The sequence below is a fragment of the Streptomyces sp. NPDC058464 genome, assembly GCF_042721035.1.
Lineage (GTDB): Bacteria > Actinomycetota > Actinomycetes > Streptomycetales > Streptomycetaceae > Streptomyces.
Map to the genome: position 1 here is coordinate 171,684 of NZ_JBHXMA010000011.1, position 56,486 is coordinate 228,169.

51 protein-coding genes and 4 pseudogenes (1 of these 55 only partly in view) are annotated in these 56,486 nt (G+C 70.0%); 18 read left to right on the plus strand and 37 right to left on the minus strand.

What is annotated here, in order from left to right; all coding sequences use genetic code 11:
• The first annotated feature begins 77 nt into the window (after positions 1–77).
• From ACFWPQ_RS17405 to ACFWPQ_RS17430, 6 genes are all read left to right on the plus strand, one after another.
• The gene (locus tag ACFWPQ_RS17405) at positions 78–1,544 is read left to right on the plus strand and encodes an aldehyde dehydrogenase family protein (RefSeq protein WP_384034751.1); all 1,467 of its coding nucleotides are present in this window, start codon (positions 78–80) and stop codon (positions 1,542–1,544) included.
• A gap of 59 nt (positions 1,545–1,603) precedes the next feature.
• Positions 1,604–2,500, plus strand: a complete 897-nt coding sequence (locus ACFWPQ_RS17410; protein WP_384034754.1) for an intradiol ring-cleavage dioxygenase — start codon at positions 1,604–1,606, stop codon at positions 2,498–2,500.
• The gene (locus ACFWPQ_RS17415) at positions 2,497–3,696 is read left to right on the plus strand and encodes a thiolase family protein (RefSeq protein WP_384034757.1); all 1,200 of its coding nucleotides are present in this window, start codon (positions 2,497–2,499) and stop codon (positions 3,694–3,696) included. The genes ACFWPQ_RS17410 and ACFWPQ_RS17415 overlap by 4 nt, the downstream gene beginning before the upstream one ends.
• Complete coding sequence (locus ACFWPQ_RS17420) at positions 3,693–4,388, plus strand: 3-oxoacid CoA-transferase subunit A (RefSeq protein WP_384034759.1); 696 nt, start codon at positions 3,693–3,695, stop codon at positions 4,386–4,388. The genes ACFWPQ_RS17415 and ACFWPQ_RS17420 overlap by 4 nt, the downstream gene beginning before the upstream one ends.
• Positions 4,385–5,062, plus strand: coding sequence for a 3-oxoacid CoA-transferase subunit B (locus ACFWPQ_RS17425; protein WP_384034762.1), 678 nt, complete (start codon positions 4,385–4,387; stop codon positions 5,060–5,062). The genes ACFWPQ_RS17420 and ACFWPQ_RS17425 overlap by 4 nt, the downstream gene beginning before the upstream one ends.
• A gap of 229 nt (positions 5,063–5,291) precedes the next feature.
• On the plus strand, positions 5,292–6,647 hold the full coding sequence (locus tag ACFWPQ_RS17430) for a lactonase family protein (RefSeq protein WP_384034765.1): 1,356 nt from the start codon (positions 5,292–5,294) through the stop codon (positions 6,645–6,647).
• A 129-nt stretch (positions 6,648–6,776) separates the two neighbouring features.
• On the opposite strand, the gene ACFWPQ_RS17435 is transcribed toward ACFWPQ_RS17430, so the two are convergent.
• A complete protein-coding gene (locus ACFWPQ_RS17435) occupies positions 6,777–7,670 on the minus strand; it encodes an AraC family transcriptional regulator (protein ID WP_384034768.1) in 894 nt (297 codons plus the stop codon).
• Positions 7,671–7,800: 130 nt separating this feature from the next.
• On the opposite strand from ACFWPQ_RS17435, the gene ACFWPQ_RS17440 reads away from it, so the two are divergent.
• Both ACFWPQ_RS17440 and ACFWPQ_RS17445 read left to right on the plus strand, forming a co-directional pair.
• Complete coding sequence (locus ACFWPQ_RS17440; RefSeq protein WP_384034772.1) at positions 7,801–8,583, plus strand: MBL fold metallo-hydrolase; 783 nt, start codon at positions 7,801–7,803, stop codon at positions 8,581–8,583.
• Between the two features lie 35 nt (positions 8,584–8,618).
• Positions 8,619–9,263 carry an NAD(P)-dependent oxidoreductase gene (locus ACFWPQ_RS17445; RefSeq protein ID WP_384034774.1) on the plus strand — a complete coding sequence of 215 codons (645 nt, stop codon included), beginning with the start codon at positions 8,619–8,621 and terminating at the stop codon, positions 9,261–9,263.
• A gap of 58 nt (positions 9,264–9,321) precedes the next feature.
• On the opposite strand, the gene ACFWPQ_RS17450 is transcribed toward ACFWPQ_RS17445, so the two are convergent.
• From ACFWPQ_RS17450 to ACFWPQ_RS17465, 4 genes and pseudogenes are all read right to left on the minus strand, one after another.
• Entirely contained in the window at positions 9,322–9,606 is a 285-nt protein-coding gene (locus tag ACFWPQ_RS17450; RefSeq protein ID WP_384034961.1) for a hypothetical protein, read from the minus strand.
• A gap of 220 nt (positions 9,607–9,826) precedes the next feature.
• Positions 9,827–10,036, minus strand: a pseudogene (locus tag ACFWPQ_RS17455) (cellulose binding domain-containing protein); the annotation flags it as partial.
• Positions 9,973–10,197, minus strand: coding sequence for a hypothetical protein (locus tag ACFWPQ_RS17460; protein ID WP_384034777.1), 225 nt, complete (start codon positions 10,195–10,197; stop codon positions 9,973–9,975). The gene ACFWPQ_RS17460 and the pseudogene ACFWPQ_RS17455, both read right to left, overlap by 64 nt.
• 149 nt (positions 10,198–10,346) lie before the next feature.
• Positions 10,347–13,067, minus strand: coding sequence for a pectinesterase family protein (locus ACFWPQ_RS17465; protein ID WP_384034780.1), 2,721 nt, complete (start codon positions 13,065–13,067; stop codon positions 10,347–10,349).
• Between the two features lie 254 nt (positions 13,068–13,321).
• Between ACFWPQ_RS17465 and ACFWPQ_RS17470 the strand changes: the two genes are divergently transcribed.
• The gene (locus tag ACFWPQ_RS17470; protein ID WP_384034784.1) at positions 13,322–15,469 is read left to right on the plus strand and encodes a sigma-70 family RNA polymerase sigma factor; all 2,148 of its coding nucleotides are present in this window, start codon (positions 13,322–13,324) and stop codon (positions 15,467–15,469) included.
• Between the two features lie 97 nt (positions 15,470–15,566).
• Here ACFWPQ_RS17470 and ACFWPQ_RS17475 read toward each other — a convergent pair whose 3' ends face one another.
• The gene (locus ACFWPQ_RS17475) at positions 15,567–16,415 is read right to left on the minus strand and encodes a helix-turn-helix transcriptional regulator (RefSeq protein ID WP_384034787.1); all 849 of its coding nucleotides are present in this window, start codon (positions 16,413–16,415) and stop codon (positions 15,567–15,569) included.
• Between the two features lie 208 nt (positions 16,416–16,623).
• Here ACFWPQ_RS17475 and ACFWPQ_RS17480 point away from each other — a divergent pair, with 208 nt between their 5' ends.
• The 3 genes and pseudogenes from ACFWPQ_RS17480 to ACFWPQ_RS17490 all read left to right on the plus strand — a co-directional run.
• Positions 16,624–16,947: a carboxymuconolactone decarboxylase family protein gene (locus ACFWPQ_RS17480; RefSeq protein WP_384034789.1), complete on the plus strand. Its 324-nt coding sequence runs from the start codon at positions 16,624–16,626 to the stop codon at positions 16,945–16,947.
• Between the two features lie 72 nt (positions 16,948–17,019).
• Positions 17,020–17,427: a cupin domain-containing protein gene (locus ACFWPQ_RS17485; RefSeq protein ID WP_384034792.1), complete on the plus strand. Its 408-nt coding sequence runs from the start codon at positions 17,020–17,022 to the stop codon at positions 17,425–17,427.
• 280 nt (positions 17,428–17,707) lie between these two features.
• Positions 17,708–18,259: pseudogene (locus tag ACFWPQ_RS17490) on the plus strand (alcohol dehydrogenase catalytic domain-containing protein); the annotation flags it as partial.
• A gap of 101 nt (positions 18,260–18,360) precedes the next feature.
• On the opposite strand, the gene catC reads toward ACFWPQ_RS17490, so the two are convergent.
• From catC to ACFWPQ_RS17575, 17 genes are all read right to left on the minus strand, one after another.
• On the minus strand, positions 18,361–18,639 hold the full coding sequence (gene catC / locus ACFWPQ_RS17495) for a muconolactone Delta-isomerase (RefSeq protein WP_384034795.1): 279 nt from the start codon (positions 18,637–18,639) through the stop codon (positions 18,361–18,363).
• A gap of 15 nt (positions 18,640–18,654) precedes the next feature.
• Positions 18,655–19,506: a catechol 1,2-dioxygenase gene (catA, locus tag ACFWPQ_RS17500; protein WP_384034798.1), complete on the minus strand. Its 852-nt coding sequence runs from the start codon at positions 19,504–19,506 to the stop codon at positions 18,655–18,657.
• A 35-nt stretch (positions 19,507–19,541) separates the two neighbouring features.
• A complete protein-coding gene (locus ACFWPQ_RS17505) occupies positions 19,542–20,645 on the minus strand; it encodes a mandelate racemase/muconate lactonizing enzyme family protein (RefSeq protein WP_384034801.1) in 1,104 nt (367 codons plus the stop codon).
• The gene (locus tag ACFWPQ_RS17510; protein ID WP_384034804.1) at positions 20,642–21,811 is read right to left on the minus strand and encodes an amidase; all 1,170 of its coding nucleotides are present in this window, start codon (positions 21,809–21,811) and stop codon (positions 20,642–20,644) included. The genes ACFWPQ_RS17505 and ACFWPQ_RS17510 overlap by 4 nt, the downstream gene beginning before the upstream one ends.
• Entirely contained in the window at positions 21,808–22,365 is a 558-nt protein-coding gene (locus ACFWPQ_RS17515; RefSeq protein WP_384034806.1) for a flavin reductase, read from the minus strand. Before ACFWPQ_RS17515 ends, ACFWPQ_RS17510 begins: the two co-directional genes overlap by 4 nt.
• Complete coding sequence (locus tag ACFWPQ_RS17520; protein ID WP_384034809.1) at positions 22,362–23,318, minus strand: PDR/VanB family oxidoreductase; 957 nt, start codon at positions 23,316–23,318, stop codon at positions 22,362–22,364. Before ACFWPQ_RS17520 ends, ACFWPQ_RS17515 begins: the two co-directional genes overlap by 4 nt.
• A 43-nt stretch (positions 23,319–23,361) precedes the next feature.
• A complete protein-coding gene (locus ACFWPQ_RS17525; RefSeq protein ID WP_384034812.1) occupies positions 23,362–24,123 on the minus strand; it encodes an SDR family NAD(P)-dependent oxidoreductase in 762 nt (253 codons plus the stop codon).
• Positions 24,120–24,635 (minus strand): aromatic-ring-hydroxylating dioxygenase subunit beta, encoded by a 516-nt coding sequence (locus ACFWPQ_RS17530; protein WP_384034815.1) that lies wholly within the window; start codon positions 24,633–24,635, stop codon positions 24,120–24,122. The genes ACFWPQ_RS17525 and ACFWPQ_RS17530 overlap by 4 nt, the downstream gene beginning before the upstream one ends.
• Entirely contained in the window at positions 24,625–25,878 is a 1,254-nt protein-coding gene (locus ACFWPQ_RS17535) for a Rieske 2Fe-2S domain-containing protein (protein ID WP_384034817.1), read from the minus strand. Before ACFWPQ_RS17535 ends, ACFWPQ_RS17530 begins: the two co-directional genes overlap by 11 nt.
• Positions 25,875–26,234 carry a hypothetical protein gene (locus tag ACFWPQ_RS17540; protein ID WP_384034820.1) on the minus strand — a complete coding sequence of 120 codons (360 nt, stop codon included), beginning with the start codon at positions 26,232–26,234 and terminating at the stop codon, positions 25,875–25,877. The genes ACFWPQ_RS17535 and ACFWPQ_RS17540 overlap by 4 nt, the downstream gene beginning before the upstream one ends.
• Positions 26,235–26,248: 14 nt before the next feature.
• Positions 26,249–27,409, minus strand: coding sequence for an acyl-CoA dehydrogenase family protein (locus ACFWPQ_RS17545; protein WP_384034823.1), 1,161 nt, complete (start codon positions 27,407–27,409; stop codon positions 26,249–26,251).
• 115 nt (positions 27,410–27,524) lie between these two features.
• Complete coding sequence (locus ACFWPQ_RS17550; protein WP_384034826.1) at positions 27,525–28,379, minus strand: alpha/beta fold hydrolase; 855 nt, start codon at positions 28,377–28,379, stop codon at positions 27,525–27,527.
• Between the two features lie 216 nt (positions 28,380–28,595).
• Positions 28,596–29,225 (minus strand): response regulator transcription factor, encoded by a 630-nt coding sequence (locus ACFWPQ_RS17555; RefSeq protein WP_384034830.1) that lies wholly within the window; start codon positions 29,223–29,225, stop codon positions 28,596–28,598.
• Positions 29,226–29,230: 5 nt separating this feature from the next.
• Entirely contained in the window at positions 29,231–29,494 is a 264-nt protein-coding gene (locus ACFWPQ_RS17560) for a hypothetical protein (RefSeq protein WP_384034833.1), read from the minus strand.
• Positions 29,491–29,946, minus strand: a complete 456-nt coding sequence (locus ACFWPQ_RS17565; RefSeq protein ID WP_384034836.1) for a nuclear transport factor 2 family protein — start codon at positions 29,944–29,946, stop codon at positions 29,491–29,493. Before ACFWPQ_RS17565 ends, ACFWPQ_RS17560 begins: the two co-directional genes overlap by 4 nt.
• A gap of 141 nt (positions 29,947–30,087) precedes the next feature.
• On the minus strand, positions 30,088–31,527 hold the full coding sequence (locus ACFWPQ_RS17570) for an ATP-binding protein (RefSeq protein ID WP_384034839.1): 1,440 nt from the start codon (positions 31,525–31,527) through the stop codon (positions 30,088–30,090).
• A gap of 72 nt (positions 31,528–31,599) precedes the next feature.
• Positions 31,600–32,424, minus strand: coding sequence for an ATP-binding cassette domain-containing protein (locus ACFWPQ_RS17575; RefSeq protein WP_384034842.1), 825 nt, complete (start codon positions 32,422–32,424; stop codon positions 31,600–31,602).
• 257 nt (positions 32,425–32,681) lie between these two features.
• On the opposite strand from ACFWPQ_RS17575, the pseudogene ACFWPQ_RS17580 reads away from it, so the two are divergent.
• A pseudogene (locus tag ACFWPQ_RS17580) lies at positions 32,682–34,837 on the plus strand (SpoIIE family protein phosphatase).
• A 150-nt stretch (positions 34,838–34,987) separates the two neighbouring features.
• Here ACFWPQ_RS17580 and ACFWPQ_RS17585 read toward each other — a convergent pair.
• Positions 34,988–36,040, minus strand: a complete 1,053-nt coding sequence (locus ACFWPQ_RS17585) for an Lrp/AsnC family transcriptional regulator (protein ID WP_384034845.1) — start codon at positions 36,038–36,040, stop codon at positions 34,988–34,990.
• 106 nt (positions 36,041–36,146) lie between these two features.
• On the opposite strand from ACFWPQ_RS17585, the gene ACFWPQ_RS17590 reads away from it, so the two are divergent.
• Positions 36,147–36,863, plus strand: coding sequence for an SDR family oxidoreductase (locus ACFWPQ_RS17590; protein ID WP_384034848.1), 717 nt, complete (start codon positions 36,147–36,149; stop codon positions 36,861–36,863).
• 295 nt (positions 36,864–37,158) lie between these two features.
• On the opposite strand, the gene ACFWPQ_RS17595 is transcribed toward ACFWPQ_RS17590, so the two are convergent.
• The 9 genes from ACFWPQ_RS17595 to ACFWPQ_RS17635 all read right to left on the minus strand — a co-directional run bounded on the left by ACFWPQ_RS17595 (position 37,159) and on the right by ACFWPQ_RS17635 (position 48,180).
• Positions 37,159–37,470: a fumarylacetoacetate hydrolase family protein gene (locus ACFWPQ_RS17595; protein ID WP_384034851.1), complete on the minus strand. Its 312-nt coding sequence runs from the start codon at positions 37,468–37,470 to the stop codon at positions 37,159–37,161.
• Between the two features lie 465 nt (positions 37,471–37,935).
• The gene (locus ACFWPQ_RS17600) at positions 37,936–38,148 is read right to left on the minus strand and encodes a hypothetical protein (protein WP_384034854.1); all 213 of its coding nucleotides are present in this window, start codon (positions 38,146–38,148) and stop codon (positions 37,936–37,938) included.
• 111 nt (positions 38,149–38,259) lie between these two features.
• Entirely contained in the window at positions 38,260–39,819 is a 1,560-nt protein-coding gene (locus tag ACFWPQ_RS17605) for a sensor histidine kinase (RefSeq protein ID WP_384034857.1), read from the minus strand.
• 5 nt (positions 39,820–39,824) lie between these two features.
• The gene (locus tag ACFWPQ_RS17610) at positions 39,825–40,544 is read right to left on the minus strand and encodes a response regulator transcription factor (RefSeq protein WP_384034859.1); all 720 of its coding nucleotides are present in this window, start codon (positions 40,542–40,544) and stop codon (positions 39,825–39,827) included.
• A complete protein-coding gene (locus ACFWPQ_RS17615) occupies positions 40,541–41,992 on the minus strand; it encodes a streptophobe family protein (RefSeq protein ID WP_384034862.1) in 1,452 nt (483 codons plus the stop codon). The genes ACFWPQ_RS17610 and ACFWPQ_RS17615 overlap by 4 nt, the downstream gene beginning before the upstream one ends.
• A gap of 195 nt (positions 41,993–42,187) precedes the next feature.
• A complete protein-coding gene (locus tag ACFWPQ_RS17620) occupies positions 42,188–42,844 on the minus strand; it encodes a response regulator (protein ID WP_384034865.1) in 657 nt (218 codons plus the stop codon).
• Positions 42,841–44,151 carry a sensor histidine kinase gene (locus tag ACFWPQ_RS17625; protein ID WP_384034868.1) on the minus strand — a complete coding sequence of 437 codons (1,311 nt, stop codon included), beginning with the start codon at positions 44,149–44,151 and terminating at the stop codon, positions 42,841–42,843. Before ACFWPQ_RS17625 ends, ACFWPQ_RS17620 begins: the two co-directional genes overlap by 4 nt.
• A gap of 157 nt (positions 44,152–44,308) precedes the next feature.
• Complete coding sequence (locus ACFWPQ_RS17630; protein ID WP_384034871.1) at positions 44,309–46,543, minus strand: MMPL family transporter; 2,235 nt, start codon at positions 46,541–46,543, stop codon at positions 44,309–44,311.
• Between the two features lie 182 nt (positions 46,544–46,725).
• Positions 46,726–48,180 (minus strand): DUF1254 domain-containing protein, encoded by a 1,455-nt coding sequence (locus ACFWPQ_RS17635; RefSeq protein WP_384034874.1) that lies wholly within the window; start codon positions 48,178–48,180, stop codon positions 46,726–46,728.
• A gap of 185 nt (positions 48,181–48,365) precedes the next feature.
• Here ACFWPQ_RS17635 and ACFWPQ_RS17640 point away from each other — a divergent pair.
• Positions 48,366–49,298, plus strand: a pseudogene (locus tag ACFWPQ_RS17640) (PP2C family protein-serine/threonine phosphatase); the annotation flags it as partial.
• A 170-nt stretch (positions 49,299–49,468) separates the two neighbouring features.
• Here the strand turns inward: ACFWPQ_RS17640 and ACFWPQ_RS17645 are convergent.
• The gene (locus ACFWPQ_RS17645) at positions 49,469–50,830 is read right to left on the minus strand and encodes a ferric reductase-like transmembrane domain-containing protein (protein ID WP_384034877.1); all 1,362 of its coding nucleotides are present in this window, start codon (positions 50,828–50,830) and stop codon (positions 49,469–49,471) included.
• Between the two features lie 714 nt (positions 50,831–51,544).
• Here ACFWPQ_RS17645 and ACFWPQ_RS17650 point away from each other — a divergent pair.
• Positions 51,545–52,165, plus strand: a complete 621-nt coding sequence (locus ACFWPQ_RS17650; RefSeq protein ID WP_384034958.1) for a TetR/AcrR family transcriptional regulator — start codon at positions 51,545–51,547, stop codon at positions 52,163–52,165.
• A gap of 231 nt (positions 52,166–52,396) precedes the next feature.
• Here ACFWPQ_RS17650 and ACFWPQ_RS17655 read toward each other — a convergent pair whose 3' ends face one another.
• Genes ACFWPQ_RS17655 through ACFWPQ_RS17665 form a run of 3 tightly spaced genes read right to left on the minus strand, consistent with a single transcriptional unit; the run spans position 52,397 to position 55,092 of the window.
• Positions 52,397–53,302 (minus strand): LysR family transcriptional regulator, encoded by a 906-nt coding sequence (locus ACFWPQ_RS17655; protein ID WP_384034880.1) that lies wholly within the window; start codon positions 53,300–53,302, stop codon positions 52,397–52,399.
• 35 nt (positions 53,303–53,337) lie between these two features.
• Positions 53,338–54,273 (minus strand): dihydrodipicolinate synthase family protein, encoded by a 936-nt coding sequence (locus ACFWPQ_RS17660; protein WP_384034883.1) that lies wholly within the window; start codon positions 54,271–54,273, stop codon positions 53,338–53,340.
• Between the two features lie 33 nt (positions 54,274–54,306).
• Positions 54,307–55,092 (minus strand): SDR family oxidoreductase, encoded by a 786-nt coding sequence (locus ACFWPQ_RS17665; protein WP_384034886.1) that lies wholly within the window; start codon positions 55,090–55,092, stop codon positions 54,307–54,309.
• A 250-nt stretch (positions 55,093–55,342) separates the two neighbouring features.
• Here ACFWPQ_RS17665 and ACFWPQ_RS17670 point away from each other — a divergent pair, with 250 nt between their 5' ends.
• On the plus strand, positions 55,343–56,446 hold the full coding sequence (locus tag ACFWPQ_RS17670) for a zinc-binding dehydrogenase (protein ID WP_384034888.1): 1,104 nt from the start codon (positions 55,343–55,345) through the stop codon (positions 56,444–56,446).
• Between the two features lie 13 nt (positions 56,447–56,459).
• A protein-coding gene (locus ACFWPQ_RS17675; RefSeq protein WP_384034890.1) for a DUF3500 domain-containing protein crosses the window boundary here: on the plus strand, positions 56,460–56,486 show its 5' end (the start). 1,128 nt of this gene lie beyond the right edge of the window; the window shows 27 of its 1,155 coding nt (coding positions 1–27); the start codon lies at positions 56,460–56,462; the stop codon falls past the right edge of the window.

A 56,486-nucleotide genomic window follows, 5' to 3' on the forward strand; every position in this document is an offset into this window, starting at 1 on the left:
CAGCAGGCCTCTCAGCGGCCGCCTCCTCCACACCGGACGCCTACGACGCCTACGACGAAGGGGCTTCGAGAATCACCATGCAGACCAGACTGTTCATCGGCGGCGACTTCGTTGACGCCGCCGACGGAGCCACCTTCGACACGATCGACCCGCACGACGGATCGGTCCTCGCATCGGTCGCCGAGGCCAAGCAGGAGGATGTGGACCGCGCCGTGGCCGCCGCCAGGAAGGCGTTCCACGGCTGGAGCCACCTGCCGGCGGCCGACAGGGGCCGGTTGCTGCTGAAGCTCGCGGACGCGATCGAGGCCGATGCCGAGAACCTCGCACTGCTGGAGACCCGCGACACCGGTCATCCGCTGCGTGACACCTTCGGCCTCGACGTGCAGCGGACGGCGGCGACCTTCCGCTACTTCGGCGGCATGGCCGACAAGTTCCAGGGCACGGTCGTCCCCGTCGAAGCGGGCTTCCTCGACTACGTGGTCCCCGAACCGCTGGGGGTCATCGGACAGATCGTCCCCTGGAACTTCCCGGTCATGTTCGTCGGCTGGAAGCTGGCACCGGCGCTCGCCGCCGGCAACTGCGTCGTGATGAAGCCGTCGGAGATCACCCCGCTGTCCGCACTGCGCGTCGCGGAACTCGCCGCCGAAGTGGGATTCCCGCCGGGAGTCATCAACATGGTGCCCGGCTACGGCCAGACCGCGGGACAGCGGATCGTCGACCACCCCGACATCGCCAAGATCTCCTTCACCGGCAGCACCAACGTCGGCAAGCAGATCGCCAAGGGCGCCGCAGAGACGCTGAAGCAGGTCCACCTCGAACTCGGCGGCAAGGGCGCCAACGTCGTCTTCGCCGACGCTGACCTGACGGCGGCCGTCAACGGCACCGCCTTCGGCATCTTCCACAACCAGGGCCAGGCCTGCATCGCCGCGAGCCGGCTCATCGTGCACGAGTCGGTCAAGGACGAGTTCCTCGACCGGCTGGTCACCCTCGCCGGCTCGATCAGGATCGGCGACCCGAAGGAACGGACCACCGAGATGGGTCCGCTCACCTCGAAGCTGCACCTCGACCGCGTGATCTCCTACCTGGAGGTGGCGGGGCAGGAGGGCGGCACCGTCCTGGCCGGCGGCGGGAAACCCGGCGACGCGACGCTCGCCGACGGCTACTACGTCCAGCCGACCATCGTGGAGACGCGCCCCGACGCGCGCGTGGCCCAGGAGGAAGTGTTCGGCCCCTTCATGGTCGTCCACACCTTCAAATCCGACGAAGAGGCCCTGCAGATCGCCAACGGTGTCGCCTACGGACTCGGCGGCGGCCTGTGGACCAAGGACCTCTCCCGGGCACACAGGGTCGCCCGCGAACTGCGCGCCGGAATGGTGTGGGTGAACTCCTACAAGCGGGTCAACCCGGGTTCGCCGTTCGGCGGGATGGGAGTCTCCGGGTACGGCCGGGAGATGGGCTTCGAAGCGATGCGGGAGTACACCGAGCCCAAGGCGACCTGGATCAACGTGGACGCCACCCTGCCGCCGTTCTACCCGCGCGGCTGACCGCTGAATTCGCTGGTGGGCTCTCCTCATCGGCCTCCGACACCAAGGAATGAACTGCGATGACCATCGACCATGAGGTCTCCGCCGAGCAGCGGTCCCGTGAGGAGGATCTCCTCCAGCGAGTGCTGCGCTCGTTCGACACGTGCGAGGACCCGCGTCTCGACGAGATCATGCGCTCGCTCGTGACGCACCTGCACGCCTTCGTGCGCGAGGTGAGACTGACCGAAGCCGAGTGGAACAAGGCCATCGAGTTCCTCACCGCCGTCGGCCGCATCACCGACGACAAACGGCAGGAGTTCATCCTCCTGTCCGACGTCCTGGGTGCTTCGATGCAGACCATCACGGTCAACAACGAGGCGGTCGGCGACGCCACCGAGGCCACCGTCTTCGGCCCGTTCTTCGTCGAGAACTCACCCCGCATCGACAACGGCGGCGACATCTCCTTCGGCGCCAAGGGCCAGCCCTGCTGGGTCGAGGGCACCGTCCGCGACACCGACGGCAAGCCCGTCCCCGGCGCCCGCATCGAGGTCTGGGAGGCCGACGACGACGGCTTCTACGACGTGCAGTACGACGACGACCGCACCGCCGCACGCGCCCACCTCTTCACCGACGAGGACGGCGGCTACCGCTTCTGGGCGATCACGCCGACGCCGTACCCGATCCCGCACGACGGCCCCGTCGGACAACTCCTCCAGGCCGTCGGCCGCTCCCCGCTGCGCGCCGCGCACCTGCACTTCATGGTGACCGCCCCGGGCGCCCGCCGCCTGGTCACCCATATCTTCGTCCGCGGCGACGAACTCCTCGACCGCGACAGCGTCTTCGGCGTCAAGGCCTCCCTGGTCAAGGACTTCGTGCAGCGGCTCGCGGGCACACCGACGCCGGACGGCTGCGTGGTGGAGAGCGACTGGGCGCGCGTCAGGTTCGACATCGTCCTAGCCCCCGAAGAGGCGTCATGAGCGCCTTCGTCTACGCGGCCGTGCGCACGCCGTTCGGACGGTTCCGCGGCGGGCTCGCGGAGGAGCGGCCCGACGATCTCGCGGCACTGGTCATCCAGCAGCTGATCCTCAAGGCCCCCGGACTCGACCCGTCCCGGATCGGCGAGGTCGTCTGGGGCAACGCCAACGGCGCCGGCGAGGAGAACCGCAACGTGGGCCGGATGGCGGCGCTGCTCGCCGGGGTCCCCGTCTCGGTACCCGGCACCACCGTCAACCGGCTCTGCGGCTCCTCGCTCGACGCCGCGATGATCGCGTCGCGCGTCATCGAGACCGGTGACGCCTCCGTCGTGCTCACCGGCGGCGTCGAGTCGATGACCCGCGCCCCCTGGGTACTGCCCAAGCCCGGCCGCGGCTACCCCGCGGGTAACCAGGCGCTGGTGTCCACCACGCTCGGCTGGCGGCTGGTCAACCCGAACATGCCGAAGGAGTGGACCGTCTCGCTGGGCGAGGCCAACGAGCAACTGCGAGAGAAGTACGGCGTCCCGCGTGAGCGTCAGGACGAATTCGCCCTGCGTTCTCACCAACTGGCCGCGCAAGCCTGGGACGAGGGGTTCTACGACGACCTCGTCATCCGCGCCGAGGGCATCGGCCTGACCCGGGACGAGGGCATCCGTACGGATACCAGTATCGAGAAACTGGCCGGCCTCAAGCCCTCCTTCCGGCCCGACGGGACGATCACCGCCGGCAACGCCTCGCCACTCAGCGACGGAGCCTCCGCCGTACTGCTCGGCAGCGAGCAGGCCGCCACCACCATCGGCCTCGACCCGATCGCGCGGATCGCAGGCAGGGGCGCCTTCGCACTGGAGCCTCAGGCGTTCGGCTACGCCCCCGTCGAGGCGGCCGGCATCGCCCTCAAACGGGCCGGCATCACCTGGGACGAGGTCGGGGCCGTCGAGCTCAACGAGGCGTACGCCGTGCAGTCCCTGGTCTGTGTCGACGCGTGGCTCGCGCAGGGTCTGCGCGCCCCGGAGATCGTCAACACCAAGGGCGGCGCGATCGCGATCGGCCACCCGCTCGGCGCCAGCGGCGGCCGCGTCCTCGGCACCCTCGCCAAGGTGCTGCGAGAACGCCGTGAACGCTGGGGAGTCGCCGCGATCTGTATCGGGGTGGGCCAGGGTCTGGCCGTCGTCCTGGAGAACACGGAGATGGCGCTGTGAGCCGTACCCGGATCCTGGAGACCGTCGACGAGGCCGTCGCCGGAATCGAGGACGGCTCGACGGTGCTCGTCGGCGGGTTCGGCCTGGCCGGCATGCCGTTCGACCTCATCGACGGACTGATCCGGCAGGGCGCGAAGGACCTCACCATCGTGTCCAACAACGCCGGCAACGCCGAGGTCGGACTGGCCGCGCTCCTCAAGGCCGGCCAGGTCCGCAAGGTGATCTGCTCCTTCCCCCGGCAGGTCGACTCCTACGTCTTCGACGAGCTGTACGCCGCCGGCAAGGTCGAGTTGGAGGTCGTTCCGCAGGGCACCCTGGCCGAGCGGCTGCGCGCGGCAGGAGCCGGGATCGGCGCCTTCTACTGCCCGACCGCAGTCGGTACGCCCCTCGCCGAGGGCAAGGAGACACGCGATATCGACGGCCGGACGCACCTCCTCGAATTCCCCGTCAAAGGCGACGTCGCGCTGATCAGCGCCCATTGTGCCGACACCGTCGGCAATCTCGTGTACCGCAAGACGGCCCGTAACTTCGGGCCGGTCATGGCCACCGCTGCCACCACGACCATCGCCCAGGTGAGTGAGCTCGTATCCGTCGGCTTGCTCGATGCGGAGGCGGTCGTCACGCCAGGCATCTACGTCGACCGGATCGTCCAGGTCGAGGCCCGGCACTACACGGTGCAGGGAGCACGATGACCACGACCCGCCCCCCGAAGAGCATTGAGCACCTCGATCGCGGACCGCTGAAGAGCGCCGAGATCGCGGAGCTGGTCGCCCGCGACATCCCAGCCGGTTCCTACGTCAACCTCGGCATCGGCAAACCGACCGAGGTCGCCGACCACCTCCCGCCGGAACTTGGCATCGTCCTGCAGACCGAGAACGGCATGCTCGGCATGGGACCGGCCGCCGTAGGGGACCAGATCGACGCCGACCTCACCAACGCGGGCAAGCTCCCGGTGACGGAGCTGCCAGGGGCGTCGTACTTCCACCACGCCGACTCCTTCGCCATGATGCGCGGAGGCCACCTCGACATCTGCGTGATGGGCGCCTTCCAGGTCTCCGTGACCGGGGACCTCGCCAACTGGCACACCGGTGAGCCCAACGCCATACCCGCCGTCGGCGGAGCGATGGACCTCGCCGTCGGGGCGAAGGACACATACGTGATGATGACCCTCTTCACGAAGCAGGGCGAGCCCAAGCTGGTGTCGCAGTGCACCTACCCGCTCACCGGAGTCGGGTGCGTCAGCCGCGTCTACACGGACTTCGCGGTCTTCGACATCGGCCGCACCGGAATCTCGGTGCGGGAGACGTACGGCACGACCGTCGACGAACTGCGCGCCGGGCTCAAGGTGCCTCTGGCCAGACAGTAGTTCGCACATCGAGCGGGACTTTCCCGCGAGTGCGAGACCTTCGAGGCGGTCGAGGGTCCGTCCGGCAGCGCGGGAAATTCATGGGCCATGGGTGCCATGTTGGACCACGCCGCCTGACATAAGAAACCGGCGCCAGGCCGGGTAACCAAAATCAAGGAGAGGACGAAATGCACGACAACGGCGCACGTCAGGGCGCGACAACTGGTGGGGGCTGCATGGAGGTCGCGGTATGAGCAAGCTGTCGCGACGTACCTTCGTTCAGGGTTCGGGGATCGCCCTGGGGGCTACCTTCCTCGGTTCCCCTTCCTTCGCTTCCTCTGCAAGCGCCGACGGCCAGAGGCTTTTCGCCTATGTCGGCTTCGCAACCAACGATTGGAACGGTGGGCCAACCGGGGGCGGCGTGAAGGCCTTCCGCGTAAACATGTCCGACGGATCGCTGGATCAGGTGGGCGAGACGGGGTCGGAATTCGCGGACATGAATTGCGACGGAATTTGCACTTCGTCCGACGGGCGCTTCGTTTACGGCACCAATCGTACGACGGCGCAGGACAGCATCCCCGGTTACGGCGGTGGAGTTTATGCTTTCGCTGTCAACTCCGCAGACGGAACGCTGAAGCACGTCAAGACCGTGCACTCGATGGGGTCCAACCCGTCCGCCGTTCTGGTCGAGAGCACGACCGGCAGGCTGGTCGCGAGCAACCGCGGGGCGATCAGCAGGGTCACGCTGATCGCGAAAAGGCGTGGCGAGTGGGTCATCGAGCGGCCTACGGACGATGCCACCGTCGCGCTGTTCCCTCTCGGAACGGACGGGTCGATCGGCCAGCCCTTGGATGTTGCCAAGTTCACCGAAGGGATGGTGCCCGGGAGTGAAGAGCTGCGGCCCGAGAACCTGGGGGCGACCTCCATGGTTCAAAACGGTCCGGCGTGCCACGGCATAGCGCTCGACAGCACTGAACGTTGGCTCATCGCGACGGACAACGGTTACGACCACATCTATGTCTACCCGCACGGTCCCCGTTCTCGCCGTCTGACGGGAAAGGCGTACCCGGTAGCGGCGGGATCGGGGCCCAGGCACGTCGCGACACATCCGAAGGCTCCGTTCTTCTTCGTCACCAACGAGTGGGCCCCGTCCATCTCCGCCTTTCAATTGAACGAAAGGACCGGCGACGTCCGGCACATTCAGACGATCGGCGTCTCGGCCGACGCTCTGAAGCCGGGCAAGTACGACGGCAGTGTCTTCGAGTACGACGGTCCTTCGCCGGCGGACGTCCGCGTGCACCCGAACGGCCGGTTCGTCTATGCCTCAACGCGCCGGACACACAGCTCCAGGGGCGGGGACGACACAATCACAGTCTATGCATTCGATCAGGGCACTGGTCGTCTGACATTTGTGGAAGAAGTCGAGACTCAGGGGAAAATGCAGCGCGAGTTCAATATCGAGCCGTCCGGCAAGTTCCTTTTCGCCTGCAACATGGACTCGAACAACGTGACCACGTTCGCCCTGGACAGCAAGACCGGCAAGATGAGTCACGCCGCAACGACCACGGTGCCCCGCGCAGCGGTCATTAGCTTCGCGTCGCTCTGACCCGCCGGACAGCGCCCCCGGCTCCGTGGAGCCGGGGGCGCCACCGTGCACCGGTGACGCACCGTCATAAGCGACGGCGTCGACCCAGGGCCATGGGAGGGCCTGAGGCGTGCCCCTGGTACGGCGGCCTCACTGCGCGGCGCGGTGAGTGCGGCGGAAGGCACCCGGCGTCGTCCCGGTGTGGCGGGTGAAGAACTTGCCGAAGTTGGTGGGCTCGGAGAAGCCCAGGCGGCGGCCGATGACCGCCACCGGCTCGTCGGTGTGGGCGAGCAGTCGCTGGGCCTCAAGGGCGACCCGGGCGTCGATGACCTGCTTGACGGGTTGCCCGGTGGCGGCCAGGCACGCACGAGTGAGGGTCTTGACCGTGTAGCCCAGGAGGCTGGCGTAGTCCTCGGCGCGGCGGGTGGTGGCGTAGGAGCGTTCCAGCTGGGCGCGGAAGCGGGCATAGACCTCGCCGCCGGCGTGCGGATCGCCGTCCGTCCCCGGCTGCGGCAGCCGGTCGATGTGCAACAGCACGGTGGCGAGGAGCAGTTGGAGGATCTCCTGCGACGCGGTGCCGTCCGGGCGGGTGAACTCGGCGCGCACTCTGCCCATCAGGGCGGACAGGGTGGCGTAGTCGTGGCCGGTGCCCAGTTGCCGGCAGGCGGGGCCGTACCACTCACGCACGAGACGGTGGGTGCCGGCCAGGTGGGGAGGGAAGGTGGGGGTGAACAGCAGGTGGGTGCCGTTCATGGTGCCGGGGCGGCCGAAGCGCTGGACCTGGCCCGGGCGGATCCACAGCAGTGTGCCGGGTCGGCAGGGGTAGGTGACGAAGTCGACGGTGTGTTCCCCGCTGCCCTCGGTGATCAGGGTGACCGTGTGGAAGTCCACCCGGTGGACGCGCTGGAGGCCGCCGTCGGCCATCCGCTCGTACAGGTCGGCCAGATCGAGAAGCTCGAATCCGGCGACCGGCGCGGTGGGCGGGTTGAAGCCGAACCCGGGGATCGGTCCGTCATGGGTGGTGGCGACTTCGGAGGCCGACACGGGAGACCTCACTCATGTCCGTCTTTGACCATCAGAGGTCTCCAGGGTATCTCGCCCAGCGGTGGTGCACCGGCGACAGTGGACGCAACGACGGTTGATCGGATACCGCCTGACCAGGAAGAAGCGCAGCATGAACGGCACTGTGACGGTCATCGACATGGGCACGGTCCGCGTCCACAGCTACATGGCACCGGACGACAGTCTGAATGTCACCACCCAGCTGATCGAGACCCCGGCCCGGATCGTGGCCGTCGACGCGCAGTACGCACTGGCGTATGCCGACGAGGTCGTCGCCTATGCCAAGGGGCTGGGCAAGCCGATCGACCGGCTGATCGTCACGCACGCCCACCCCGACCACTTCCACGGCGCGGCCCGCTTCGGGGCGCCCGTGCACGCGCTGCCCGCCGTGCGCGACCAGATCGTCGCCCAGGGCGATGCCCAGGACCCGACCGGCACGCTCATCCCGGTCACCGACGTCACGCCGACCGTCGAGATCAGCCCCGGTACCGAGGTCATCGACGGCGTGCCGTTCGTCTTCGAGGCCGTGACGGGCGGCGAGGCGGCCGACGAACTCGTGATCAGGCTGCCCGGGCATGGCGTCCTGGTCGCCCAGGACCTCGTCTACCACGCCACCCACCTGTTCCTCGGCAACAACGACATCGACGGCTGGCAGAAGGTCCTCGACACTCTGGCTGCCGACACCTCGTACGACACGATCCTGGCCGGGCACGGCCTGCCCGCCACCCCGGCCGTCTACGCCGAGCTGCGCGACTACCTCGCCGCCGCGCGCGAACTGCTCGGCGACGACGGTGAGGCGTACAAGAAGGCGATCCTGGAGCGCTACCCGACCCACGGCGGCCCGTTCCTGATCGACATCGGCAACCAGTACCTCTTCGGCGCGCAGGGCGCCTGAACCGCCGTACCGGACAAGGAAAGAGAGCAACGACGATGAGCAGGATCGTGGTGTTCGGCGCCGCCGGAAAGGCAGGCTCCCGCGTCGTCGCCGAGGCCGCCGCACGTGGTCACGAGGTCACCGCGGTGGCCCGGGACCTCTCTCGGATCGCTTCCGTGCCCGCCGGGGTGCGGCTGGTGTCCGGCGATGTCACCGATCCCGGAACGGTCGCCGACCTGGCCAAGGACGCCGACGCGCTGGTGCTGACCGTCGGCGGACCCGACGCCCGCCTGTACACCGACGCCGTGGCGTCTGTCGCCTCAGCCGTGCGTGCCCTGGCCCCGGCCGGGCCCCGCATCCTGCACATGGGCGGCGGGGCCAGCCTCCTCGACGCCGACGGGGTGCGCTTCTTCGACGCCCCTGGCTTCCCGGAGGAGTTCAAGCCCTACGCCATCGGCCAGATCGAGGCCCTCGACGCCTACCTCGGCCTCGGCGACGACGTCACCTGGACCTACCTCTCCCCGCCGCCGGTGCACTTCGCACCCGGCGACCGCACCGGCCGCTACCGCACCGGCCTGGACCACCCGGTCACCGGCGAGGACGACCAGGCCCGCATCTCCTACGAGGACTATGCCGTCGCCCTCGTGGACGAGATCGAGCACCCCCGGCACCTCAACCGCCGCTTCACCGTCGGCTACTGAAGCCGTTACCCGGCGACTTCTCGCAGCAGACCGCACCCCCGGTATCCCAGCGCCCGCGTCACCCATGGCCGTCACCGACTCGACCTCGGAGGCCTGGCGTGGACTGCCGCCCACCAGCAGACTGGGCTCGCGGCATGCGGGCTCGGCGCCGCCCCCTGCGAGATGCCAAGACCCATTCCTGGGTCTTGGGGTCGCGGCGGCTTTCGCGTAGCAGGCCCGAGGCGGGGATGCCGACGCCGACGAGGATGAGTGCGACCGGCATGCTCATCATTTCGCGGATCAGGTCGAGGACGTCCTGGTCGGCTTCTCGGTGGAGCTTGAGGCGGGTGATGTCGTCGATCACGAGCGCTTTCGTGGCGGACATGCTCCGACCGGGGATGGACGTGCTCAGCTCCAGAGGTGGTGCGGTGGCGCCCAGGGGTCAGTAGCCGTAGCGGTTCTTGATGTGGCGCCAGAAGTCTCGGATCATCGCCGGGGCTGGGGGTGGTGTCCGTCCCTGAGGAGCAAGTCCTGCCGTTCAGCTTGAAGTTGGTGGGGGTTGCGGTCGCTCCGGTGCGTGAGCCGATGAAGCCTGCGGTGACGGTACCTCCGGGGGAGAGCGTGCCGTTCCAGCTGGTGTTCTTGACGGTGACGGTCGTGCCGGACTGCTGCCAGTCGCCGTTCCAGCCCTGGGTGATCTTCTCGCCTCCGACGAGTTCGAAGGTGAGGGTCAACTGGTCTGCTGCGCACCCTTGTTGGTGATCCCTACCGTCCCCTGGAAGCCGTCCGTCCACTGGCCGGCGACGTTGTAAGCCACCGCGCAGGTCGGTTCGGCGCCGTTGGCCAGCAGGGGTACCAGCGCGCCGGTTCCGGCCACGAGTGCGGCGGCGAGGGCGAGGGGGACCGGGCGGAGGAAGCGGTGCCGCAGTCGGTGGGACGTACGGGGTGATCTCATGGGGTGGTTCGTTCCCTTGATCCGTGGGGTGTGTCGGGTTCCAGTGGTCGCCGGGGGTGCGTTGGTTGCCGTCGCGGCGACCCGGGTTTCCGGGGTTGTTGCGTTGAGGAGCGCGCTCCCCGACGGGCGGGGCGGGGAGCGCGTCGCCGCTACTTGACGGTGGCCCTGCTCTGCACGACGTACGCCGGGCCCGAGGCCGGCTCGATGGTGGTGGACGTCGTGCTCACCGTGGCGTTGCGCACGGTCAGGCCCGTCTTCGCGGTGATCGACACCGAGGTCAGGGTCAGGCCGGTGATCGGCCGCTCCGGTACGCCGACGATCTGGCCGGCCGCGGTGGCGCCGGTCGCCGTGATGTCGGCGATGGTGATGTCGTGGTAGTTCGGCGTGGTGCTGGTGATCGCCTGTGCGGCGTCGGCGTCCGCGGGGATCGACGGGTAGTACCCGGTGATCTGGATCGGGGTCGTCACGTCGGTCATCTTCAGGTTCTTGTATGTGACGTCGCGGATCTCGCCGGCCCGGCCCCGCGCGGACTTGATGCGGACTCCGGCGGTGGTGCCCTTGAGGGTGTTGTCGTGGATGTCGATGTCGTAGATGCCGCCGCCCGTGTAGCTGCCGATGGACAGGCCGTGGCCGTGCAGGATCGTGCAGCCGCTCAGCGAGATGTCGTGGGACGGCCCCTCCGTGGAGGAGTTGATGGCGATGTTGTCGTCGCCCGTGTCGATGGTGCTGTCGGTCACCGCGACGCCCGAGGACGACCACACGTCGATGCCGTCGGTGTTGGGCGCGTCCGCCGGTGCCTGGACGGTGATGCCGTCGATGGCGGACGTGGTCACCTTCTTGACCGTGATGTTCACGTTGGGGGCGTTCTTCAGCGTGATCCCGGTGATCTTCACGTTCGAGGCGTTGCTGAGGGAGATCAGGCCGGGGCGCGAGGAGAGTGTCTTGCCCGCGGCTTTCTCCTGGTTGATCAGGGTCCACCACGGGGTGCCCTGGCCGTCGATCGCGCCCGCGCCGGTGATCGTGAGGTTGTTCACCCCGGAACCGCCGAGGAGCGGTGACAGCTTCCCGCCGGCCAGCGGGTAGTCCGCCGCGTCCTGGGAGGCCAACAGGGTTGCTCCGGAGTCGAGTTGGAGCGTCATGTCGGCGGCCAGGGTCAGGGCGCCCGAGAGGTACTTGCCTGCGGTCAGCTCCACCGTGCCCTTGCCCGCGCAGGCGTTGACCGCCTTCTGGAGGGCCGCGGTGTCCTTCGTCGTGCCGTCGGCCTTCGCGCCGTAGGAGGTGGGCTTGCAGACCGTGCCGGACGCCGGGCTCGTCGTGGTGGTGGCGGTGGTGGTCGGGTTCCAGTTGTCCGAGCCGGCGAGGTACTTCTGCGGGGTGTAGTCGGCCGCCTGGGCGTCGGTCAGTTGGGGGCGGGCGGTGTTGACCGTCGCGCCGGCACCGGTGTTCTTGTACTCGTCGAAGCGGGCCTTCGTCCAGACAGCACCGGACATGTCGCTCCACGGCTGGGCCGTGTTGACGAACGACCCGATGGTGGACTCCCGGTAGAGCACCTGCGCGTCCTGGCGCCACGGGCGGCCGAGGCTGCTCGTGCCCGCGGTACCTGCCCCGGTGATGTTCGACTTGTAGAAGAGATAGCCGTAGCGGCGCGTTGCCGGTGTGCTGGCCGCGGTGAGGTAACCCCCGCTGCCCAGCTGGTGGATGTCGCTGTGGTCGAAGACCGCGATACCGCCGCCGAAGATGAAGTCGACGGTGCCTTCCACGTAGGACTTCAGGAAGTACGCCCGCGCGGAGTCGTTGACGAGAAGGGTGTCCTGGTGGCCCAGGAGCCGTACGTCGGTGAGGGTCGCGCGGTCGGCGGACAGGCTCAGGGCCACCGCCTGGCTGGGGCTGGCCGCGTAGGCGTAGTCGTTGGAGATCGTCAGGTTCGACGCCGAGAAGTCGTGCCCGTCGACGAACGCGGTCGCGCTGCCGAAGGTTCCGTACGTCGTCCCGTCCGCCTTCTTGGTGCTCGCCCCGTGGCTCTCGACGAGTACGACGTCGGAGGCGCTGGTGCCCAGGCCCTTCAGGGTGACATAGGGCTTGTTGCTGGGGATGGTGAAGACGCCGCGGTAGGTGCCCTTCTTGACGGCGATGGTCACCGGCTTGGTGTTGTTCGCCGGGACCTTGTCGATCGCCGCCTGGACCGTGGTGACGTCGCCGGTACCGTCCGCGGCCACCGTGATCGTCGTGCCCGTGGCCGAACTCGCGGCGGCACTCGCACTCGTGGTCGGGCTCGCGGACGCCGAGCCGGTGCCGGCCTGGGTGAGCGTCCAGCGCTTGTTGCTGTTGGTGGTGCAGGTCTCCTGGATGACGGCGGCGCCGGCCGCGGTGCTCGCCTTCGCGTCGCTGACGCACAGACCGCTGCTGACGTTGACGATCTGGAAGGTGTTGTCGCGCGCCGGCTTCAGCGTCCAGAGCTGGTTGGCCTGGTCGGTCCCGCAGCCCCACTGCTGGAGCCGGACCCCGTCGGTGCCGGCGGCGCCGGGTACATCGAGGCAGAGTCCGCTGGCGGCCGACCGGATGGCGAATCTGCCCGATCCCCGGTCGACCAGGGTCCACTGCTGGTTGGCCTGCCCCTGGCCGCAGCCCCACTGCTGGATCAGCGCACCGCTGGACCCGCTGCTGCCGACCAGGTCCATGCACATCCCGCTCTTGGCGACCGCGACCGTGTAGGTGCCGGCCTTCGCTTCGGCCGTCTGCCCACCGGTTCCCGTGACGACGGTGGCCGCTGTCGCGACACCGCCCACGACGACGAGTGCCGCCCCGCCGGCCGCCGCGATGCGCCACTGGGCCCGCTTGCTCCGGGCCCGTCTGCCACGTCTGAGGTACATGCCGTTCCTTTCTCCGCTGTCACCACGGAGACGACGCACCCCGGCGGGCCATAACAGGTTCGGCACCACGAATTCCGTGAACTCCGTGCGGACGGTCCAACCTGGCTGTCGCAGCCTGATCTTGGTCCGTTCGCACGCCTGTGCCATCATGACCGCCTCCATCTGAGGGATCACTCTGCGAGGGCGCATTGCGCGAGGTTCCGGCACGACCCACGACCGACACGGCGACTCGTCCGCCGGGAGCCGACCCTTCCGTGACCGGCCTGGTCAAAGCGGCCCGATCCGGCGACGCCGACGCCAAGGCTGCCCTGTTCGGCGAGTATCTGCCGCTGATCTACAACATCGTCGGGCGCGGCCTGCACGGGCATGCGGACGTCGACGACGTCGTGCAGGAGACCATGCTGCGCGCCATGCGGGCACTGCCCGAACTGCGTGAACCCGAGCGGTTCCGGTCCTGGATCGTGGCCATCGCGATCCGGCAGATGCACGATCACAGACGCCGGAACAAGGCCGCACTGGCCCGCCACACGCAGGTGGCCGACGCGGCCGAAGTCCCCGACCCCCTCGGCGATTTCGCCGAACTCGCCGTCGACCGCCAGACGTTGTCCCGGGCCGGCAGCGACCTGCTGGAAGCCAGCCGGTGGCTCAGCGACGAGCAGCGCCGGACGCTGGCGCTGTGGTGGCAGGAGACCGCCGGGCAGTTGACCCGCGCCGAGGTCGCCGAAGCGCTGCACCTGAGCGTTCCGCACACGGCGGTCCGCATCCAGCGGATGAAGGCCAAGCTCGAAGTCGCGGTGGGTGTGCTCGCCGCGTGGCGGGCCCGGCCGCGGTGCACCGGACTCGACTCCCTCGCGGGCGGTCGCCGCGGGGTGCCCGAAGGGCGGCTGCTGACCAAGCTGGAGCGCCATGTGGCCCAGTGCCCGCAGTGCGGGGCGGCGGTCGCCTGGCGGTCGATCGACGACCTGCCGATCCGGATCGGCGCCCTCGCCGTACCGGCCGCGCTGGTGGCGGCGATCCCGGGGCTCGTAGGGCAGCACTCCGTGACACCCGGACTGGTGTCCTCGCTGCTGAACGCCCTGCGCCACGGGCTGGCCCGGGTCTCGGCGAAGTCGGCGACCGCGGCCGTCGGCACCACCGCGACACTCGCCGTCGTCATCGGTGTGACGGTCCATCAACTACCGCCCCACGCAGACCGATCCGATCCGGCACAGGGCCCGGACCGGGCTACCGGAGCCCCGCACCAGCCGGGCCGGGCCTCGTCGTCCGGTACGACACCGTCCGCCACCCCGACGACCGCGTCCCACTCCTACTCCGGCGTCACCACCGCCGACTACTACGTCGCCCCGACCGGGAACGACACGAACCCCGGCACACTCGCCCGGCCCTTCGCCACGCTGACCCGGGCCGTCGCCCAGGCCCGCCCGGGCCAGACGGTAGCCGTCCGCGGCGGCACCTACCACCCCGCGACGACCATCGCCCTCACGTCCTCCGGTACGGCCGGGCACCGGATCACGGTGAGCAACTACCGCGACGAGCATCCCGTGCTCGACGGGTCAGGCATCCCAGCCGCCGGCACGCTCATCACCCAGAGCGGCGGATACGTCACCGTGCAGGGCATCGAGATCGTCGGCTCTCCAGGACACCCGTACGTCTGCGCGTCCTGCCACGACGACGTCCTCGCCCGGCTCGGCGTGCACGGCAACGCCGGGGCGGGGCTCGTGCTCCAAGGCGCCGGGACCCACGACAACCTGATCCTCGACAGCGACTTCTTCGACAACCACGAGACCGGATCCACCGGCGGATACATCGACGGGCTGGTGTTCAACGACGGCTCCGGCAGCGGAAACCGGGTCCGAGGATGCCGGATCTACGACAACTCGGGCGACGGCGTGGACCTCAGCGGGTTCGGCGGCGCCGTGACCGTCGAGCACAGCTGGGCCTTCGGCAACGGCGTCAACCGATGGGGCATCGCCACCTTCTCCAGAGGGGGCAGCGGGTTCAAACTCGGCGGTGACGCGGGGCTCCAGGTCGCACACGTTGCCACGGACAGCGCCGCCTGGGACAACGCGGGCTTCGGATTCACCGAGACCGGCAGCTCGGGAACACCCCGGCTGACCAACGACACCGCCTACCGCAACGGCGCGGCCGGGTTCGCCTTCGTCCACTCCGCCGCGGCCCTCCAGCACAACCTCGCCCTGGCGAACCACCCCGACGACTGGCTCGGCAGCCAGGCCCGGCACACCGGCAACTCCTGGGACCAGTCCGGCTGGACGGCGGCGGCACTGCACACCGCCGCCGCCGACTCGGCGACCGCCCCACGTCGCCGTGACGGGCAACTGCCCACCACGTCCTTCCTCGGCAACAGCAAGGACCCGTCCATCGGCGCCACGTTGACCTCCTGATCACCGGGTGCGTGCGGCCGCGCGGGAAGGGAGCTTGTGGCGGCTTCGCGCAGCTCGGCTATGCGCTGTGTTCGCTGTCGCCGACGGCAGTGTTGTCCTAGTCGAGGGTGGCGGCCCAGCTGGCCAGGAGCTTGAGGCTGTCGTGGGCGGGGGTTCCGGGTTCGGCGCTGAGGGCGGTGAGGGTGAGGCCGGGCTCGGTCGGGATGGGCATGGCCTCGAAGGGGAGGGCGAGTTCGCCGACCGCGGGGTGGTGGAAGTACTTGATACCGGTCTGGTGCAGCCGGACGTCGTGGGCGGCCCACAGGGTGCGGAACTTCTCGCTGCGGGTGGAGAGTTCACCGACGAGGTCGGTCAGGTCCCGGTTGTACGGGTCGCGTCCCGCCTCGGTGCGCAGCAGTGCCACCGCTCCGGCCGCCTGGCGTTCCAGCTGGGGCAGGAAGTCGGCCGCGCCGGGGTCGAGGAACTCGTAGCGGGCGAGGTTCACGGGCCGGGCGGGGTCGGCGAAGACCGGGTCGTAGAGAGCGCGGCCGAGCCGGTTGGTGGCCAGGATGTCGAGGCGGCCGTTGCGGATGAAGGCCGGGGCCTCGGTCATCGCGTCCAGCAGGTGCTGCAGGCTCGCACGGATCGGTTGCGGCGCCCGTCGGCGGGGCGGGCGGCGGGTGGTGTTCGCGGTGCGGGCGAGGTCGTCGAGGTGGGCGCGCTCGGCCTCGTCGAGCTGGAGGGCGCGGGCGAGGGAGTCGATGACGGTCTCGGAGACGCCGGAGAGGTTGCCGCGTTCCAGGCGGGCGTAGTACTCGGCGCTGACGCCGGCGAGCAGCGCGACTTCTTCCCTGCGCAGCCCTTTGACGCGCCGGTTGCCGTTGTGGGCGGGCAGTCCCGCCTGCTGTGGCGTGATCTTGGCGCGGCGGCTGGTCAGAAACTCGCGTACCTCGCTTCGGTTGTCCATGGCTTCGAGGCTACGTCGGCTTGTCCGACCGTGTCTCCGGCCGTGGGGTGTACTGGCAGTACACGTATCAGCGAGTCCTTCCACGCGCGTGTGACCTGCAGTTTCATCGGTAGTGACGCAAGCGGCACCAAGTCGGCCGGCACCGCGCCGCCGCCCCCTCGACAGGCGACCGACGAGCGCCGCCGGGGCACGTGAAAGGACATGAACGATGACGGAGAAGACCGAGCCGGGCCCGCGCCGGCTGTTCGGGGACATCGCTCCCGCGCTGGCCGGCTACAGCGAGGACGTGCTGTTCGGGCAGGAGTGGAAGAGCCCGGAGCTGTCCCCCAGGGACCGCAGCCTGGTGACCGTGGCCAGCCTGATCACCAGCGGCAGCAGCGAGCAGCTCACCTTCCACATCCCCCTGGCCAGGCAGAACGGCGTCACCGAAGAGGAAATCATCGGGACGATCACCCACATGGCGTTCTACGCCGGATGGCCCAGGGCGATGTCCGCCCTGAACGTGGCCCGGGAACTGTTCCGCAAGGCCTGACCCCCTTCCCACCCGCAGGTTCACCCCCTACGACCGCCCTGGCGGCGGCCGACGCAAGGAGCACGTACCACCATGGAGATCCTCAAGCAGCCCGCGACCATGAAGCTGCCTCCCCACATGTTCGCCGGCGACGTCTGGGCGGACGTGATCCACCGGGGCGAGGAGCCCTCCCGGGCACGGGCCAACATGGTCCGCTTCGCGCCCGGTGCCCGCACCGCCTGGCACAGCCACGGCCTGGGCCAGACCCTGCACGTCGTGTCCGGCGTCGCCCTGATCGGCACCCGGGACGGCGTGATCATCGAGGCCCACCCGGGCGACACCATCGGCTGCCCGCCCGGCGAGGAGCACTGGCACGGCGCGTCCCCGGACCAGTTCATGGAGCACATCGCCCTGTGGGAGGGCGACGAGGTCAACTGGCTGGAGCACGTCACCGACGCCGAGTACGGCGGCCCGCGCACCAGCACCCGTACCTCGCACTGACCACACCCGACAGAAGCATCAGCGTCAACTGCGACCGGGGACGGCCACCCACACGGGGTGGCGATCACGCACGCGAGAGATCGCCGAGCGGGCACCGCTGCCTGCCTCCCCGACACCGCCGTGACGGCCGGATCGACGCCGAGCGCCGTCGGCCGGATGACTTCCACGCGCTGCCCATACCGCCGGGCGAGCTGACGGAACGGCCGTCGCGTTCCCCCGCCCGGCTCCGGCAGCTGCCGCCCCACCCCCGTTCGGCCTTCCCCGCACTCTGGAATGAGCCATGCGCGCAACCGTGATCCATGCCCCCGGTGACATCCGGGTGGAGAACCTCCCCGAGCCGAAGATCCTCGCCCCCACCGACGCGATCATCCGGACGGTCGCCGCCTGCGTGTGCGGCTCCGACCTGTGGGAGTACCGCGGCATCAACCCCGTCGCCCAGCCCACACCGATCGGCCACGAGTACGTCGGCGTGGTCGAGGAGACCGGCGCCGAGGTGCAGGACATCAAGCCGGGGCAGTTCGTCATCGGCTCGTTCTTCGCCTCCGACAACACCTGCCCGATCTGCCGCGCCGGATACCAAACCTCCTGCCCGCACCGCGAGTTCGTCGGCGGCTGCCAGGCGGAGTACATCCGTATCCCGCTTGGCGACGGCACCCTCGTCGCCCTCGACGGGCAGCCCGAGGAGAAGTTCGTCCCGAGCCTGCTCACCCTCTCCGACGTCATGGGCACGGGCTGGTACGCGGCCGTCGGAGCCGAGGTGAAGCCCGGCTCCACGGCTGTCGTGGTCGGTGACGGCGCGGTCGGCCTGTCCGGTGTCATCGCCGCCCGCGAAAGGGACGGCCGGTGGCCGACGCCCCTCCCGACCTGCGCTGTACCAAAGTGCCAACTACCGATCCTGGTCACAGCTGTTGTGACGAGGATTTTTGGTGCCTCTCACCGGATGGCGGACGGGTGCCGGGCCAGTGCTGTGACCGTGATGTCCATGTAGGGGAAGAGCGGCAGGCCCCACAGGATGTCGTTGAGACGGTCGTTGTCGGTGACGTCGAAGATGCTGAGGTTGGCGTACTGACCGACGCAGCGCCACAGGTGCGACCACTCACCCGAGTGCTGGAGCTTCCGCGCGTATTCTCGCTCGGCAGCGAGGGTCGCCGCCCGGACGTCGGTGTCCATGTCGGGTGGCAGGTTCACGGTCATCCGGACGGCGAAAAGCATGGTGACTCCCGGTGTTCAGAGGGCGGCGAGGGCGAAGTCGTAGGTGACCTGGTTGCCGCCGGTGCCGTTCGGTCGCGGGTCGAGGACGAGTTCGGGCTTCACCGCGGAGGCCACGTCGGCCTCGATGTACGCGCCGTCCTTGAAGTAGAGCTGTGTGGTGAGGGTCTCGTGGCCGGGCGCCGACACCTTCAGGTGCAGGTGGGCCGGGCGCCAGGCGTGCCAGCCGGCCGCCGCGATGAGACGGCCGCAGGATCCGTCGGTGGGGATCTGGTACGGGGCGGGCTGGATGGTGTGCACCGCGAAGCGGCCCTCGTCGTCGGTGGTGATGCGGCCCCGGAGGTTCCACTCCGGGATGCCGGGAGCGAACTGGGCGTACAGCCCGTCGTCGTCGGCCTGCCACAGCTCCAGTACCGCACCGGGGAGCGGGGCGCCCGTGGCGCCGGTGACCTGCCCCTGGAAGAGGAGCGGGGTGCCGGCCTCGCCGTCGCGCATCGGCAGGGTGGCGACGCTCGGCAGCGCGGGGGCGCCCGGCACGTAGTACGGCCCCTCGATGGTGCCCTTGCTCCCCTCGCGGGACGCGGTGGCGACCTCCTCGACGACGTGCTCGATCCACACGTCGAGGAAGAGGGGCCACTCGCCGTCCTGGCCGACGGAGATCAGCCACGACTTGAGGGCGTTGTACTCGTCGTACGTCACCTGGTGGCGGCGGACGACGTCGTGCACGGCGGTGATGACCGCGGTGGCCAGGGTGTCGACGCGTGCGGTGTCGACGTCCTCGGCGGGTGCGCCGGTCTTGTCGGTCAGGAAGCGTTCGGTGGCCGAGGCCCCGGACGCGGCGGCGGTGGCTTTGAAAGTGGTTTCGGACATGGTGGGGCGGCTCCATTGCCTTGTGGTGGGTTGTTTCAGCGGTCCTGGCGGTAGCGGTCGAGCTTCTCCGGGTCGATCGCCACACCCAGGCCGGGGCCGTCGGGCACGGCGAGCGTGCCGTCGGTGATGGCGATCGGTTCGGTGAGCAGGTCGTCGCTCATGTCCAGGAAGTTGGAGAGTTCGCCGGCGCGGCGGGACGAGGAGGCGTGGGCGGCTCCGAAGGCGACCGTGCACACGGTGCCGAGCCGGCCGTCGATCTGGTTGCCCATCACCACCTCGGCGCCCAGGCCCTCGCACTGGAAGAGGACCCGCTGGGAGTGGGTGAATCCGGTGCGGGCGGTCTTGATGCTGATCGCGGTCGCGGCGCCGTCGAGCAGTGAGCGGGTCACCTCGGCCGGCGTGGTCGCGGACTCGTCGGCGACGAACGGCACGGGGCTCTGCCGGACCAGCCACCGGCGGCCGAGCACGTCGTCGGCGGGGCACAGCTCCTCGGCGAGGGTGATGCCGAGCCCGTCGAGTTCGCGCAGGGCGGCGGCCGACTCGGAGGCGGTCCAGCCGCGGTTGCCGTCCACGTACAACTCGGCGTCGTCACCGAGTACTTCACGCAGGGCCCGGCACACGTCGAGGTCGAGGCGGGCGGGGCGGCGGCCGACCTTCACCTTGAAGACGGTGATGCCGTAGGTGTCCCGCATCCGCTCGGCCTCGGCCGCCATCCGCTCGGGGGCGTCGAAGCCGAGCATGTGTGCCACCCGCATCCGGTCGCTCCAGCCGCCGAGCAACCGAGACACCGACAGGCCCAGGGCCTGCCCCGCGATGTCCCAGAGCGCCATGTCGATCGCGGACTTGGCCGCCGGGTTGCCGACCGTGCGGTGCAGCAGGGCGTGGATCTGTTCACGGGCAAGGGCGTCGGCGCCGGTGAGCTGCGGGGCGAAGATCTTCTCGATCACGCCGGTCACGGACGCCTGTGTCTCGCCGTAGGTGAAGGGCCGGGGCGGGGCGTCGGCCACGCCGGTCAGGCCCTCGTCGGTGTGGACCCGGACGAGGACGTGTTCGGCGCTGTGCACCTCGCCGCTCGCGAAGCGCAGGGGTTTGGTGTACGGGATCGAGTAGGGGACGGTCTCGATCGCGGTGATCTTCACCGTACGGCCTCCTCGACGGCGCGGGCCACGCCCAGCAGGCGTCCCACCCGGTCGGGGTGGCCGACGAGTTGCAGGCCGAGGGGCAGGCCGTGCGGGTCGCGGTGGCCGGGGACGGTGACCACGGGCAGGCCGAGCAGTTGCCAGGGGCGGCTGAGGACGGGGTTGCCGGTGGCGGCGAGGCCCTGCGGGGCGGGGCCTGGGGCGGCCGGGCCGAGGATCGCGTCGACGTGGGTGAGGAGGTCCAGGGCGGCGGTGCGTGCGGTGCGCGCCGTGGCGAGCGCGGCGCGGTACTCGTCGTCGGGGGTCTTGCGCCCGCGTTCGAGGAGTTCGTTCAGGTGCCGGCTCAGCGACTCCGGATGCCCGGCCTCGGCGGCGAGGCCGCGGGCGGCCTCGTAGGCCATGACGACGGCGTGCGCGTCGGCCAGTTCCACGGTGCTGAAGGGCAGTTCCGTGCCGTCGGCGCGCAGGGCGTGCCCGGTGTGCCGCACGACGTCGAGCATCGACGGTTCGACGTCGGTGAGTTCGACGCCCTGCCATACCGACAGCCGTACGGAATCGATGTCTTCGGCCGTGGTGCCGTCGATGGCCTCGATCACCTTGGCGAGTTCGGAGACGCCTGGTGTGAGCAGCCCCGGCGCGTCCAGGCTCGGGCTGAGTCCGGTGATGCCCGCCGTGGACCAGGTGCCCACGGGGGCGACGTACCCGGCGACCCCGCAGAAGGAGGCCGGCCGGGTGAGCGAGCCCGCGGTCTGCGAGCCCAGGGCGAGGGGCACGACGCCCGCTGCGACGGCGGCGGCCGAACCGCTGGAGGAACCGCCCGGCGTATGGGCGGGGTTGTGCGGGTTGCGGGTCGGGCCGGGCTGGAAGTAGGCGAACTCGGTGGTGACCGTCTTGCCCAGCGGCACGGCGCCCGCCCGGCGCAGCCGGTCCACCAGCCACGCGTCGGCGGCGGCCACCCGGCCCCGGCGCAGCGGTGAGCCGCACTCGGTGGGCAGCCCGGCGACGTCGATGATGTCCTTCACGCCGAACGGCATGCCGTGCAGCGGCCCGTCGGGGGCGCTCAGCGCTGCCGCGCGGGCGCCCTCGACGTCCACCCGCACCCAGGCGCGGATGTCCGGTTCGCTCTGCTCCAGACGCCGTAGCGCATCCTCCACGGCGGTGGTCACGACCGGGCTCCTTCCGGTACGAAAGGGTCCGCGTCGAGGCGGTGGAAGGCGCGGTTGAAGTAGACGAGGCTCTGGCCGCCGGAGCGGGTGCGGATCTGCCCGATCTCGACGAAGAGCACGCTGTGGGAGCCCGTGGGGACCGTGTGCTTGATCGTGCCGACCGCCGTGACCAGAGCGTCCTTGAGGACCGGAACGTCCTGGGTGCGGTCCCAGATGTCCCAGGTGAAGCGTTCGGCCATCGGCACCTTTGTGGCTCCGGCGAAGTGCAGGGCGAGCTCCTGCTGGTCCCCGCCGAGGACGTTGAGGCCGACGCGTCCGTTCGCCTTGAAGACGTCGTGCATGGCGCTGGAGCGGTTGACGCAGACCAGGACGGTGGGTGGGGCGTCGGTGACCGAGCAGACGGCGCTGAGCGTGATGCCGCAGCGGCCGTTCGGGCCGTCGGTGGTCAGGATGTTCACGGCGGCCGGGAGGTGGGCCATCGCCTCGCGGAACTCGCTCTGGTCGGGGGTCACGGCGGTGCCGCTCCTCTCGTGGTTCGGTTCGGTCCGGCTCACCACAGCTCCACCACCAGCCGCGGCGACCTCGCCCGCGAGACGCAGGCGGCGATCTGGTCGCCTGCCGCCTTCTCCTTGGCGGACAGGCAGTGGTCGCGGTGGTCGGGTTCGCCCTCGATCACCCTGAGGACGCAGGTCCCGCAGATGCCCTCGCGGCAGGACGTGTCCAGCGGGACACCGTTCTCCTCCAGCACCTCGGCGATGCTCCGGCCGGGCGGGACCGGGTAGACCTCGCCGGAGTCGAGCTCGACCTCGAAGGAGGTGTCGGCGGCCGTGTCCTGCGGGGAGTCCGCCTGGAACAGCTCTGAGTGGATCCGCTCCTCCGGCAGGCCACCGCGGGCGGCGAGCTCACGGACGTACGCCATGAAGTCGTGCGGTCCGCAGGTGTAGACATGGCTGTCCTTCCCCAGCCCCGTGAGCACGGCGGCCAGGGCGTCGCCGGACGCCTGCCGGCCGAGCCCGAAGTGCCGGACGACCCGGTCCGCGAACGGCGACTCCTCCAGCAGCCCGGCGAAGGCCGCCTCCGCACGGCTCCGCGCCACGTAGTGCAGCGTGAACTCGGCTGCCCTGCCGTGCAGTTCGTACGCCATCGCCAGCAGCGGTGTGATCCCGATGCCCGCCGCCACCAGGTGGTGCCGGGCCCCGTCCGTTGCGAGGCCGAACAGCTCCCTGGGTGCGCCGACGGTCAGCTCCGTGCCCGGTTCGGCCTTGTCGTGCAGGGCCTGGGAGCCGCCGCGGGAGTCCGCCTCCCGTTTGACGGCGATGGTGTAGGCGCCGGTGTCGTGCGGCGGGCCGCACAGGGAGTACGGGCGGGTGATCCCGGTGGGTCCGGTCACGTCGATGTGCGCGCCGGCCGGGTAGGGGGCGAGGGCAACGCCGTCGGTGCGGACGAGCCGGAGGACCTTGATGGTGTCGGTTTCGTCGTGGATGTCGGTGACGGTGACTGTGAACATCCGTCTGCCTTCGGGGGATTCGGGTGGGGAGCTGACGGCGCTGTCAGCGCATGTACAGGCCGCCGTTGGCGTCCCAGCAGGCGCCGGTGACCGCGTCCGCGTGTTCGGAGGCGAGCAGGACGGCCATGTCGGCGATGAACCGCGGACGGCCCAACCGCCTTACGGGAATGGACTCTTCGATGGCCGCGAGCTGCTCCGGCGGGACCGTCTCGCGGACGATCGGCAGGTCCTGCGGGCCCGGCGAGATGGCGTTGACCGTCACTCCGGACGGGCCGAGTTCACGGGCGAACACCTTGGTGAGGGTGGCCACTCCACCCTTGGCCGCCGCGTAGTGCGCGCCGGTCGCCGTGCCGCCGTTCTGGCCGGCGAGTGAGGCGATGTTGACGATGCGCCCGTAGCCGCGTTCGGCGAAGTAGGTGCCGAACACCTGGCAGCCGAAGAAGGTGCCGTTGAGGTTGGTGGACACGACCTCGTCGAAGCTCTCCGGGCTGATCTCCATCAGCGCCTCGACCTTGGCACGTCCGGCGTTGTTGACCAGGACGTGCACGGCGCCCCAGCGTGCGACGAGCTGGTCGCGGGCCCGGGCGAAGGCGTCCTTGTCGCGGACGTCCAGCGCGAGTCCGACGGCGTAACGGCCCTCGGGGTCGAGTTCGGCCGCCGCCTTCACGGCGGCCTCCTCGTCCAGGTCGGTCAGGGCCACGCAGTAGCCGCGGTCGTAGAGGCGTGCGGCGATGCAGGCACCGAGACCGCGGGCCGCGCCGGTCACCAGGGCGACGTGCCTCGCGTCCTCCTCGTGCGGGCTCACAGCAGGAACCCCGATGCCGTGACCGCGTCCTCGGAGTTGACCAGCCGGACGATCTTGCGGGCGATGCGCGGACCGTCCGCGCCGAACACGATCCGGTGGGTGACGTCGGCGGCGAGGACGAAGGTCTCCTCACGCTTGTAGCCGACCAGGATCTGCGCGGCGCACACCTCGATCGCGTCCTCCTCGCGGCCGGTCACGACGAACCGGGACACCGTGCGGACCGTGCGGGCGGCCGCCGAGGCGGAGATGGAGAAGCCCCCGGTGAGGCGCTCGACGCGCATCCGGCGCATCCGGTCGTCGTCGTAGACGAGGTTGAGGCGGCCCGCGAAGTCGGTCGCCTCACGGTCGATGGGGACGACGTACTCGCCGCCCTCGGCCCACAGCCCGTCCCACTCCTCGTAGCGGCGGCTGTCGAGGAGGTGGGCCTCGTGCCAGATCAGGGAGACGGCGGCGAGGGCGGTGGGGTCCTCCAGCGGGAATTCAACTGCCGTGCTGACCACTTCAGTCGCCATCGGTCATCATCCTCTTCCACATGTCGTACGCCTCCCGCATCCCGGTCTCGTCGGTCGCGTGGGAGGTGGGCTGCCCGAGGTCGTCGGGCTTCTCGCGGCCGAGGCCCCGGTTGACCAGGATCGGCATGTCGACCCCGCCGGCCACGCCGCGCTGGACGCGGTTCCACGCCTCCGCGTCGTCGGGGCTGCCGAAGCCGAACGGGCCCTGGAAGTGCTCGTGGATGCGCAGCCGTTCGCGGTTGACGATCTCCGGGCCGCCGTCCAGGCCGAGCGCCACGTGCCGGATCTCCGTCTCCGCGACCGAGATCGGGCGCAGCACGCGGAAGAAGGACATCGACATCGCCACGTTCGGGAACAGGTTGAGGTTGAACCCGGCGCCGTGCAGGGAGCGGACGATGCGGCGCACCTTCTCCGGGGGCATGTCCTCGGACAGTTCCTCGATGATGTGGCTGAAGCGGTCCTGGAGCTTCTCGGTGCCGTCGTCGACGTCCAGGTCGGCGTGTTCGGCGACGGAGACGGAGACGCTGTGGCCGTTGCCGAGGGCGTGGGTGACCGCGGTCTCGTCGGTCATGATCGACAGCATGCTCGCGGTCTCCGCGTCGACGGAGGCCATCCAGGAGCGGTGCACGATCGGGAAGTGGTACCAGTCGGTGGTGTTCTCCAGCTGGATCTTCCAGTTCCCGTTGAACCGGAACCGGTGCTCGCCCTGCACCTTGATCGGGTAGCCCGCGCCCTGCTTCATGAAGCGGTCGATCCACAGCCGGGCCCCGCCGAGGAAGTCCTCCAGCGGCTCGATGTCCTCGCTGAAGCTCGCGAAGACCATCCCGGCGTACGAGCCGACCTTCAGACGCTGCAGCGGCAGGTCCTTCTTCTCGACGACGTCCTCGTAGCCCTCGGGGTAGGGGATGCCGCGCAGGCTGCCGTCCAGGCTGTACGACCAGGCGTGGTAGGGGCAGGTGAAGCCGTTGCCGTTGCCCTTGGGGGTCTCGCAGACGCTGGCGCCGCGGTGCCGGCAGCGGTTGAGCAGGACGTTGATGCCGCCGCGGCGGTCCCGGGTGACGATGACGGGACGGCGGCCGACCCAGGCCATCTTGAAGTCGCCGGCCTTGGCGATCTCGCTCTCGTGGGCGACCCACACCCAGGTGCGGTGGAAGATGCGGTCCATCTCCCGTTCGAAGAGGGCCGGGTCGGTGTAGAGGCTGCCGGCGACGCGGTCGGACTCGACGAGCGGTGAGTTCGTCATCGGGTCACCTCCGGCTGGGGCAGTGGGCGGCCGAGGCGGGCCTCGATCTTCATGTAGTGCCACAGGCCGTGCTCGCCGACCTGGACGGTGCGGAAGAGGTTGCAGGCGGCGGCGACGGCCGGCTGGTCGACGACGTCGGCGAGGACGTAACAGGTCCACGGCCAGGAGTCGGACGGGCCGACCATGTGCTGGTCGTCGTCGATGGTGCCGAGAACGGTGACGCCGGGCAGTTCGTGCAGCTGGGTGAGCATGCTCGTGAAGCCGTCCCAGACCGACTTGCCCTGACCGGTGGGCAGGTCGAAGAAGTTCTGGTTGACGCCGATGCAGAACAGCACCCGCAGGGGGGATTCCGACATGGAGGGCCTGCCTTTCACAGGTAACCGGGGAAGGGCTGGACGCCCATGAGGACCGCGCCGGCGCCGTCGTACATGCCCTCCTGGAGGAAGGCGTGCTGCGGCACGACCGATGCGTCGCGCAGGTGGCGCTGGAGGGGGCTGCCATCGGTGATGGCGCCGATGCCGCCGAGCTGGTAGGCGGCCCGGACGACCTCGAAGGAGGTCTTGGCGAGGTGCGCGGAGGCCAGGCGCAGCGCACTCGCCTGGACGTCCGTCGCCGGGTCGCCCGCCGCGACGGTCGCCCACGCCTCCTCGGTGGCCTCGTAGAAGAAGGCGCGCGCGGACCGGAGCTGTGCCTCGGCCTGGCCGACCGCGATGCGGTAGGTGGCGCGTTCGGCGGGCTTGGGGGCACCGGTGTAGCCGGAGCGGGCGCCCTGGGCGATGACGAGGTCGAGGGCGGCGCGAGCCGTCCCGAGGCCGACGACGGCCAGGACCTGGGCGGCGTAGGGGACGGTCGGGTAGCGGTAGAGGGGTTCGTCGACGGTCGGTTCGCCGCCGCGGACGAACGTCCACTCCTCGGGTACGACGGCCCCGTCGACCACCAGGTCGTGGCTGCCGGTGCCGCGCAGGCCGATGACGTCCCAGTTCTCGGCGATCTCCACCTGCTCGGGCCGCAGTACGGCGGTCAGTGGCCGGCCGGCCCGATCCTCGCCTGCCTTGATGCCGACACCGAGGACGTCGGCGCCCTTGCAGCCGCTCGCGAACTTCCAGCGGCCCGAGACCCGGTAGCCGCCCTCGACGCGCTCGGCGGGCTGGACCGGGAACAGGCCGCCGGCGAAGGCGACGTCGGGTCCGGCCGCGTACAGCTCGGCCTGCGTGTCGAGCGGCAGGGCGGCCAGGTAGATCGCGGACGAGCCGAAGCTCGCGACCCAGCCGGCCGAGGCGTCGACCTCCGATATCCGCTCGATCAGGCGGAGGAATGCGGCGGGCGGAAGTCCGTCACCGCCGAAGCGCTTCGGCGCACTCGCCCGGTAGATCCCCGCGTCCTTGAATACGGCGATCACATCCCGTGGAATGTGGCGCTTCTCCTCGAACTCGGCCCGCCGCTCCTCGACCACGGCCAGCACCCGGTCCAGTCCGGCCTCGGAAGGCGGACCGTCATCGGCCGCCGCCGGGGAATCGAGCGTCTGCGTCATGAGAAAGTCTCCTCGGATTGCCGGGCGGTTCGCTTTCCCGCCCTGCTCCTGACGCTAGGCGCGGCAGCCGATCCACCGCCATTGGGACTTGAGCCATGACGGGTAAGGGAATTCCCTAACCGCCGGTGACGGAACGCTCGACGAACGCGGCCAGTTGCTCGCCGAACCGGTCGGCTTCCTCCAGGAAGGGCGAATGTCCGGTCCCTTCCCACACCTGCGTCCGCGCGGCCGGCTGGACGGCCGCGATGTGCTCCAGCGCGGCCGTCGTGACGATCCTGTCCCTGCTGCCCTGAATCGCCAGCCAGGGCACCGTGACACCGGCCGCTGTCCCGCTGCGGTCCAGTGGGCGTTGCAGCAGGGCGGCACAGACGCGGGGCGGCGTCCGCAGGCTGGCGTCGAGCAGGGTCTGCACCGTGTCCGCGGCCAGCGGCCGTTCCACCGCCACGTCGAGCAGCTTGCGGCGGGCCGCGGCGGTGCTCTCCCCGTCGTCGTCCGTCAGCCCCGGCAGCAGGGCCACGAAGTCCGGGCCGAACATCCGCTCCGCGCCGGGTACGCCCGCCAGCAGACTCGCGTCCACGGTGAGCAGCCCGGACAGTGCCGAGTCGCCGTGCACCGCGATGTAGTCGAGGGCGACCAGACCGCCGTAGGACCAGCCGCCCAGTACGGGCCGGTCGAGCCGCAGCCCGTCGATCACCGCGGCCACGTCGTCGGCCCAGGCCCGCTCGTCCAGATAGCCGGTGTCGGGTTTCCCGGAGTGGCCGTGGCCGCGCAGGTCGGGCGCGACGATCCGGATCGACCGCGGTGCGGTGAGCTGGGGGAGCCAGCTGCGGGCGGACTGGGCGAAGCCGTGCAGCAGTATCACGGCCGGGGCGCTCTCGGGCCCGGCGTCGAGCACGTGCAGGGGCACTCCGCCCGCTCCCGTGACCGTGGTCGATCTGATGCCGTGCTCGGCGATGGCGTCGGTCTCCATGACGTTGTCCTCTCTCGGCACCGGAGACGGCCGTTCACCATTCCGAGATTCACGGCGGCGAAAGGGTGGCGGGAAGGACAGGGCATATCCCGCTCCCGTCTTCGATGAGGAATGGGCGGGATCCTATGAACGCCGGTCGGAGAGCGGCAATCAGGGCCGACGGAGCTTGTCCGCAGGGATTTCCCTGCCGGGATAAGGATTTCTTTACGGAGGAGATCACGGGGACGGCAGTACGACGCCGAGCTGGAGCACGTCACGGACCAGGGTGGCCATGCTCTCGGCGCCGGCCTTCTCCCGGATACGGGTACGGTGCACGTCGACGGTCTTGACGCTGATCCCGAGCCGGGAGGCGATGTTCTTGCTGGGCACGCCGTCGATCACCAGGCGCAGGATCTCCAGCTCACGCGGGCTGAGCTGGTCCAGCCGCGCGCGCAGCACCCGGCTCCTGGACGCCTGTGCGAACCGCTCCTGCGCGGTGCGCAGCGCCTGCTGGACGACCTCCACCATGTGCTGCGGGTCGTAGGGCTTCTCCAGGAAGTCGACCGCTCCGTTCTGCAGGGCGCGTACCGACATCCTGATGTCGCCGTGCGCGGAGACGAAGACGATCGGGACGGCCGACCCGGCCCGGTTCAGGATCTCCTGCAGCTGGAAGCCGCCGACCTCGGGCATCCGTACGTCCAGGACCATGCAGGCGGGCCGGTCCGGGTCATAGGACGCCAGGAAGGAGGCGACGTCGGTGAAGCAGAGCGACTCGATCCGCACCGACTCGAGGAGCCAGGCCAGGGACGTGCACAGTTCGCGGTCGTCGTCGACGATGTAGACGACGCTCCGGGCGGCAGCGGTCATCCGGCTCACCCCCAGGCGGCTTGGGCGGTCCAGTACTCGCTGCCGTCGGCGCTGATCCCGTGCCGCCACTCCGTGGTGCGGCGCAGGGCCGGTTCCACGCGTGCGGTGGCCTCGTCGGCGCCGGCCGGGCCGTCCCGGTCGACCTGCCAGTGCACCCAGTTGACCTCCCGGCCGGCGTGGTCGTGGGTGAACAGGTCCACGTGGTGCCAGCCGTAGCCGTGGGTGTCCGCGTAGCAGGTCAGGAGCAGGGTCCTGCCGTCGACGGTCACGCGGCCTCCTTCGTCAGTGGGGCGCTGAAGAGCCGCTCGGTGCGGAACAGCGAGATCCGGGCCGGGGCGTCGGGGGCGAGGCGGAAGGTCACGTCGAGTCTGGCCACCCTCAGCTCGGCGGCGCCCGACGTGTAGCGCGACAGCTGCTGCATCAGCCAGGTCCCCCGGGCGGTGGCGTCGTCGGGCAGGTCGAGGGTGCCGGGAAACAGCAGATGGACGTTCTCCCGGAAGTACGTGCTGGGCGGCAGATAGGCGGCGAGCATCTCCAGGATGGCCGCCCTGCCCTCCCGCCGGCCGAATTCACCGGAGTACTCCGGGCCCACGCCCTCCCAGACGGCGTCGTCGGTGAACAGCTCGCCGAGTTCGCCCGCCGCTCCGTCGCGGACGGGTACGTCGCACAGCCGCAGATACCGGTCGAGGGTGTCCCTCACGTGTTCTCGGTGGTTCCCCATGGGCGATAACCTCGAATTTCGTGAATTTCTGGAATGCCGCGGGAATCTTTCACAGCAGGCTAGGTGTTCCGCGTCGGCCGGGACAACCCGGGTCCGAACGCGATTCGCCCGGTGTTTTCCTTCCGCGGGTAAGGGATTCCCCTATTGCGGCCGGGCCACCGGAAGTGCGAAGGAGAACACGGCTCCGTCCGGTTCGCCCTGCGCGGCGGAGATACGGCCGCCGTGCCGGCTGATGATCCGGTGGCTGAGCGCGAGGCCGATCCCGCTGCCGTTCGCCTTGCTGGTGAACCCGTCGAAGATCCGGTCGCCGGGGATCCCCCCGAGTCCGTGGCCGTGATCCCGTACCACGAGTTCGGCCCAGTCCCCGTCCGGGGACAGCCGGGTGGCCAGCTCCACCCGACGCCGCTCGGGCGGCCACGTGGCCATCTCCTCGATGCCGTTGAAGGCGAGGTTCATCACGACCTGGCCGATCAGGACGTTCTCGCAGCGAACCGGGAGAGGCTCGGCGGTCAGGTCGAAGCCGACGCGCACGGAGTCGCCCTGGGCGCGCAGCTCGATGAAGTACCGGCAGTCCTCGACGATGGCCCCGAGGTCGGTCAGCTGCTCGGAGTGTTCCAGCCTGCCCACGTACTGGCGCAGGCTGTCGAGGATCCTGCTCGCCCGCTCGATCTGCCGTCTGGCGTTGTCCAGCCCCCAGAGCACGGAGTCGGTTCCGGCCCCGGACGCCTGGGCCCGGAGCCGGCCGCGCGCGCCCTCCACGAAGTTGTAGGCGGCGGCGATCGGTTGACTGACCTCGTGCGCGATGGCCATCGCCATGTCCCCCATGGCGTTGTACCGGGCCAGATGGTTCAGGCGCTGGGTGTCGCGGTAGTGCTCCTCCTCCTGCCGCACCCGGTCGGTGACGTCGTAGAAGAGCAGCAGATGCCCGCGCAGGTCGCTCTCGATGTCGATGTACTGGCGGGTGACCGCGTACCAGCGGGGCTCGCCGCCCGGTGTCGCGAACCGATGGCGGCCCGCCTCGGCGGGTACGGTCCCGTCGCAGCAGTAGTCCGCGAAGTCGGCCCCGTGGAGATCCGGGCCCAGCTGCCTGGTGGCCGACTCGCTGGCGAAGATGACCTGTCCGTCGTCGTCCAGCACGACGATGCCCTCGGCGAGGCTCGCCAGGAAGGCCCGGAGCCTGCCCTCGGTGCGGAAGAGGTCGCGCCGGACGGCCTTCTCCTCCGCGATGTCCCGGAACTGGACCATGATGACCGGCCGGGACGGGAGGTCGACCAGGATGGCGATGGCTTCGGTCAGAACCTCTTCGCCGAGCTTGGAGCGGTAGCACCACTCGGTGGCGCTGACCCCGTGCTCGACGGCCCCGCGCAGCCACCGATGTCCGAGCTCACGGCTGTACTGCTGGGCGTTCTTGCTCATGTCCGGCGCTTTGAGCGGCTTCAGTTCGTCGACGGTCCAGCCGAGCAGGGCGCAGGCCGCGCGGTTGGCCCAGAGGATGTCGTACGTGGCGGCGTCGTGGATCAGCACGCAGTACTTGAGGGACTGGACGAGGTCCCGGTAGTCGGCCAGTTCAAGATCTTTCATCGGGCCTCCCTGCTGCGGCGGACACGGCCGGGGGTCGCGACCCGGCAGCCTCTGCCCGAGGCTCCTTGTCTCTCATGATGCCTCCAGCCGGAGGCGTTCCGCCCGCCGCTGCGCCTGCCGCTCCGGGTCCGGCACCGGAGCGGCGAGCAGCAGCCGCTTGGTGTAGGGGTGTTCCGGGCGCTCGGTGACCTGGGCCGCGTCGCCGGTCTCCACGATCTCGCCGCGGTAGAGCACGGCCACCCGGTGGCTGATGTGCCGTACGACGGACAGGTCGTGGGTGACGAAGAGGTACGCCACGCCCGTCGTCTCCTGGATCTCGATGAACAGGTCCAGGACCCGGGCCGGGGTGGTCAGGTCGAGGGCGCTGACCGGTTCGTCGCAGACGATCAGCCTGGGGTCGCGGCACAGGGCACGGGCGATGGCGATGCGCTGGCGTTGGCCGCCGGAGAACTCGCGGGGCAGCCGGCGGGCCGCGTCCTGCGGGAGGTACACGTGGTCGAGCAGCTTCTGCACCCGGCGCTCCGCCTCGGCGCGGGCCACTCCGGTCACCTGCAGCGGTTCGGTGAGGATGTCCATGACCGTCATGGCCGGGTTCAGCGAGGTGTAGGGGTCCTGGAAGACGACCTGGATGTCCTTGCTGAGCTCCCGCCGCTCCCGCTTGCCGAGGCGGGATATCGGGTTGCCCTGGTAGCGGATCTCGCCGCCGGTGACGGGGGCGAGGCCGAGGACCGCCCGCCCCTCTGGCTCGACCTGCATGCCGCGCTGCCGCCGACCGCAGAACTGTCCTGTGAGCGGCGGACCCCTCGTGACCTGGGCTGTACCAAAGTGCCAACCACCGATCCTCGTCACATGGGCGGCATGATCGATCGGCTGTCGCCCTCGGAGTTGACGGCGCATCACGTCGACGCGGGCAGCCCGGGCCGTCGCCGCGAGGCCGCGCAGGGGTCGGTGACGGCGGAGCCTCGATCTGGAGCCACGCCTGGTGGCAGGCCGTGCGCCGGATCCGGTACGGCGTTCCGGGTACGCCTCGACCGCCGTCGGGTACCCCGCCGGCCTCGGAGCCCCGCTCGTCCGATGATGCCGACGGCGGCGGGAGCCGGTCCGGTCGCTGGGGTGCGCATGTGGTTGATCGGCGTAACGTCTTAGGTGTGTCTGTGGACTCCGCTGCGGACAGTCTCGTGTCCGATGCCGCACGTGAGCTCCGCTCCAGAGCGGATCAGCTGATCCGTGAGGTGCAGGAACGCCTGCGGCACGAGGTTCCGGCGCTGTGGGAACACCCGGACGCCATGGCCTCGGAGAACACGGCCGAGCATGTCCTCACCGTGCTGTCCGGCCTTGAACAGGGCATCGAGCTCGGCGCGATCGTCCCCCCGGCCGCCGAACCGGACCGCGCGCGGCGGGTGGCCGAGCACGGGATACCCGTCAGCGCGATTCTGCGAGCCCTTCGCCTCGGTCAGGGAGTGGTCCTCGACAGGATGATGGCGGAGCTTCCCCGGCTGACGAACGATCCCGAGCTGGTCAGCGCTGCCGCGCGCAAGCTGACCGCAGGGGCGATCGACTACGTGGACCGCTCGTCGGAACAGGGGGTCGAGGCGTTCCAGGAGGAGCGGGACCGACGACTGCAGCGGCGCCTGTCGATGGTGACGAGGCCGGCAGACACATCGGGACCACTCTCGACATCGCCCGTACCGCCGACGAACTGGCGGACTTCGCAGCCGGGCACTTCGCCGACTCCGCCACCGTCGACCTGCTCGACTCCGTGTTCCGCGGACACGTCAACCCGGCCGAGGACCCGCTCCTGCTGTGCAGGATCGCCCGGCGGCCGGCGGTCGAGGACGCACCGGAAGCGGCCGTCGTCCTTCGGCAGCGGCACAGCTACCCGAACGGATCCCCACCGGATCGCGCCCTGACCACCGGACGGCCCTCACGCCATCCCCCGGAGGCACCGGACGGTTCGGTGGCACTCACCGACGCCGCCGCCGAGCCGGTGAGCTCGATGCTGGTCGTGCCGTTGTCCGCGCGAGGGACCACGCTCGGCGTCGCACAGTTCTCCCGCCACCCCGGTTCCGACCGCTTCGACGACGAGGATCTGCTCCTCGCCCAGGAAATCGCCGCCCGGGCGGCGGTCGCCATCGACAACGCCCGCCGCTACACGTACGCGCGCGCCACCGCCCTCGCCCTGCAGCACAGCCTGCTGCCGAGGCATGCCCCGCAGCATTCCGCGGTGGAGGCCGCCTGCCGCTACCTGCCGGCGGCTGCCGAGGTCGGCGTGGGCGGCGACTGGTACGACGTCATCCCGCTGTCCGGCGCCCGGGTGGCCCTGGTGGTGGGTGACGTGGTGGGCCACGGCATCCGTGCCGCTGCCACCATGGGCTGCCTGCGAACCGCCGTACGCACCCTGGCCGACATCGACCTGCCGCCCGACGAACTGCTCACCCACCTCGACGACGTCGTTCTGCGCCTGTCCACCGAGGTGTCCACCGACCCGGAGGCCGCAGCCGACGGAGATGTCGGTGCCACCTGCCTGTACGCCGTCTACGATCCGGTCTCCCGCCACTGCACCCTCGCCCGCGCCGGGCACGTACTGCCGGCCGTGGTGAGCCGGGACGGTTCCGTCGACTTCCTCGACCTGCCGGCCGGCCCGCCGCTCGGCCTGGGCGGCCTGCCGTTCGAAGCGGTGGAGATCGACCTGCCCGAGGGAAGCCTCCTCGTCCTGTACACCGACGGGCTGATCGAGGCCCGGGACCACGACATCGACGCCGGCCTCACCAGGCTCCGCCATGCCCTCGCCGGGCCCGCCGCCGCACTGGAGACGATCTGCGACACCGTCGTCCAGGCCCTGCTGCCCGAGCAGCCGGACGACGACGTCGCCCTGCTCCTGGCGCGCACCCGCGCACTCGGTGCCGGCCAGGTCGCCACCTGGGACCTGGACGCCGATCCCGCCGTCGTGGCGCGGGCCCGGTCGAGCGTGGCCGTGCAGCTGAGCGCCTGGGGGCTGGAGCAGCTCGACTTCAGCGCCGAACTGGTGGTCAGCGAGCTGGTCACCAACGCCATCCGCTACGGAAGGCCCCCCATCCGGCTCCGTCTCATCCATGACGGCACCCTGCTGTGCGAGGTCTCCGACGACAGCAACACCACACCGCACCTGCGCCGGGCCAGGGTCTTCGACGAGGGCGGGCGTGGCCTGCTGCTGGTCGCGCAGCTGGCGGAACGCTGGGGAACGCGGCACGCCAGGCACGGCAAGACGGTCTGGGCCGAGCTGACCGAGTCCACCGAATCCACCGAGTTCCCGGTGTTCGCCGTCACCTAGCCCAGGTCCGCGCTGCCGCCTGACGCGGCTCCGAGCGAAGGCACAGTACGCCGTCGCGTGCCGCCGCATGGCCGCGTGCCGCCGTATGCCCGGCTGGTCGTCCCGACGGCGTCGTGCGGACAGCCGGACCGCCGGCCGCGACCCGCCCTCTCAGCGTCGCGCGCGAGCGCGGGACGGCTCCACGAGACGATCGTCGGAGAGCCGAGTGCCGGCCTGCTTGACGAGCCTCAGCACGGGGGAGACCTCCATGCTCTGCAGCCCGGCCAGGGACCCGATGCGCTCCGAAGCGAACTCGAACAGTTCGTCGAGGTCCCGGCAGTGTGCGACGGCGTGGAGGTTCCAGGGCCCGGAGACGGCTGCGGCGAAGGCGACCTCGGGTTCCTGCGCCAGCGTGCGGCCCGCGCTCTTCACCGCCGACGGGTGCACACGGAGCCAGATGTTCGCGCGTGCGTGATAGCCCAGGGCCGCCGCGGCGATCTCGACGTCGATGTGGACGACACGGTTCCGGAGCAGAGCGTCGAGGCGTCGCGAGACGCGTCCGGGCGTGAGACCGGCGGCTGCGGCGAGATCGACGAGACTCGCGCGGCCGTCCGCAGTGAGCGCGTCGAGCAACTTCTCGTCCTCGGAGGTGAGTTGCAGTGGCTCCCGAGTGACGACCGGGGACTCGGTGAAAGGGGGCCCGGCACTCCCCAGCGCGGCTTCCTCCTCCGGGGACAGGGTGCCTTGCAGAGCGGACCAGTAGCGGCCGCGGCCGCCGAGGAACTGGCGGAGCATGGCGAAGGCGTTGATGTCGATCACCGCCGCGGTGCGGGGAAGTCGCTGTCCCAGGAGGTCCTCGCGTTGTTCCCGCGTCCGGGACTGCGTCGCGCAGGTGATCTCGCAGCCCGCCGCGCTCAGCGCCACCCAGTTGACGTCGTCGCGCTTGGCGAGCGCGTCGGCGATCGCCGTGACACTGCCGGGGCGGCAGCGCAGGCGCACCAGCCACCTGCTCTGCCCCAGGGCCCCCGGGTTGACCATGCCGGTCACGCGGATGACACCGTCGGCGCGAAGGCGGCGATACCGGCGGTTGACGGCGCCCTCGGTCAGGCCCAGGGCAGCCGCGATCGCCGCGAACGAAGCCCGCGGGGCGATCTGCAGCGCTCGAATGATTCGTACGTCGTCGGGCTGTACGGAAGCGGATTCCGTCATGAGGGACCCTGCCATGCCGGCCATCGTACAAACGAGCGCTCGCGGCTCGCCCGCGATGCGGTACGGACGCAACAGTGACCCCGAACCCGGAACAACGCTCGAAGAACGGAGAAGACGCCGGATGTCATCGACTGGTACCGAACAGATCCCACCGACCGCTCTCCTCATCGGGGCCTCGCGCGGCCTCGGCCACGCGATGGCGGCCGAGTTCCTCGGCAGGGGCTGGAACGTCGTCGGCACCGTTCGCGACACCGCTTCCCGAACGCCGCTGCACGAACTCGCGGACCACGCCGACGGGCGGGTGACCATCGAGCATCTCGACATCAACGACCCCGGTGGCCTGCCCCCGCTGCGCGAACGCCTGGCGCACCGCCGACCCGACGTGCTCTTCGTCAATGCGGGCACCGCCAACAGTGCGCAGACGCCCATCGGCGAGGTTGCGACAGCCGACTTCATCGACGTGATGGTCACCAACGCGCTCAGCCCCATGCGCGTCATCGAAGCCCTCGAAGACCTGGTGTCCCCGACGGGGCTCATCGGGGCGATGTCCTCCGGACAGGGCAGCATCACGAACAACACGGCCGGAGGCCGGGAGGTCTACCGAGGGAGCAAAGCGGCGCTCAACATGTTCATGCGGAGCTTCGCGGCCCGGCAGGGCGATACGCGCCGCGCCTTCGTCCTCATGGCGCCGGGCTGGATACGCACCGCCCTCGGTGGACCTGATGCGCCGTTCACCGTCGAGGAGACCGTCCCCCTGCTGATGGACGTCCTGCTCTCCCGACTGGGCACGCCCGGCCTGGCGTATCTGGACCGCTTCGGCAAGACCGTCCCCTGGTGACCCCTGGTGACCCCTGGTGAACCCGTAGCCCTGAGCCGCTGGTCACGCCGACACCGACACACTCCGGACGATGGCGCGCGCCGCGGCGCGGCCCTCGGGTACGGGGGTGATCGGGTAGACGTGGACGCCGCCGTCGAGCTCCGTGAGATTGATCCCGGTGCCGGCGCTTGCCGCACGCTGTGTTAGGCGTGGGTCCGCCGGGTCGTCCCCGCCGGCCCAGGACCGCCCGGCTCGCAGCCGGCCGGCGGTGCCGGTGTCGGTCAGGCGCAGCGTGTCGGTCAGGTGCAGGTGTTGGTCAATGTCCCCAGTCCCTCGATCGTGGAGCGCAGGACGTTGCCCTTGGCCAGGCAGCGGGCGGGGTGCGGGAGAAGCCGACGCCGGACGGCGTGCCGGAGAAGATCAGGTCCCGGGTGCGGCCGCTCTGCACGGTTTCCTCGTCCAGCGTGCAGGCCAGGGCGAGGTCGGTGGGGTCGTCGAGTTCTTCGAGTTCTTCGATCGTGGTGATCCATGGACCGATCGGGCTGAAGGCCCGGTGGCTCTTGGCGAGGCTGAACCGGGGCGAATTTCCTGCCAGTTGGCCGGTGCGTTCGGAGATGTCCTGGCCCACGCAGAAGCCGGCGACGTGGTCGAAGGCCTTGTCGGCGGGGATGTCGCGGCCGCCCAGGGCGAGCGCGGTCGGCGAACGCGGTCATGCGGGGTCGGCCGGACCGCGGGCGGGCCGTGTCGAGTCCGATCTCGCGATGGAGATCGATGCGGTACTCGTCCAGCAGTTCCTTGAGCAGTTCGTAGTGCTCGTGGAGGAGTTCGCGTGCCTGGACTCGTACACGCAGTTCGTGCCGACTGATCGGATCGTCTGCGAGCGTCCCGGCATACGTCTCCTCCCACTCGAGCCTGCTCCGGGTGACTTCGCGCATGGCTTCGGGCCGGTGTCCGAGCCGCCGCAGGTCCTCGATCTCCTCGTTCCTCGGCCCTGCGAGCAGTTGGTACTCGGCGTACCGGTTGGCCTTGCACAGCAGTTCCCGCAGCTACGGGACCGTGTCCATGTCGACCTTGCCCGAGGGGTCACGGAGGATCAGCGGGGCGCGTTCGCCCGCTGGCGCGGGTCGGCGATCTTGCCGATCTCCATGTAGTGGGTGGCCGAGAGCGGGAAGAGGACAGCTGCCGCGGAGGCGTCCAGAACCGCTGTGAGCAGGTTCGTGTCGGAGGCCTCGTGCGGTGTTTCTTTCGCCGCGCGTGCCAGACGGATCCACACCCACAGATCGAGATAGACCGATGGCGTGGCCATGTGGAGGTTCGGTGAGTCGGCAGCCTCGGTCCCGGCGGCACATGTGGATCGACGTCGTCTCACCGCCCTGGTGGGCCTGTTGGGTATCGGCATGCTGTGACGCAGGCGAGTTCACGTCGGATGCGTATCCGTGACCGGCGGCAGCAGGACGCGGAAGGTCGCGCCCCGCCCCGGACCGGTCGTCAGTTCCACTCGACCGTGGTGGGCGGTGACCAGCGACTGGACGATGGACAGGCCGAGGCCCGCCCCGGCTCCGGAGGTGCGGGAGCGGGAGCTGTCGGCACGGTAGAAGCGTTCGAAGGCCCGCTCGGCCTGTTCGTCGGTCAATCCGGGCCCCTGGTCGGCGACTTCGAGGACGGCGTGGCCGTCGGCGGTGCCGACGCCGATGCGGATGGGGCTGCCTGCGGGGGTGTGGGTGATGGCGTTGCCGACCAGGTTGGAGACGACCTGGCGCAGGGCGGCCTCGTCGGCCAGGGCCGCGGCGGTGGCGGGAGTGCCGCCGTCGGGTCCGGTGAGGTCGACGGGCCGGGTGGGGTCGAGGGCGCGTACGTCGTGCAGGGCGTCGACGGCGAGGGTGCGCAGGTCGGTGGGGGCGAGTTGGAGGGCGATACCGGTGGGGTTGGCCGTGCCGGCTCCGGCTGTGGCCTCTGCCTCGTCGAGGCGGGCGAGTTTCAGCAGGTCCTCCACCAGGCGGGCCAGGCGTTCGGCCTCCCCGGCGATGCGGGTCATGGTGCGGTCGATGTCACCGGGCGCGGAGAGGGCGCCCATGCGGTGGAGGTCGGTGGAGCCCTTGATGCCCACAAGTGGGGTGCGCAGTTCGTGGCTGGCGTCGGCGACGAAGCGCCGCATCCTCGCCTCGGAGCGGTGCCGGGCGGCGAAGGCGGTCTCGATCTGGCCGAGCATCTCGTTGATGACGGTCGCCAGCCTGCCCACCTCGGTGCGCGGGTCGGCCAGGTCGGGGACCCGGTGGGACAGGTCTCCGGCGGCGATCGCGGTCGCGGTCTCCTCGATCCGGGTCAGGGGCCGGAAGCCGGAACGCACGGCGAACCAGCCGACCACCGCGAGTGCGGCCAGGAGGGCGGCGGTGACACTGAGGGAGATGGTCCACAGCTGGTCGACGGTCGCGTCCGCCCGGCCCATCGAGGTGGCGACGGCGACAGACGCGACCTGCTGTTCGGAGGTTCGGGCGAGTAGTGGTGCCGTGTCGGCCAGGGGCCGAACCGTCACGCGCCAGCGTGGCCCGTCGTCGCCCTGGCCCGGCACGGTGAAGGGCCGGGTGCCGTGCGCGGCGACCGCGGTCCGGTCGAGGGCGGTCAGCCGGGGGCCGGAGTCGGGGTCCGCGCCCAGGTCCAGTGTGCCGACGCGTCGGCCTTGGGCGTCCAGGTAGACGACGACGGGCATGTCGAAGAGGTTCAGCGCGGACAGCCGGGCAGCGGCGGCCCGCGAGAGCGCGGGATGGGAACTCGGGGTGAGCGTCGGCGGGATGTGCGCGAACAAGGTGGCTGCGGGGCGCAGTTGGCTGTCGGCCCGTCCTTGCAGGTAGCCGCGAAGCAGGTGGTTGACCACGACCGTCGAGGCCAGCAGGCCCACGGCGAGCAGGATCACCGTCAGGAGCAGGAGTCGGCTGCGCAGGGAGACCCGCAGGGCGAACCTGAGCAACCGGTACGGCACCGCCCTCACGGTGTGGGCCTGCGCAGCACGTACCCCTGGCCGTACACGGTGTGGATGAGCCGGGGCGCGCCGCCGCCCGCTTCCAGCTTGCGACGCAGATAGCTCACGTAGGTGTCGACGATGCCGGCGTCGCCGTCGAAGTCGTAGTGCCAGACGTTGTCCAGGATCTGCGCCTTGGACACCACACGGCCGGTGTTGATCATCAGGAAGTGCAGCAGACGGAACTCGGTCGGCGACAGCCGCACCGGCCGCCCGGCCCGGGTCACCTGGTGGCCGTCGGGGTCCAGCTCCAGGTCCCCGACGGCCACGAGCGGGCTGGCCGGGCCTCCGGTACGGCGCAGGATGGCCTGGATGCGGGCGATCAGCACCTGCAGGTCGAAGGGCTTGGTGACGTAGTCGTCGCCGCCCAGGCGCAGCCCGTGGAGCATGTCCTCGGTGGTGTCCATGGCCGTCAGGAACAGCACCGGCATACGGCGGCGGCCCGTCTCGCCGGTGGCTCTGTCCGGTATCTCGCGCAGCCGCCGGATCACGGAGAAGCCGTTCATGTCGGGCAGCATGACGTCGAGTACGACCAGATCAGGCGGGTTCTCGTACGCCGCCACGAGGGCCTGCTCACCGGTGGCGGCCGTCGCCACCGTGAAGCCCGCGTGCCGCAGTGCCGTGGGCAGCAGTTCGAGGACGATGGGTTCGTCGTCGACGACCAGGAGCGATCCCGTCTGCTTCATTCCGTCCTCCGTTCCCTACGCATCCGGTGCGTCCGGTACGTGTCGTGGACAAGGCCCCCCGCGAATCCGCCCGCGCCCGCGACGAACAGTCCGAGCAGGACCGAGGCGAGCGCGCTGTCGGCGCCACCGCCCGCGGTCATGTTCATCAGCGGCATGTCCATGATCGACATGACGGCCGTCATGGACGGTCCGCCGAACAGATCGGCCGCGAGGAACAGGACCGCCCAGACGAGGCCGACCTGAAGCGCGGTCAGCGCGGCGCGGGTGGTACGAGTGTGCTGCGCGGCTCCGTTGCGCCCGGTGGGCAGGGGGGTGCGGGCCGCGGTCAGGATCCCGCAGCCGAGCAGCACCGCAAGGACGCACAGCAGCATCCCCACCCGTACGACGAGGCTGCCGCCGGTGGCGTCCGCGAGACTCGTCGTGCGGTGCGGCGGAGTGAAGCCACCGCCACCGGAACCGCCGGTGAGGCCGCTGAGCATGCCGCCGCCGGTGAGGCCGCTGAGCATGCTTCCGATCGTGCTGCTGGTGTCCACCGTGCCTTGGAAGGACATCGTCCACGAGGCTCCGATGCCGGTCGAGAGCAGAGCGAACACGGCGTTCGGCGCCGCGAGGAGGATGGCTCCGGCCGCTTTGCCGCCGTTGTCGCCGGCCAGGAAGAAGGCACCGCCGGCCGCCACCAGGGTGAGGACGAGCGTCATCGCGACGACGACGGTGGTGGTCGCGGAGAGCGCGGGGCCCACCATTGTCCGCAGCCTGCCCGTGGCGAAGCGCACCGGGAAGCGGGGCCGCCGGGCCACCAGCACACACAGGCCGAGCACGACGACCAGCCAGAGCAGCCCGGCGAACACGGTCATCGCCACATCGGCCTTGAAGTCCACGGTGGACAGACTCGACGACCCACCGCCGCCGCTCCCGCCGAGCAGCCCACCGGCACCGCCCCCGCCGAGCCGGCTCAGGATGCCGCCGCCACCCGAGCCTCCCCCGCCGAGCCGGCCAAGGATGCCGCCGCCACCCGAGCTGCCGGCTCCCGGCTTCAGTTTGGCGGTCACGGATTCGGGCAGCTTCAGGCTCCCCTGGGCGAAAGGCGCGAACACCACGAAGAGCAGCAGCCAGGTCACCCCGGCGACAGCCGCCCTGGCGAACAGCAGCTCGGCCGTGGCCTTCCGGCCGCGCAGCCCCCAGAAGAAGACCAGGCCCAGGGTCAGGGCACCGACCAGGGTGACACCGAGTGGCATGCCGCGCAGTCCGCCCTGCACGCCCATCGACAGCAGGCCTCCGCTGGAGCCGCCGGAGAAGTCCGCCGATCCGCCGACGGCCAGACACAGGATCGTCACGGCGGCCGGCAGCGTCGAGGTGGCGGACGAGGCGTTCGCCAGAGTCAGTCCCAGCCAGGCCACGGCGAGCATCGCGGCGAACCCCGCCACCGCCGCCCCGGCTCCCGCCGTCACGTTCTGCCAGGTCGTGACGGACGGACCGGTGCCGACCGGGGTGCGGGGGCCCTGGGGAGCGTGGGAAGGAAGCGGAGGAAGAGTGTTTCGTGGAGCGATTGAGGACAGAGCGGTGTGTTGGGTCATGGGCAGGAAGCCTGGACGGGACCTCCGAGGTTCCTCTGAGAGGTCCTGAGAGAAATCTGCGAGTGCCCATCAGGCCGGCCGGACCAGTCCGGTGTCGTAGGCGAAGATCACGGCCTGCACGCGGTCGCGGGCGCCGATCTTGGCGAGGATGTGGCTGACATGGGTCTTGATGGTGGACTCGGCGAGATTGAGGCGTTCGCCGATCTCGATGTTGCTCCAGCCTGAGGCGATCGCGGTGAGGACCTCGCGTTCGCGTTGGGTGAGGGCGGCGAGCTGGCTTTCCTGTTCGGGGGTGTGGCCGGGCAGGCGGTCGGTGAAGGAGTCGAGGAGTCTGCGGGTCAGAGCGGGGGCGATGACGGCGTCCCCGGCGGCCACCGCCCGGATGCCGGCGACGAGTTCGTCGGGCAGTGCGTCCTTGAGCAGGAAGCCGCTGGCTCCGGCGCGCAGAGCGGCGTAGGCGTGCTCGTCGAGGTCGAAGGTGGTCAGGACCAGGACGTGGGAACGGCCGCCGGACTGGACGATGCGGCGGGTGGCCTCGATGCCGTCCATGCCGGGCATACGGACGTCCATGAGCACGACGTCGGGACGGAGTTCGGCGGTCTTGCGGACCGCTTCGGCGCCGTGGGTGGCCTCGCCGACCACGGTCAGGTCGGGGTGCTGTTCCAGAAGCATGCTGAAGCCGAGGCGCTGAAGGGCCTGGTCGTCGACGATGAGGACGGTGGTCATGCCGGTCGGTTCTCCGAGTGAGCGGGGGCGGTGGGGGTGAGGCGAGCCCGGACGGTCCAGCCACCCTGCGCGTTGGGGCCCGCGGTGATCTGTCCCGCGTAGAGGGCGGCGCGTTCGCGCATCCCGACCAGGCCCCGGCCGCCGCCGTGCTCCGGATCCGCCGCCGACGGGCCGGTGTCCTCGACGGTGAGGTGTACGACATCGGCGTCGGAGATGAGGGCGACGGTCACGGCGGTCTCGGGGGCGGCGTACTTGAGGGTGTTGGTCAGGGCTTCCTGGACGATGCGGTAGACAGCGAGCTGGACGCCCGGTGTGAGGTCGCCCAGGTCGCCCTCGGTGTGCAGGGTGACGGTGCGGCCGGCGCCACGGACCCGCTCCAGCAGGGCGTCGAGGTCGGCCAGGCCCGGCTGCGGGGCGAGCGGGGTGTCGTCCGGTTTCTCTCCGTCGTCTCGGATGACGGCGAGCAGCCGGCGCAGTTCGGCCAGAGCGCCGCGCCCGCTGCCGGCGATGATCCGCAGGGTGTCGGCGCCGCGCCTGGGCGAGGTCTCGGCGAGCCCGGCGGCACCGTCGGCGAGACCGACCATCACGGACAGGGTGTGGCCGAGGATGTCGTGCATCTCCCGGGCGATCCGTGCGCGTTCACCGGCGACGGCCAGGCGGGCCCGCTGGTCGCGCTCGGTCTCCAGGCGCACCGCGCGGTCCTCCAGGGCGGCGATGTAGGCGCGCGCCATCCTGCTGGCCAGGCCCAGTCCGGTGACCGCCACCGTGACAACCACCATCACGGTGACCATGGCGGGAACCTGGGTGAGGTACGAGGTCGGTCCGTCGGCGGAGACGACCAGTCCCGTGGCGACAGCCTCGGGAAGCCCGACCGCGAGGGCGAAGCCCAGCTGGGCGGGGGTACCGAGGCGGGCCACGTTGTACAGGGCCACCAGGCGGGCCGCGTTGGAGCCCGCCATCACCCCCAGGGCGATGTCCGCGACGGAGACGGCCGCGATGACGGCGAAGACCGGCAGGGGGCGACGTTCGCGCCACAGCAACGGAACGATGAATCCGATCGCCAGTGCCAGCACGATGGGCACCCCGGGGCCGGAGCCCCCAGCGGCCTTGGCCAGGGATGGGAGGGCGAACACCACGAGGAGAGCCGGCAGCCCCCAGCGCCGCACCCTCGGGTGGGCCTGGTCGGCCCGGTTCAGAGACGCCAGCCAGGACAGCAGTCCGACGATCATGCGGTGCTCAGACACGGTCAGCAGCGTGCCGGGGTCGACGATGGAGCCCGTCGGGTCGGCGGACGCTGGTTCGGTCACTGTGTACACCTCCACGGTGCAGGAGGACCGCCCGCCGGTCCTGGGGGAGTCGGACCGGCGGGCGGGGGCTGGGGGGCTCGGCCGTCGCGGCCGTACGTCTGACCAGGGATTTCCCGCCTCGGGTGAGGCCTCTGATGGGGATCGTACGGCCGTCCGGTCAGCTCCGGCCCGGTGCCGCGGGCGAGAGCTGCTGGCGTTGCCCGCCAGCCTCGCCGTCAGCCGCTCCGGGCTCGTCCAGCAGGTGCTGGAGCCTCTCGCCCTCGACGTCCACGTTGGGCAGCAGGCGGTCGAGCCAGCGGGGCAGTGTCCAGGCCCGGCGGGCGAGGAGTGTCATCACGGCCGGCACCAGGGTCATGCGGACGACGAAGGCGTCGAAGAGCACGGCGGAGGCGAGGCCCAGACCGATCGACTGGATCAGCGTGGAGTCGTCCAGGATGAAGCCGCCGAACACGGAGATCATGATGATCGCCGCGGCCGTGACCACTCGGGCACTGTGCTTGAAGCCCGCGACGACCGCTTCCTTCGGCTCGGCCCCGTGGACGTACGCCTCCCGCATCCGGGTGACGAGGAACACCTCGTAGTCCATCGCGAGACCGAAGACCACGCCGACCAGGAAGATCGGCAGCACGCTCACGATCGGCGCCGTCTGGTCGACGCCGAACACGTCAGCGAACCAGCCCCACTGGAAGACTGCGACCACGACGCCGAGGGTCGCGAACAGGCTGAGCAGGAAGCCGCCCGCCGCCTTGAGCGGGACCAGCAGCGAGCGGAAGACCAGCAACAGCAGGATCAGGGCCAGGCCCACCACCACGCAGAGGTAGGGCACGAGGGCGGAGGAGAGCTTCGCGGAGACGTCGATGTTCAGGGCGGTCGTTCCGGTCACCATCATCTCGGCGCCGGTGTCCTTCGTGTACGCGGTGCCCTGGTCGCGGATGTCGTTGACCAGGTCGATGGTGTCCTGGCTGCTCGGGGCGCTCTTCGGCACGGCGCGGATCAGGGCGACGTCACCGGACTGGTTGTAGCCGGCGATGCCGACGGAGGCGACGTCGGGCATTTTGTCGAGGAGGGTGACGGCGTCCTTGGCGGCGCTCTTGGCACTGCCGCTTCCCGCGTCGACGACGACCGTGAGCGGCCCGTTGTAGCCGTCGCCGAAGCCCTTGGTCACGGTGTCGTAGGCGACTCGCGCGCTGCTGCCGGGGGTGGCCGTCGAGTCGTCGGGCATGGCCGTCTCCAGCGACAGGGCGGGAATGGCCAGGGCCAGCAGGCCGACCGCGGAGACGGCGAGCATCTTCACCGGGTTGCGGGTGACGAACCGCGCCCAGCGGACGCCGAGCGCCTGGCCCTGGCCGCGCTCCAGCCGCTTCATCCGGCGGGTCTTGAGCTTCCCCTTCGAGATCCGCTTCCCGGCGAAGCCCAGCATCGCGGGCAGCAGGGTCAGCGCGATGAGGACCGCGATCGCCACCGCGAACGCGGCGGACAGGCCGATGTCGGCCATCATCCGGATGCCGATGATGCTCAGTCCGGCCAGCGCGATGATGACGGTCAGACCGGCGAACACCACCGCGGAACCGGCGGTCCCCAAGGCCCGCCCGGCGGCCTCTTCGTGGTCGCGACCGTCGGCGAGTTCGCTGCGGTAGCGGGAGACGATGAACAGGGCGTAGTCGATGGCGACCGCCAGGCCCAGCATCACGGCGAGGGTGGGGGCGGAGGAGCTCAGGTGCCACAGGCCGGTCGCGATGGTGATCGACAGCATCGCCAGGCCGACCCCGAACAGCGCGGTCAGCAGCGGCAGCCCGGCCGCGGCCAGCGAACCGAACGTGATCACCAGGACGAGCGCCGCGACGATGATCCCGATCGCCTCGGAGGCGCCGCCGCCCGCCTTCTCCTTGACAGCGTTGCCTCCCATGCTCACCGACAGACCGGCCTTGTCGCCCTTGGCCGCCACGGCGTGCAGGGCGTCCTTGGCCGCGTCGCTGACGTCGGCCTGGGCGACCTTGAACGTCACCGAGGCGTACGCGATCGTCCCGTCCTTGCTGACGGCTCCCCCGGTGTACGGGTCGACGACACTCGCGACCTGGGGAGCCTTCTTCAGGTCGGCGACGAGACTCTCGACCTCGGTCTTGTTCGCGCTGGCCGTGAGCTTCTGCCCATCCGGGGCCTCGAAGACGACCCGCGCGGTCGCCCCGGAGGCCGAGGCCTGCGGGAACTCCTGGTCCAGCAGGTCAAGGGCCTTCTGGGACTGGCTGCCGGGAATGGTGAAGCTGTCGTTGGAACTGCCGGACGAGTCGGCGGTGCCGACACCGATGGCCGCCATCACGACGATCCACAGCAGGGCGACCAGTCGGCGTCGCCGGAAAGCGAGCCGGCCCAGCCGGTAAAGGAACGTGGCCACGGGAACTCCCACAGGGATGGGGTGAGGGGTGCGGAGGGGAGGGCCGGCCGCTCTGCCTGGCCCTGAGCTCACGCTAGGAGCGGTTCTGACCGCTTCGACGGCACGGGAGGACCGAGCAACGACGGAGGCCGTAGTACCCAGGTACTACGGCCTCCTCCCTCTCGGGGACCCTCGCGGACGACTCAGCCGATCTTCTCCAGGCGCGGCGGCTTCCAGTCACCCGACAGCGCGCTGTCGTCCGGGGCGTAGATACGCAGGACGTACAGGAAGCTTCCGTTCGCCGTCGGCAGCCAGTTGCTCTCGGGTGTGCCGGTGGGGGCGTCCGGCTGGAGGTAGATGTCCGTGGTGCCGTCCTCGTTGACCTCCAGCGGCGACAGGTCGTCCAGCTTGTACCGGCCGATCGAGTTCTCCGGGATGTTCATCTGCGTGCCCCAGTACGCGATCAGGCACCAGAAGCCCCCGGTCTTGAACGGGGGCAACGAGTCCTTCTCGAACCGCACCCGGTAGGTGCTGCCGCCGTCCAGCGTGTTGCCGTCGGAGTCCGTCACCGTGCCGTAGCCCTTGAACACCTGGGGCGGATTCACGCTCGGAGGCTGGTAGTAGTAATAGGTGTTGCGGACGTGGTAGTCGCCTCCGGCCTCCAAAGCGTCGCCGTCGACGGTGATCCAGCCGTCCTCCGTGTAGGAGTACTCCGCGAAGTACTGCGGGAAGTTGGTCTCGAAGTCCTGCGGGATCGTTTGCAGCCTTTCGGCCAGAGCGGCGTCGTAGCAGTCCAGGGTGAATGTCTTGCCGGCGCCGATTCCGTACTTCTCGAATCCGGCCGCGAGGTTCTTGTAGGCGTCCTCCACGGGGTTGTCCGCCGTGAGCCGGTTGTAGGTGTTGAAGAAGTCGACGAGTGTGATGCTCGCCTTCTTGGCGTACGGGTCGTAGTCGTTGCTGGGGTCGACGGTGCCGGCCGGGGGCACGTAGTCCGCGTCTCCGTAGGCCGACAGCGGACGGATGTCGAGTTTCCTCTGGAGGGCGTCGACGGTCGCGTAGTCGTTGTCGACGTCGGTGAACTCCCGGATCCGGATCATCAGGAGCGTGAGATCGGTGGGGCAGTCCACGCGTGTCAGGCCGTCCGGAAGGTCTCCTGTGAAGCCGGGGCCCACCAGCGCGTAGGTGGTGGCCGCCTGGCCTCCGACGCCCTGGGTGCCGAGCGGTGGCATGACCTCTCCGCGGCTGCTGGTCAGCAGCAGGCCGAAGTACCGGTTCGCCTCCACTTCGGGCTTGCTGAGGATGAGCGGCTCGGCCTTCAGGTCGAGCGTGGCGTTTCCGTAGACCGTCTCCAGGTTGGGCCCGTTGGTCAGTCCGTCGTCCTCCAGGCTCTTGGCCAGTTTGATCTGGTTGATCGGCGCGCCGTCGTAACCGGCCTCGGCGTAGTTCGTCCGGGGCAGCATCCCGATCTCGAACGCCACCAGGGTGTATCCGAACAGGAAGGCTTCGTAGAGGTCGTTGTAGATCTGATCGTCGTGTGTCGTCGTACCACTGTCGGATGTCGCCGCCATCGCCTTGGCGGGCAACTGCGTCACAGTGCCCGCGGCGACACCCATACCGGCCAGCAGCACGCTGCGACGCCGGATCCCTCTGGTTCTCACGTGTGATCGGTCCTTCTCGTTCACCGTTCCGGAACGCGTGGAGGCCGCCAAACTGCCTCTGTCCGGCTCGCCCTTGAAGCTATGGGCGATCTTGAACGTGTCACTGGTACCGGCGTACCGAAATATCACCGGGTATGCGGTACCGCAGCAGCAAGGCCCGTTAATGCGTTCGAAATTGTGACGTCATGTCAAAGTCCTCCAGATACAACAGTGGTGATATCGCATCAGGTGATGGCCAAGCGCAGAACCAGCCCGGCCGCGTGCTGGCCACCGGACAGCCCATCCGGTACAGCATCACCGCCGCACAGGTCCCGCAGTGGATGGCGCAGTCCACGGTCCAGCAGGAGGCCCTGCGTGCTTTCGGCGTCCATTCGATGCTGCTGGTGCCGGTGCGGGCCCGTGGTAAGCCACTCGGCCTGGTGCAGTTCTTCCGGCACCACACCACCACCGCCTTCGACGAGGAGGAACTGTTCCTGGCCCAGGAGATCGTCTCGCGAGCCGCGATCCACCTCGACAACGCCGAGCGCTACACCCGCGTGCGTGAAACCGCCCTCACCCTCCAGCGCAGCCTGCTGCCGGAGCGGGTGGCGGAACGGCGCGCGGTCGGGACGGCCTTCCGTTACCTGCCCGCCGAGTCCGGCGTGGGCGGCGACTGGTACGACGTGATCCCGCTCTCCGGGGCCCGTGTCGCACTCGTCGTCGGCGACGTGGTCGGCCGGGGCCTGCACGCCTGCGCCACCATGGGCCGGCTACGGACGGCCGTGCGCACCCTCGCGGACATCGATCTCATGCCCGATGAGCTGCTGACCCACCTGGACGACGTGGTGATCCGGCTCCAGCGCGAGGAGACGCGGGGTTCGGACGAGATGAGCGCCACCTGCCTGTACACGGTCTATGACCCGGTCTCCCGCCTGTGCTCCGTGGCCAGCGCCGGACATCCGTTGCCGGCCCTGGTCTCTCCCGCGACAGCCAGTGTCGGCGCGGCGGCACGTGCGGTCGTCTTCCCGGAGCTTCCGATCGGCCCGCCTCTGGGGCTGGGCGGGCGGCTTTTCGAGACAGCCCAGTTCGAAGCAGCGGAAGGCAGTCTGCTGGTCCTGTACACGGACGGCCTCAGCGAAAGTCTCACCCGTGACGTGGACGCCGGGCTGGCGCTGCTGGCGGATGTCCTCGCCCGGGCGCCGGCCTCGTTGGAGCAAGGCAGAGCAGCCATGGGCAGAACGTCTCGCCTGTGCCGGAGCCGAAACCGCTCGAGGCCAATGATCACCAGCAGCGGACCGCCGCCCGAGTATCAGCGGAAGGAGAAGTGCTCGGCGTGCATGCGCTCCCGGGGAATGCCCTGGCGGTGGAGGTCGCGGCTGAGTTCTTCAACCATGGCCGCAGGGCCGCAGAGGAAGACGTGCAGGTCAGGAGTGAGCGGGCCGGCCGCTGCCTGGATACGGTCGGCGGTCAGGCGGCCGTGGGTTCGACTGAAGGTCGGGTGGAGTCGCAGATGGGGCAGACGCCCGGCGGTTGCGGTGAGTTCCGGCAGGAACGGTGCGGCCTCCGCGTCGGGAGCGCAGTAGAAGAGGTCGGCGCTGGGCAGAGTGTTGCTGGAGTGGGTGAGCCAGCCGAGGAACGGGGCGATGCCGATGCCACCGGCTATCCAGATCTGGCGCTGTCCGCCGAGAGTATGGTCGAACATGCCGTATGGGCCATTGAGGGTCGCGGGCAGCCCTTCACGTACGTCGTCGTAGATACTGCGGGTGTCACGGCCGAGCGACCGGATGGTGAGGCGCACCGTACCGTCGGGGTGAACTCCGGCCACGCTGAAGGGATGTTCGCGCCACGTGCGGCGGCCTCCGAGGCGCAGGTAGACGAATTGGCCGCCCGTCAGCGACAGCTTCTTCGCGTTGACGGGGATGAGCGTGAGGTCGATGACGTCGGAGGTGGGGCGGTCGACGTGGCCGACGGTGTAATCAGCCCGGGGCTCCCTGCGGCGCAGCACCAGTTCGTCGTACGCGTAGGCGGCGATGCCAGTGAGGCATATCAGCACGTAGACGGCCAGGAGGGGCGGGGAACCTCCGATGACGAGGTCCAGGATCCACCCATGGACGAAGGCGGCCAGGAGCAGCAGGCCGGTGAACCGGTGCAGGAGCAGCCAGCGCTCGTAGGGCAGCCGCAGGACCCGGCCGACCTGGCCCAGGGAGATGAGGACGAGTGCGAGCAGACCGATGGCTGCGCCCGCGCCGAGCAGGTGCCCGACCCCGACGAACTGAGCTGCCTCGTGAGCGTCGACGTCCTTGTACGCGCGCCCGGCGAACAGGAGGTGGAGGAGGATGTGAGGGGTGAGCAGGAGCATGGAGAGCAGCGCGTACCGCTTGTGCCAGAAGTACATGCGGTCCAGGCCGCCGAACCACGGCTCCAGCCACGGCAGCCGGGTGGCGAGCACCAAGGTGCACGACATCAGGTAGGCGGCGGCGACGCCGGGGAATTCCCCGGCGCAATAGAGGGTGTTGATGCCATCGGGGCGCAGCCGGTCCCAGGCCAGATAGAGGATCACTCCGCCGGCCGCCACAGCCAGTGGACCGGCGTGGCCCTTTTTCAGACGCACGTCCACGGGAGCCCGGGAGATCCGGACGGCGTAGAAAGCCATGATGAGCAGGAAGGGCATGGTCGCCTCTCGGATACCGGAGTCCCGCCGAGGTGAGGCCCCGCAGCCCGCCGGGCGGGCGACATCGGCGTGCATGGCGTGCCTCGGAGCATCGAGCCGAAGACCCGTCCGTCACGACGTGGCTGGAGCCGGGCGGGGCGGACTCGCTTACTTTAATGGCCACAGCGTTACCGATATAAGCGTTCACGTCAAGCAGGTGCGCAGCACCACGAAGGCCGGTCGCGCATCGGGGGTGCGCCAGTCGCCCGCCGCAGGCCACATCGCGACGGAGGGTGACGGCCCACCGGCGCACGCAGAGCGCCCCGGGGCCGTCCCGGTGCCCACTCTGCCGACCGGGCGCCGGCGCCGCCCCGTAGCAGTCACGCTACGGCCCCCGAATAATTGAGCCCGTACGCTCCTTGCGCTTCCTCGTCGCTCACGACGGCACTGCGCTCTTCAGCCTGATCGGCCTGCCCCGCCTCACGGGCTCGGAAGATCCTCCCGATGTCGCATGCGTCACCTGTCATGCGGTGTTCGTCGCGGACCTGGCCCCCACGGGACTCGAGAACCGGAGCTGATCGGACGGGGCGGCGTCGGCCGCCCAGACCACATACCGGATACAGCGTTGCTGTTATCGTGCTCGCCGAGGAGGTGGCACGTTTCGTGGGAGCAGGTGCTGGAACGCAAGCAGGCGAGTCATCAGGGCGGCGTTCTCGAGGCCGTCCGCCCGTACCGCTGGAGCGGATCGTCGCCACCGCGCTGCGGATCGTGGATGAAGAGGGTGCGGAAGCCCTGTCGATGCGGACGCTGGCGCAGCGCTTGGGCTCGGGTACGGCGACGCTGTACCGGCACTTCGACAACCGGGCAGCGCTGGTGGCCCATGTCGTGGACCGCGTGTTCGGTGCCGTTCAGTTGGACCGCGGGGAACTTTTCGCGGCGGGCTGGCAACAGGCGCTGCGGACGGTCGCACACACCATGTTCGACGCCCTGGGTCGCCACCGGTATGCGGCGCGCCTGATGGTGGAGCAGATCCCCGTCGGCCCGAACGCGATGGCGCTGCGCGAGGACTGCGTCGCGGTGCTGCTCGACAGCGGTTTCCCGCCGCGAGTGGCCGCCCATGCATACGCGACCCTGGCCCGTTACGTCCTTGGGTTCGCCATTCAGACCACCGGGCAAGGTGGCACAGGACAACTCGACGACGCCCAGATGTCCGCCGTCTTCCGAAGCGTGGATCAGTCGCTGTACCCGGCGACCCTGACCGTGGCCGGCTCGCTGCCGGTGCCGATCGAGGACGAGTTCTCCTTCGGCCTCGAACTCCTCCTCAGTGGGCTCGCGCAACTGCACGACGACGTCTGACCGCCCCGGCTCGACGAGTCTGCCGGGCTGTCCGCCCTCCCCTGGCAGGCCGTCGATCACTGTTCCGATGCGGCAGGAGTGTGTTTCCTGGCCGGCCCCTTGCGGTCGTACGCGCGCGTGCCCAGAGCTCCGATGAGGAGGCCGAGGACGATCGAGGTCGCGGAAGCGATCACCGCGCGTTCCAGCCCGAGTCCCACGGGGCACCGAAGTGCAGGATCGGAAGGGATACGGCTAGAAGCGGAGCGCTCCTTCGGGCAGGTCCTGCTCCGCGGTCAGCGGCAGCTCCAGTGAGGTGAGCATGTCCCGGTAGCGTGCGGCCAGTTGGGAGGGGAGCTTCCTGCTGTACACCACCAGTTCGCGGAAGAGGCCGGGCCCGATCCGCCGGGTGTGGCGCGACCAGCGCAGCGGTACCGCGTTCTCCGGTGTCACCGTCATGCCGATCCCCTCGACCGCGAACAGGAGCGCCGCCGAGACCTGGCCGGTACGGGCCACGGCACGCGGGGTGAACCCGAAGTGGCGGGCCATGCGGTCCACGACCTCGCTCATGCCCTGTTCCTGCTCGTAGAGCACCCAGTCGGCGACGGCCAGTTCGGCCGGGTCGGCCGAGGTCTGCGCCGGGTACTCCGCGGAACCGGTCACCACCATCTCCTCGTATCCGAGGGAGACGACCGGCCCTTCCCACGGGTCGGGCCGTGGGCCGACGGCGATGTCGCCGTGGCCGCCGCGCATGGCCTCTTGGAGGTCGCGTCGGTGGGAGTAGTCGTGCAGGCGCAGCACGGCGGAGGGGTACGTCGAGTGCCAGCGTGCCGCGGAGGGCGGCAGAATGCCCGAGGCGACAGACCGCACGGTCAGGACATGGACGTCCCCCTTACGGCCCTCCACCACCTCGCGTACCGACTCCTGGGCGTCCTGGACAGCGCGGACGACGTCCTGCGCCCGGGGCAGAAACACCCGCCCGGCGGGGGTCAGCGTCACTCCCTGCCGGCCGCGTTCCAGCAGAACCGCACCCAGCTCCTTCTCCAGAGCCCCGATCTGCTGGGAGAGCGAGGGCTGCGTGACATAGAGCCGCGCGGCCGCCCCGCTGAAGGAGCCCGCCTCCCAGACCGCGAGGAAGTACTCCAGCTGACGTAGCTGCATCCGATCAAGCTACTCGACAGGGGGCTGCCCGTCCCTCACGCCGTGACCACGACCCTGCTGTCCTTGCGGGCCAGCCGCGCCAGCAGGTAGTCGACCTCTGTGCGGGCGCGCGCCGACAGCGCCGCCCCGGGCCTGCGCTGGGTGTCGGACGCCAGGATTCCGCGGCGCTTCATCACGTACTTGCGCACGGCCAGACCGACGCCCGGCTGCTGCTCATAGCGCAGCAGGGGCAGGTGGGCGTCGAAGACGTCATGGGCGGCGTCGCGGTCGCCGGCCGTGGTGTGGCGCACCACGTCGACGAGGAGTTCGGGCACGCAGTAGCCCGTCATCGCCCCGTCGGCTCCGCGCTCTGTCTCGAAGTCCAGGAAGAGGCCGCCGTTCCCGCACAGGATCGACAGGCGGGGCATCGCTGCGTCGGCTTCGAGCTGCCGGAGTGCACTGATTTTCTCCAGGCCCGGCCAGTCCTCGTGCTTGAGCATCACGCACCCTGGCGCGGCGCTCGCGATGCGGGCGATGACGGCAGGGGACATGACGACGGAGAACGACAGTGGATAGTCCTGGATCACGAACGGCACGTCCTCGCCGATGGCACTGGACGCTCCCTCGTAGTAGCCCACGATCTGGTCATCGGTGCGCAGGGTGTTCGGCGGGGCGATCATGACGCCGTCGGCGCCGGCTGACATGACCTCGGCCGTGAGGGCTCGCATGGCGGCGTAACCGGGGGCCGAGACGCCCACGACGATCGGCAGGTCAGTGCGCTTGATGACGTGCTGGACGATGCGCACGCTCTCCTCGTGGGACAGCTTGGGGGCTTCACCCATCTGTCCCAGCAGGGTCAGCCCGGTGACGCCGGAGGCGCCGTAGAAATCGATGAGCCGGCTGAGCGATTCGAAGTCGATCGCGCCCTCCTCGTCGAAGGGCGTCGGTGCGATGGCAAAAACACCATGGGTGTCGCGGTTCAGTGCTGACATTCGTTCCGCCTCCTCAGAAGTCCGGTCTCGTGTTCAGAGGCTCGCGATGAGTCCGCCGTCGACACGAATAACCGAGCCCGTGATGTAAGAGGCCCGGGTGCTTGCGAGGAATGCGACGGCAGCGGCGTATTCCCACGGTTCGCCGTAGCGGCCCACGGGGATCGAAGCGACGCTCTCGGCGGAGGTTTCCTCGACGGACTTGCCCTCCCGCTCGGCCTTGGCCTGGTCGAGGAACTTGATCCGCTGGGTCCCGATCCGTCCCGGAACGATCACGTTGCAGGTGACACCGTCGGCCGCGACTTCCCGGGCCAGCGTCTTGGACCAGCCCAGCAGGCTGCCACGCAGGGCGTTGGACAGCCCCAGATCGGGGATGGGGGCGATCACGCCCGAGCTGGCGCTGGTGATGATCCTGCCCCAGCCCCGGCTCCGCATCGCCGGTACGACCCTGTCCGTGATCGCGATGACCGACAGCACCATGGACTGGAAGTGCTTCAGCCAGACCTCCGGGTCCTGCCCCCCGACCGGCGAGGGCGGCGGTCCACCCGTGTTGTTGACCAGGATGTCCACAGGGCCGACAGCCCCTTCGACTGCCGTGATGTGCTGGTCGATCGCGCCCAGGTCCGCGAGGTCCCATTCCAGGGGCAAGGCCTTCCCGCCCGCGCCGACCACCTCCTGGGCGGTGCGCTCAGCGGCTTGTGGGCTGATGTCCGCGACGGCGACAGCAGCCCCCTCCGCGGCGAGGGCCTGGGCGATGGCACCGCCGAGGCCCCCGCCTGCGCCCAGTACCAGTGCGGTCTTGCCCGAAATCCCCAGATCCACTGTTTCGCTCCTTGGGCGGTGGCCCCGTTCCCGGGCCGTACGGCCGTCGGCGATGTCCGCCGTTTCCGAATGACACTGCCATGACGTTGCGGTGGGGCTCCAATAGGAATTCCCCGCGAGACGCATAAGGGATCCCTATACGCCGAGGGTGGGAAATAGGCGTTGCCGGCGTGCAGGATGAGGTGGGGAAAAGGGCCGTCGCGGCCCGTCGATTCCCGACGCATGCTCACGGCCGTAACTGGAGGCCCCTATGTCCCTGCCGGAAACCATGCGGGCCGCGGTGCTGGGCGAGCCCGGCACGCTCGCCGTGACGACGCTGCCCGTGCCGCGGGTGGGACCGGAAGACGTCCTGGTGCACGTCCGCAGGGCGTCCCTGTGCGGAACGGACCTGAAGATCCGCAGCCGGCACTTCTTCAAGGACGGCGGACCGGCCGCGGGCGAGTTCGTACCCGGCCACGAGTACGCCGGCGTCGTCGCCGCGGCGGGCGGCGCCGTGCACGAACTCCGTGTCGGCGACCGGGTCGTGACGGAGGCCCATCGAGGCTGCATGCGCTGCGCCAACTGCCTGGCCGGGGCCTACACGGACTGCCTCAACTACGGCCTGCGGCACACCGGGCACCGGGTGCAGGGCATGACCGTCAACGGCGGCTTCGCGGAGTACGCGCTCAACCATGTGTCGACCCTGCACCGACTGCCGGACACCGTCGACTTCGACGCCGCGGTCGTCCTCACCACCGTGGGCACCGTGATGCACGCCTTCGACGTGCTCGGCACCCTTCTCGTCGGTGCGACGGTCGCCGTGATCGGCCCCGGACCGATAGGTCTGCTCGCGGTGCAGGTCGCACGTGAACTCGGGGCCAGGACCGTCGCCTTGGCCGGCACGCGGGAGGCGAGGCTGACCATCGGCAAGTCCTTCGGCGCCGACCTGGTCGTCAACTCCCGTGCGGAGGACGCCGTCACTGCGGTCCGGGAGGCGACCGACGGGATCGGCGCCGACATCGTCCTGGAATGCTCGGGCGCCCCGAGCGCGGTGGACGACGCCCTGCGCATGGCCAAGCGGTCCGGGAAGGTCGTCCTCGTCGGCTTCTTCGAACAGCCCGTACTGGCCGACCTGAACCATGCTGTGATGAACGGCATCTCGATCCAGACGGTCCGCGGGGAGGGCACGGGTTCGGTGGCCCGTGCGGTGGGCCTGGCCTCCCGCGGCAGGCTGCGCACCGCGGAACTGGTCACCCACCACTTCGGGCTGTCCGAGGTCGCCGCGGCGTTCGACACCTACGCCGAGCGTCGCGGCAACGCCATCAAGGTCATGCTGGACATCTCCGAGGACCCGGAGTCCGCCCGTGCCCGGTGACCGCGAAGACTCGGTGCCCGACACCCTGACGGCCGGACGG

Excerpts from the sequence above, each read along its gene's own strand:
- ACFWPQ_RS17565 (WP_384034836.1), bottom strand. The coding sequence starts at position 29,946 with ATGGGGAACCACCGAGAACACGTGAGGGACACCCTCGACCGGTATCTG.
- ACFWPQ_RS17475 (WP_384034787.1), bottom strand. The coding sequence starts at position 16,415 with ATGGACAACCGAAGCGAGGTACGCGAGTTTCTGACCAGCCGCCGCGCC.
- ACFWPQ_RS17600 (WP_384034854.1), bottom strand. The coding sequence starts at position 38,148 with ATGGCCACGCCATCGGTCTATCTCGATCTGTGGGTGTGGATCCGTCTG.
- ACFWPQ_RS17425 (WP_384034762.1), top strand. The coding sequence starts at position 4,385 with ATGACCACGACCCGCCCCCCGAAGAGCATTGAGCACCTCGATCGCGGA.
- ACFWPQ_RS17620 (WP_384034865.1), bottom strand. The coding sequence starts at position 42,844 with ATGACCACCGTCCTCATCGTCGACGACCAGGCCCTTCAGCGCCTCGGC.
- ACFWPQ_RS17415 (WP_384034757.1), top strand. The coding sequence starts at position 2,497 with ATGAGCGCCTTCGTCTACGCGGCCGTGCGCACGCCGTTCGGACGGTTC.
- catC (WP_384034795.1), bottom strand. The coding sequence starts at position 18,639 with ATGCTTTTCGCCGTCCGGATGACCGTGAACCTGCCACCCGACATGGAC.
- ACFWPQ_RS17445 (WP_384034774.1), top strand. The coding sequence starts at position 8,619 with ATGAGCAGGATCGTGGTGTTCGGCGCCGCCGGAAAGGCAGGCTCCCGC.
- ACFWPQ_RS17660 (WP_384034883.1), bottom strand. The coding sequence starts at position 54,273 with ATGTCAGCACTGAACCGCGACACCCATGGTGTTTTTGCCATCGCACCG.
- ACFWPQ_RS17430 (WP_384034765.1), top strand. The coding sequence starts at position 5,292 with ATGAGCAAGCTGTCGCGACGTACCTTCGTTCAGGGTTCGGGGATCGCC.
- ACFWPQ_RS17550 (WP_384034826.1), bottom strand. The coding sequence starts at position 28,379 with ATGGAGACCGACGCCATCGCCGAGCACGGCATCAGATCGACCACGGTC.
- ACFWPQ_RS17585 (WP_384034845.1), bottom strand. The coding sequence starts at position 36,040 with ATGGCAGGGTCCCTCATGACGGAATCCGCTTCCGTACAGCCCGACGAC.
- ACFWPQ_RS17540 (WP_384034820.1), bottom strand. The coding sequence starts at position 26,234 with ATGTCGGAATCCCCCCTGCGGGTGCTGTTCTGCATCGGCGTCAACCAG.
- ACFWPQ_RS17570 (WP_384034839.1), bottom strand. The coding sequence starts at position 31,527 with ATGAAAGATCTTGAACTGGCCGACTACCGGGACCTCGTCCAGTCCCTC.
- ACFWPQ_RS17575 (WP_384034842.1), bottom strand. The coding sequence starts at position 32,424 with ATGCGCCGTCAACTCCGAGGGCGACAGCCGATCGATCATGCCGCCCAT.
- ACFWPQ_RS17405 (WP_384034751.1), top strand. The coding sequence starts at position 78 with ATGCAGACCAGACTGTTCATCGGCGGCGACTTCGTTGACGCCGCCGAC.
- ACFWPQ_RS17555 (WP_384034830.1), bottom strand. The coding sequence starts at position 29,225 with ATGACCGCTGCCGCCCGGAGCGTCGTCTACATCGTCGACGACGACCGC.
- ACFWPQ_RS17670 (WP_384034888.1), top strand. The coding sequence starts at position 55,343 with ATGTCCCTGCCGGAAACCATGCGGGCCGCGGTGCTGGGCGAGCCCGGC.
- ACFWPQ_RS17590 (WP_384034848.1), top strand. The coding sequence starts at position 36,147 with ATGTCATCGACTGGTACCGAACAGATCCCACCGACCGCTCTCCTCATC.
- catA (WP_384034798.1), bottom strand. The coding sequence starts at position 19,506 with ATGTCCGAAACCACTTTCAAAGCCACCGCCGCCGCGTCCGGGGCCTCG.
- ACFWPQ_RS17545 (WP_384034823.1), bottom strand. The coding sequence starts at position 27,409 with ATGACGCAGACGCTCGATTCCCCGGCGGCGGCCGATGACGGTCCGCCT.
- ACFWPQ_RS17655 (WP_384034880.1), bottom strand. The coding sequence starts at position 53,302 with ATGCAGCTACGTCAGCTGGAGTACTTCCTCGCGGTCTGGGAGGCGGGC.
- ACFWPQ_RS17485 (WP_384034792.1), top strand. The coding sequence starts at position 17,020 with ATGGAGATCCTCAAGCAGCCCGCGACCATGAAGCTGCCTCCCCACATG.
- ACFWPQ_RS17535 (WP_384034817.1), bottom strand. The coding sequence starts at position 25,878 with ATGACGAACTCACCGCTCGTCGAGTCCGACCGCGTCGCCGGCAGCCTC.
- ACFWPQ_RS17410 (WP_384034754.1), top strand. The coding sequence starts at position 1,604 with ATGACCATCGACCATGAGGTCTCCGCCGAGCAGCGGTCCCGTGAGGAG.
- ACFWPQ_RS17460 (WP_384034777.1), bottom strand. The coding sequence starts at position 10,197 with ATGAGATCACCCCGTACGTCCCACCGACTGCGGCACCGCTTCCTCCGC.
- ACFWPQ_RS17645 (WP_384034877.1), bottom strand. The coding sequence starts at position 50,830 with ATGCCCTTCCTGCTCATCATGGCTTTCTACGCCGTCCGGATCTCCCGG.
- ACFWPQ_RS17610 (WP_384034859.1), bottom strand. The coding sequence starts at position 40,544 with ATGAAGCAGACGGGATCGCTCCTGGTCGTCGACGACGAACCCATCGTC.
- ACFWPQ_RS17520 (WP_384034809.1), bottom strand. The coding sequence starts at position 23,318 with ATGTTCACAGTCACCGTCACCGACATCCACGACGAAACCGACACCATC.
- ACFWPQ_RS17465 (WP_384034780.1), bottom strand. The coding sequence starts at position 13,067 with ATGTACCTCAGACGTGGCAGACGGGCCCGGAGCAAGCGGGCCCAGTGG.
- ACFWPQ_RS17440 (WP_384034772.1), top strand. The coding sequence starts at position 7,801 with ATGAACGGCACTGTGACGGTCATCGACATGGGCACGGTCCGCGTCCAC.
- ACFWPQ_RS17480 (WP_384034789.1), top strand. The coding sequence starts at position 16,624 with ATGACGGAGAAGACCGAGCCGGGCCCGCGCCGGCTGTTCGGGGACATC.
- ACFWPQ_RS17530 (WP_384034815.1), bottom strand. The coding sequence starts at position 24,635 with ATGGCGACTGAAGTGGTCAGCACGGCAGTTGAATTCCCGCTGGAGGAC.